This window comes from Paenibacillus germinis (assembly GCF_013141785.1).
Taxonomy (GTDB): Bacteria; Bacillota; Bacilli; order Paenibacillales; family NBRC-103111; genus Paenibacillus_E; species Paenibacillus_E phytorum.
Genome location: NZ_WHOC01000012.1, coordinates 1 through 57671 on the forward strand (window position 1 = coordinate 1; position 57671 = coordinate 57671).

Annotated in this window: 51 protein-coding genes and 1 riboswitch (1 of these 52 running past the window's edge); of the genes, 34 read left to right on the forward strand and 17 right to left on the reverse strand. The window is 46.5% G+C overall.

All coding sequences use genetic code 11. The features are described from left to right. Positions 1–196 (reverse strand): hypothetical protein (locus tag GC102_RS01625; RefSeq protein ID WP_171687941.1); only part of this gene is annotated, 196 nt, incomplete at its 3' end. A 263-nt stretch (positions 197–459) separates the two neighbouring features. Here GC102_RS01625 and GC102_RS01630 point away from each other — a divergent pair. From GC102_RS01630 to GC102_RS01680, 11 genes are all read left to right on the forward strand, one after another. Beyond that, entirely contained in the window at positions 460–1812 is a 1353-nt protein-coding gene (locus GC102_RS01630; RefSeq protein ID WP_246320690.1) for an extracellular solute-binding protein, read from the forward strand. Positions 1813–1906: 94 nt separating this feature from the next. Continuing rightward, positions 1907–2797 (forward strand): carbohydrate ABC transporter permease, encoded by an 891-nt coding sequence (locus GC102_RS01635; RefSeq protein WP_171687942.1) that lies wholly within the window; start codon positions 1907–1909, stop codon positions 2795–2797. 17 nt (positions 2798–2814) lie between these two features. After that, entirely contained in the window at positions 2815–3696 is an 882-nt protein-coding gene (locus tag GC102_RS01640) for a carbohydrate ABC transporter permease (RefSeq protein WP_171643606.1), read from the forward strand. Between the two features lie 84 nt (positions 3697–3780). Next, positions 3781–5628, forward strand: coding sequence for a sensor histidine kinase (locus GC102_RS01645; RefSeq protein WP_376769341.1), 1848 nt, complete (start codon positions 3781–3783; stop codon positions 5626–5628). Between the two features lie 3 nt (positions 5629–5631). Next, positions 5632–6828 carry a response regulator gene (locus tag GC102_RS01650; RefSeq protein WP_171687943.1) on the forward strand — a complete coding sequence of 399 codons (1197 nt, stop codon included), beginning with the start codon at positions 5632–5634 and terminating at the stop codon, positions 6826–6828. Between the two features lie 162 nt (positions 6829–6990). Then, positions 6991–7530, forward strand: coding sequence for a C40 family peptidase (locus tag GC102_RS01655; RefSeq protein WP_171687944.1), 540 nt, complete (start codon positions 6991–6993; stop codon positions 7528–7530). 475 nt (positions 7531–8005) lie between these two features. Then, positions 8006–8407, forward strand: coding sequence for a pyrophosphohydrolase domain-containing protein (locus GC102_RS01660; protein WP_171687945.1), 402 nt, complete (start codon positions 8006–8008; stop codon positions 8405–8407). 13 nt (positions 8408–8420) lie between these two features. Then, the gene (locus GC102_RS01665; RefSeq protein ID WP_171643602.1) at positions 8421–8633 is read left to right on the forward strand and encodes a helix-turn-helix domain-containing protein; all 213 of its coding nucleotides are present in this window, start codon (positions 8421–8423) and stop codon (positions 8631–8633) included. Between the two features lie 175 nt (positions 8634–8808). Further along, on the forward strand, positions 8809–9009 hold the full coding sequence (locus GC102_RS01670) for a cold-shock protein (RefSeq protein ID WP_028555213.1): 201 nt from the start codon (positions 8809–8811) through the stop codon (positions 9007–9009). 194 nt (positions 9010–9203) lie between these two features. Continuing rightward, on the forward strand, positions 9204–9359 hold the full coding sequence (locus tag GC102_RS01675) for a hypothetical protein (protein WP_171687946.1): 156 nt from the start codon (positions 9204–9206) through the stop codon (positions 9357–9359). A gap of 102 nt (positions 9360–9461) precedes the next feature. Continuing rightward, positions 9462–9947 (forward strand): hypothetical protein, encoded by a 486-nt coding sequence (locus GC102_RS01680; RefSeq protein WP_216627914.1) that lies wholly within the window; start codon positions 9462–9464, stop codon positions 9945–9947. A 128-nt stretch (positions 9948–10075) separates the two neighbouring features. Here GC102_RS01680 and GC102_RS01685 read toward each other — a convergent pair whose 3' ends face one another. The 6 genes from GC102_RS01685 to GC102_RS01710 form a co-directional block, all read right to left on the reverse strand. Continuing rightward, positions 10076–11392, reverse strand: a complete 1317-nt coding sequence (locus GC102_RS01685) for an ABC transporter substrate-binding protein (protein ID WP_171687947.1) — start codon at positions 11390–11392, stop codon at positions 10076–10078. A gap of 135 nt (positions 11393–11527) precedes the next feature. Beyond that, positions 11528–13144, reverse strand: a complete 1617-nt coding sequence (locus tag GC102_RS01690) for a response regulator transcription factor (protein ID WP_171687948.1) — start codon at positions 13142–13144, stop codon at positions 11528–11530. Then, positions 13122–14882 (reverse strand): cache domain-containing sensor histidine kinase, encoded by a 1761-nt coding sequence (locus GC102_RS40260; RefSeq protein ID WP_171687949.1) that lies wholly within the window; start codon positions 14880–14882, stop codon positions 13122–13124. Before GC102_RS40260 ends, GC102_RS01690 begins: the two co-directional genes overlap by 23 nt. A gap of 77 nt (positions 14883–14959) precedes the next feature. After that, complete coding sequence (locus GC102_RS01700; protein ID WP_171643598.1) at positions 14960–15811, reverse strand: carbohydrate ABC transporter permease; 852 nt, start codon at positions 15809–15811, stop codon at positions 14960–14962. Further along, entirely contained in the window at positions 15808–16770 is a 963-nt protein-coding gene (locus GC102_RS01705; RefSeq protein WP_171687950.1) for a carbohydrate ABC transporter permease, read from the reverse strand. The genes GC102_RS01700 and GC102_RS01705 overlap by 4 nt, the downstream gene beginning before the upstream one ends. 188 nt (positions 16771–16958) lie before the next feature. Further along, a complete protein-coding gene (locus tag GC102_RS01710; RefSeq protein ID WP_171688011.1) occupies positions 16959–17750 on the reverse strand; it encodes a putative protein N(5)-glutamine methyltransferase in 792 nt (263 codons plus the stop codon). Positions 17751–18121: 371 nt separating this feature from the next. Between GC102_RS01710 and GC102_RS01715 the strand changes: the two genes are divergently transcribed. The 8 genes from GC102_RS01715 (at position 18122) to GC102_RS01750 (ending at position 27313) form a co-directional block, all read left to right on the forward strand. Next, positions 18122–19090 (forward strand): lysylphosphatidylglycerol synthase transmembrane domain-containing protein, encoded by a 969-nt coding sequence (locus tag GC102_RS01715; RefSeq protein WP_171687951.1) that lies wholly within the window; start codon positions 18122–18124, stop codon positions 19088–19090. 1 nt (position 19091) lies between these two features. Beyond that, on the forward strand, positions 19092–20552 hold the full coding sequence (locus tag GC102_RS01720; RefSeq protein WP_171687952.1) for an alkaline phosphatase family protein: 1461 nt from the start codon (positions 19092–19094) through the stop codon (positions 20550–20552). After that, entirely contained in the window at positions 20545–21291 is a 747-nt protein-coding gene (locus GC102_RS01725; protein ID WP_171687953.1) for a glycosyltransferase family 2 protein, read from the forward strand. Before GC102_RS01720 ends, GC102_RS01725 begins: the two co-directional genes overlap by 8 nt. Next, complete coding sequence (locus tag GC102_RS01730) at positions 21288–22814, forward strand: hypothetical protein (RefSeq protein ID WP_171687954.1); 1527 nt, start codon at positions 21288–21290, stop codon at positions 22812–22814. Before GC102_RS01725 ends, GC102_RS01730 begins: the two co-directional genes overlap by 4 nt. 111 nt (positions 22815–22925) lie before the next feature. Further along, positions 22926–23951 carry a hypothetical protein gene (locus tag GC102_RS01735; RefSeq protein WP_171687955.1) on the forward strand — a complete coding sequence of 342 codons (1026 nt, stop codon included), beginning with the start codon at positions 22926–22928 and terminating at the stop codon, positions 23949–23951. 44 nt (positions 23952–23995) lie between these two features. Then, positions 23996–25477, forward strand: a complete 1482-nt coding sequence (locus GC102_RS01740; RefSeq protein WP_171687956.1) for a copper amine oxidase N-terminal domain-containing protein — start codon at positions 23996–23998, stop codon at positions 25475–25477. Between the two features lie 92 nt (positions 25478–25569). After that, positions 25570–26493, forward strand: a complete 924-nt coding sequence (locus tag GC102_RS01745; RefSeq protein ID WP_171687957.1) for an FTR1 family iron permease — start codon at positions 25570–25572, stop codon at positions 26491–26493. Positions 26494–26542: 49 nt separating this feature from the next. Further along, positions 26543–27313, forward strand: a complete 771-nt coding sequence (locus GC102_RS01750) for a Rossmann-fold NAD(P)-binding domain-containing protein (RefSeq protein ID WP_171687958.1) — start codon at positions 26543–26545, stop codon at positions 27311–27313. A 398-nt stretch (positions 27314–27711) separates the two neighbouring features. Here GC102_RS01750 and GC102_RS01755 read toward each other — a convergent pair whose 3' ends face one another. After that, a complete protein-coding gene (locus GC102_RS01755) occupies positions 27712–29046 on the reverse strand; it encodes a 5'-deoxyadenosine deaminase (RefSeq protein WP_171687959.1) in 1335 nt (444 codons plus the stop codon). 72 nt (positions 29047–29118) lie between these two features. Then, positions 29119–29218, reverse strand: a riboswitch (purine riboswitch). Positions 29219–29318: 100 nt separating this feature from the next. After that, positions 29319–31427: a multicopper oxidase family protein gene (locus GC102_RS01760; RefSeq protein ID WP_171687960.1), complete on the reverse strand. Its 2109-nt coding sequence runs from the start codon at positions 31425–31427 to the stop codon at positions 29319–29321. Between the two features lie 342 nt (positions 31428–31769). On the opposite strand from GC102_RS01760, the gene GC102_RS01765 reads away from it, so the two are divergent. The 3 genes from GC102_RS01765 (at position 31770) to GC102_RS01775 (ending at position 33839) form a co-directional block, all read left to right on the forward strand. Further along, a complete protein-coding gene (locus GC102_RS01765) occupies positions 31770–31970 on the forward strand; it encodes a cold-shock protein (RefSeq protein ID WP_029199448.1) in 201 nt (66 codons plus the stop codon). Between the two features lie 149 nt (positions 31971–32119). Continuing rightward, positions 32120–32347 (forward strand): cold-shock protein, encoded by a 228-nt coding sequence (locus GC102_RS01770; RefSeq protein WP_029199449.1) that lies wholly within the window; start codon positions 32120–32122, stop codon positions 32345–32347. A 79-nt stretch (positions 32348–32426) separates the two neighbouring features. Further along, a complete protein-coding gene (locus GC102_RS01775) occupies positions 32427–33839 on the forward strand; it encodes a M23 family metallopeptidase (RefSeq protein ID WP_171687961.1) in 1413 nt (470 codons plus the stop codon). A gap of 56 nt (positions 33840–33895) precedes the next feature. Here GC102_RS01775 and GC102_RS01780 read toward each other — a convergent pair whose 3' ends face one another. Then, a complete protein-coding gene (locus GC102_RS01780; RefSeq protein WP_376769342.1) occupies positions 33896–34981 on the reverse strand; it encodes an ion channel in 1086 nt (361 codons plus the stop codon). A gap of 96 nt (positions 34982–35077) precedes the next feature. On the opposite strand from GC102_RS01780, the gene GC102_RS01785 reads away from it, so the two are divergent. Together GC102_RS01785 and GC102_RS01790 are read left to right on the forward strand one after the other, a co-directional pair. Further along, the gene (locus GC102_RS01785) at positions 35078–37426 is read left to right on the forward strand and encodes an ATP-dependent DNA helicase (RefSeq protein ID WP_171687963.1); all 2349 of its coding nucleotides are present in this window, start codon (positions 35078–35080) and stop codon (positions 37424–37426) included. A 391-nt stretch (positions 37427–37817) separates the two neighbouring features. Continuing rightward, positions 37818–38192, forward strand: a complete 375-nt coding sequence (locus GC102_RS01790) for a VOC family protein (RefSeq protein WP_171687964.1) — start codon at positions 37818–37820, stop codon at positions 38190–38192. 13 nt (positions 38193–38205) lie between these two features. Here GC102_RS01790 and GC102_RS01795 read toward each other — a convergent pair whose 3' ends face one another. The 5 genes from GC102_RS01795 to GC102_RS01815 all read right to left on the reverse strand — a co-directional run bounded on the left by GC102_RS01795 (position 38206) and on the right by GC102_RS01815 (position 42851). Next, positions 38206–38529, reverse strand: a complete 324-nt coding sequence (locus GC102_RS01795) for a hypothetical protein (protein ID WP_171687965.1) — start codon at positions 38527–38529, stop codon at positions 38206–38208. Between the two features lie 28 nt (positions 38530–38557). After that, on the reverse strand, positions 38558–38869 hold the full coding sequence (locus GC102_RS01800; RefSeq protein ID WP_171687966.1) for a type II toxin-antitoxin system Phd/YefM family antitoxin: 312 nt from the start codon (positions 38867–38869) through the stop codon (positions 38558–38560). A gap of 49 nt (positions 38870–38918) precedes the next feature. Further along, entirely contained in the window at positions 38919–39302 is a 384-nt protein-coding gene (locus tag GC102_RS01805) for a VOC family protein (protein ID WP_171687967.1), read from the reverse strand. A gap of 135 nt (positions 39303–39437) precedes the next feature. After that, positions 39438–40601: an iron-containing alcohol dehydrogenase gene (locus tag GC102_RS01810; protein ID WP_171687968.1), complete on the reverse strand. Its 1164-nt coding sequence runs from the start codon at positions 40599–40601 to the stop codon at positions 39438–39440. Between the two features lie 93 nt (positions 40602–40694). Continuing rightward, complete coding sequence (locus tag GC102_RS01815) at positions 40695–42851, reverse strand: RCC1 domain-containing protein (RefSeq protein ID WP_171687969.1); 2157 nt, start codon at positions 42849–42851, stop codon at positions 40695–40697. A gap of 154 nt (positions 42852–43005) precedes the next feature. Between GC102_RS01815 and GC102_RS40265 the strand changes: the two genes are divergently transcribed. The 5 genes from GC102_RS40265 to GC102_RS01840 all read left to right on the forward strand — a co-directional run bounded on the left by GC102_RS40265 (position 43006) and on the right by GC102_RS01840 (position 48342). Continuing rightward, entirely contained in the window at positions 43006–44052 is a 1047-nt protein-coding gene (locus GC102_RS40265; protein ID WP_171687970.1) for a GGDEF domain-containing protein, read from the forward strand. A 57-nt stretch (positions 44053–44109) separates the two neighbouring features. Then, complete coding sequence (locus tag GC102_RS01825) at positions 44110–44505, forward strand: VOC family protein (protein WP_171687971.1); 396 nt, start codon at positions 44110–44112, stop codon at positions 44503–44505. 7 nt (positions 44506–44512) lie between these two features. After that, a complete protein-coding gene (locus GC102_RS01830) occupies positions 44513–45382 on the forward strand; it encodes a MerR family transcriptional regulator (RefSeq protein WP_171687972.1) in 870 nt (289 codons plus the stop codon). 79 nt (positions 45383–45461) lie between these two features. Then, entirely contained in the window at positions 45462–46394 is a 933-nt protein-coding gene (locus GC102_RS01835; protein WP_171687973.1) for an NAD-dependent epimerase/dehydratase family protein, read from the forward strand. A 133-nt stretch (positions 46395–46527) separates the two neighbouring features. Continuing rightward, complete coding sequence (locus GC102_RS01840) at positions 46528–48342, forward strand: ABC transporter ATP-binding protein (RefSeq protein WP_171687974.1); 1815 nt, start codon at positions 46528–46530, stop codon at positions 48340–48342. A gap of 974 nt (positions 48343–49316) precedes the next feature. Here GC102_RS01840 and GC102_RS01845 read toward each other — a convergent pair. After that, entirely contained in the window at positions 49317–49925 is a 609-nt protein-coding gene (locus tag GC102_RS01845) for an FMN-binding negative transcriptional regulator (protein WP_171687975.1), read from the reverse strand. A gap of 200 nt (positions 49926–50125) precedes the next feature. Between GC102_RS01845 and GC102_RS01850 the strand changes: the two genes are divergently transcribed. From GC102_RS01850 to GC102_RS01865, 4 genes are all read left to right on the forward strand, one after another. Continuing rightward, positions 50126–51112: a Gfo/Idh/MocA family protein gene (locus GC102_RS01850; protein WP_171687976.1), complete on the forward strand. Its 987-nt coding sequence runs from the start codon at positions 50126–50128 to the stop codon at positions 51110–51112. A gap of 200 nt (positions 51113–51312) precedes the next feature. Further along, positions 51313–52368 (forward strand): ABC transporter substrate-binding protein, encoded by a 1056-nt coding sequence (locus GC102_RS01855; protein WP_171687977.1) that lies wholly within the window; start codon positions 51313–51315, stop codon positions 52366–52368. A gap of 70 nt (positions 52369–52438) precedes the next feature. Beyond that, on the forward strand, positions 52439–53353 hold the full coding sequence (locus GC102_RS01860) for an ABC transporter permease (RefSeq protein ID WP_171687978.1): 915 nt from the start codon (positions 52439–52441) through the stop codon (positions 53351–53353). Then, positions 53353–54147 (forward strand): ABC transporter ATP-binding protein, encoded by a 795-nt coding sequence (locus GC102_RS01865; RefSeq protein ID WP_047679685.1) that lies wholly within the window; start codon positions 53353–53355, stop codon positions 54145–54147. The genes GC102_RS01860 and GC102_RS01865 overlap by 1 nt, the downstream gene beginning before the upstream one ends. Positions 54148–54734: 587 nt before the next feature. Here GC102_RS01865 and GC102_RS01870 read toward each other — a convergent pair. Continuing rightward, the gene (locus GC102_RS01870; RefSeq protein ID WP_171687979.1) at positions 54735–56135 is read right to left on the reverse strand and encodes a DUF4832 domain-containing protein; all 1401 of its coding nucleotides are present in this window, start codon (positions 56133–56135) and stop codon (positions 54735–54737) included. Between the two features lie 279 nt (positions 56136–56414). Here GC102_RS01870 and GC102_RS01875 point away from each other — a divergent pair, with 279 nt between their 5' ends. Beyond that, positions 56415–57671: the 5' portion of an NAD-dependent epimerase/dehydratase family protein gene (locus tag GC102_RS01875; RefSeq protein ID WP_171687980.1), read on the forward strand. The gene runs 936 nt beyond the window's last position; only the first 1257 of its 2193 coding nucleotides appear in the window; the start codon lies at positions 56415–56417; its stop codon lies off the right edge, out of view.

Genomic DNA, 57671 nt, shown 5'->3' on the forward strand with positions numbered 1-57671 from the left:
AAATACAACTTGGGTCGCTCCCACCAGTCGCTATCAACCAGTCACTCCTGCCTTTCGATTCTACTCCGTCGCTCCCGCCTGCAGATTCTACTCCGTCGCTCCCGCCTGCAGATTCTACTCCGTCACTCCACCAGCTACTCGAACCAGCCGCCTCCACACCAGCAGTCCCATACGTCACTCGAACCAGCGACCTCACACCAGCAGTCTCATTTAGTCCCTCCTACTTGCCTCCACACATCAGCAATCCCACAAGTCACCTCCATCCATCAATTCTTCCTCACTCCCGCTTGTGACTCCCATCCTTCGTTTCCATCGGTTACTCCCACCATCCTCCCCCATTCCCAACATAAACCTATAAAAATCAAACATCATACCTATAGTTCCCACATTGTAAGGGTTACCATTTTCGAGCGATAATAAGGACATCAAGAACAACCAAACAAACGAGGGGGATTCACATTGGTAACTAAATATAAAGCACTAAGCGTCGTTGCAGCTAGCTTTCTGGCTATCAGCTTAACAGCATGCGGTTCAGGCGGAAGCACGAACGGCAGCACAACAGATACGAAAACAAGCGCGGCACCGACGGCGACAGCACAAGCTAAAAAGCAGGAGAACATTACGATCACGTTCCAGAATATATATCCGGATCCAACCGATCCAAAGAACGGCATGTTGAAGAAAATCGTTAACGATTACCAAACGAAAAATCCGAACATCAAGATCGAGCTTGACTCCCTAAACACAGATCAACAAAAGCTGAAGCTTAAAACGCAAGCCGCTTCCAAAGAGGTTCCCGACATCACGATCGTGAATCCTGCTGCGCAAATGAAACCTTTCGTCGATGCTGGCCTGTTCGCGCCACTGAACGACATGGTTGATCAAAACGGATTAAAGGGGACGTTCCAAGAAGGTATTCTGAACTGGTACACGTTCAACAACAACATCTACGCACTACCTGACGGTAATAACATTGCAGTCGTTTATTACAATAAAGATCTATTCAAGCAAGCTGGCGTTGAAGTGCCGAAGACTTTCGAAGAAATGATTACAGCGGTAAAAACACTCAAAGGCAAAGGCATTCAGCCAATGGCGATCGGTGAAAAAGATTCCTGGACAGGTTCCTTCTTGTTCATGAACGTACTGCTTCGCACAAATGGCGGTCCTGGCTTCCTGCAATCTGTCGTTGATGGCAAAAAGACGTTCGCTGATCCGGCATTCACAGAAGCAGTAAGCAGCTTCCAAGACTTGGTTCAAGCTGGCGCATTCCAAGAGGGCGCAACATCTTTTGACTACAACGCAGGCGAAAACTTGTTCAAAACCGCCAAAGCCGCTATGTACTTCATGGGCAGCTGGGCAACAGGCGGAATCGAAACATCTTCCGTTAATGGTAAAGTTGGCGTGTTCAAATTCCCAACGGTTAAAGGTAAAGGGAACCCAGACGAGTTCATGCTTGCTCCAGGAAGCGCGTTCGCTATTTCTGCAAACAGCAAACATTTGAAAGAAACCAAAGATTTCTTGAACTATTTCATGCTGAACTTCCCTAAAGAAGCTTTTGCTGTAAAAGGTGCTGTAGGTATCGCACAAAAAGTAGATGGCGACTTCAAAGCCGCTGGTTACTCCGATATGGCGATGGAAGTGCTTGGCTTGTTCAAACAAGTAAAAGGCGGCGATCTTGCCTTCGACAATACGATGAACCCAGGAACAGCGCAAGGACACTTAACAAGTATACAAAACCTTTTCGTACAGAAGAAAGATCCTGCTGAAGTGGGCAAAGAACACCAAACCGCTTACGAAACGAATAAAAAATAAGATGAATTAGCAGCCGAATCGGAATTTATCTTGAGCGCCGCGATGGGCTGAAGGTGAATTCCGATTGGTATATGCCAGGAAGGAGGCGAGCCAAGTGAATGTGTTAAGAGTCTCCAAGTGGACAATTGCCATGTTTGTATTACCGTGTTTGCTGATCTATGTTAGTCTCGTTTTCGTCCCGATTCTTGTGTCTCTTTACAGTGGACTGCTGGATTGGAACGGAATTGGCGAGTCGACATTCGTTGGTCTCAAAAATTTTCAAACGCTGCTTTTCGCAGACCCTGTATTCTGGCCGTCTGTTCGCCGTACATTGATGTTTGCTGTGTTTTCCATGGCTGAAATTCCGGTCGCTTTAGGTGTGGCTATTCTCCTGAACCGATTTATCAAAAAACCGAATTTTCTCGTTTCGAGTTACTTTTTACCTGTTATTTTATCCGTCGTCATCATCGGTCAATTGTGGAAAACCATCTATAACCCCGCCGCGATGGGGGGCATGCTCAATCAAGTGCTCGATATGTTGAATTTACATGGTTGGACGAGATCGTGGCTGACAGATCCTAAGATTGCGATGTATTCTCTCTATTTTGTAGCCTTATGGCAGTACTTGGGTTACCATACGCTGATCCAGTTTACCGGTATTCAGAACATCCCTGCTGATATTTATGAGGCAGCTCGGATTGACGGAGCCGAGGGGCTTAAAGCCGACTGGCACATTACTTTCCCTATGAATATTCCGATTTTTAAAATATCGATCGTCCTCGCATTTATCGGCTCGCTGCAAGCGTTCGACATGGTCATGGTCATGACCGCAGGGGGACCGGCACACGCGACAGACGTGATTTCCACGCATATGTACAACATGTCCTTCCTCTCCATGAAATATGGGTACGGAAGCGCGATTGCGGCTTTCTTGGTCGGCATGTGTTTGATCGCAACGGTTATTATTAATGCGGTATTCAACCGACTAGAGAGAAGATTTTCATGAAGGAGGGGAGTGTTACCATGCAGACCGCACGGGAAATAGCTTCGGCTAAGCCTGCAACCATTCGGAGACGCAAACGCTTCTCTATCGTCAAAATCATCGTGATCGCTTTTCTTTCCCTACTCGTGGTTACGCAAGTATATCCGCTGCTTTGGCTGGCCATTTACTCATTAAAAAGCAATGAAGAAATCCTGTCAGGCCAATTTTTTGCTCTCCCTCATACGCTTCAATGGAAGAATTTCACGGATGCGATCAAGGCGGGACACTATTTTCAATATTTGAAAAACAGCCTATTCGTCACTTCGGTTACGATGGTGAGCGTCCTGCTGCTCAGTTCCCTTACCTCGTTCGCAATCGCCCGATTCCGGTGGAAATACGGTCAGGTCGTGATGGTCATCTTTCTCATCGGAATGATGGTTCCGCTGCAGGCAACGCTATTGCCGCTCATGATTATTTTCAAAAATCTACACGCACTGAACACGCATATTTCGATTATTCTTCCTTATATAGCGTTCCAGACGCCGATAGCGGTCTTTATCCTCAGTGGATTTATGAAATCCATTCCGAGTGAGATTGAGGAATCCGCCGTCATGGATGGCGCGGGGGTTTTCCGGATCTTCCGCAGTATCATCTTACCGATTTCCATTCCTCCAATGATGACAGTCTGTATTTTAACTTTCATTAGTATTTGGAACGAATACATTCTCGCGGCGACTTTCATTTCGTCCGAGCGGCTGAAGACGCTGCCTTTCGGGGTGAACAGCTTCGTTAGTCAATATTCGGTCAATTACGGAGCAATCGGTGCCTTCTTAGTACTGGGCGCACTGCCGGTCATTCTCATCTATTTCTTGTTAGCAGATAAAATTACAAAAGGTATGGTAGCGGGAGCGGTGAAGGGTTAATTTCACCCCTCTCTTTTTGCTGTTTCTTGGGATGCCTATGATAAAATGGGAAGTAGCTTATAACGAAAGGGGACCGACAACGAAGTGACACGAGGCCTACACTCCATTCATAACCGGCTATTTCTGCTATTTATCTCCTGTATGTTAGTTCTCGTTCTCCTGGGAAGCGTGCTCTATTATAAAAAAACAACGCAAATTATCCATAGTAAAATTAGTGATTTGGCGGAGAAAAATATTTCTCAAACGGTAGGTTTATTTGATTTGCTGCTGCAAGGCTATGATAGTATCACGAAATCACTGAACAGCAATTTTGAGATGCTCAGATTAATCCAGGATCGCGACACCAATAAGGATGAAGCTGTTAGCATTATTAATGAGCGCACGATTACCAATATCTTAGGGGCTATCTATTACTCGCGCGATGATATTGTCGGAATTCATGTGATTACGAATGCCGGCAAAAACTATAACTACGAACGAGGATTCCATAGTGTTATGGACACGAACTATCCATCCTCGGAGTGGTACCGGAAGCTGCAGGATTCATCGGGAGAAATGGTATGGCTTGGGCTTTTCCAAGGCTCTGTCATCAATCAGTTTCAGAAGGATCCGTTATTCATATTCGGGCGCAAGCTGTACGATTTAACCGACCACCGGGTGATAGGCGTTATGCTCATTGAAACGAATCCGCAGCCGATTCTTGCCGCTCTTTCGAATGTCACCATCAGCCCGAACAGCCAGGTGTATATTGTTGACCGGGAAGATCGGATGATTGCTTCTACCGCAGAAGAGAAAGTCATTCCTCCTTTTTTCAGCGGGCTTCCGCGTCCTCAAACGAATGAGATCATCGTTGATGATCGAACGGATCATCTCCTCGTCGCTGCGAAAGCGAAGATGTCCGATTGGACTGTGCTTGGTTTGACTCCAAAAGAGGATATCAACGCCGAGGTTGTGAGGACTAGAGAGTATTTATACCTCGTTATTATTGCACTGGTCATTCTATCGACGGTCCTGGCGAGCATTATTTCCCGGAACATCGCTTCACCGCTCAAGCTGCTGATTCGTGAGATGAAGCAAGTGGAGATGGGGAACTTCAAAGGCTCAGTAACGGTAAAGTCCTTCGAGGAAATCAATTCATTGGTATCATCCTTTAACCGGATGGTGAATCGGATGGATGAGCTCATTGAACGTATTACTCTAGCCTCCATGAGTGAGAAGAATGCGGAGCTGCAGGCGCTTCAATCGCAGGTTAACCCTCATTTCCTCTATAACACACTGGATATGATTTATTGGATGCTGGATGAGCGGGAGAACGATCGATTGGGCAAGGTGATCTTAGCCCTGTCCCACATGTTTCGATACAGCAGCGACTGGCAGGAAGCGTCTAAGACGACGCTGCAGCAGGAGCTGGATCAAATGCGGCATTACATCACGATTATTGAAAGCCGTTTAGAGGGTAGAGTTAGCACAGACATACAAATTGATCCCGATTATCTGGATGTCATCCTCCCGAAAATGACCTTGCAGCCGATCATCGAGAATGCTGTTAAATATGGGCTGGAGCCATCCCGTGAGCCGGGTAATCTCTGTGTATTTACGGAGGTCCATGAGCAAGAGCTTCATATCATTGTTAAGGATAACGGGGTCGGCATCCCGGAGAGCACCTTAGAGGAGATGCAGGAGCTGCTGCGCGCTGACACAACGGAGGTAAGTGGTAGAGTGGCCTCGATGAAAATGGAGCAGCCTATAGCGCCAAGCTCCATCCAAGCGGCAAGTCCTTCTGTGAAAACAAGGCGGGGCATTGGACTCACCAATGTTCACCGCCGCATAACGTTAATGTTTGGAGATGCCTACGGGCTCCGTATTCATAGTAAACAAGGGGAAGGAACAACGGTCATCATCGCGATGCCGCTTCCTAGGAAAGGAATGTAAACCATGGACATTCTCATCGTAGATGATGAAACAGTCATACGAGAGGGCATTCAGCGTACGCTGCAGAACCGTTTCCCCGAGCATCGGGTTCATCTGGCCGCGAATGCGGAGCAAGCCGTCACGCTGCTACGGAGCCATCCGATTCACATCGTTCTCACAGACATTCTGATGCCGGGCATGACTGGCCTAGAGCTTATGAATATGTCTCGGAGCCGCCACCCCCATGTGAAATGGGTTGTCATTTCGGCCTATTCGGAGTTTACCTATGCACAGGAGGCAGTGCGGCTAGGGGCGAAGGACTATTTGCTTAAGCCGATCGGCAAAGAGGTTTTGATCGAAATGATCAGCAAGCTTAGCGAAGAAGTTACGCGTGATACGGAGCTGATCGAAGAGGCCGAACTGCTGAAGGCCAACCGCAAATACTTGCAGGAAGCCGTCTTCCAGCGCTTTGCGCAAGGTTTGGACACGGGCCGCATCGATATGGGACCCTTCATGGAGCAGCATCCTTATTTTCACCTCATCATGGTTAAAATGGAGACCGATAAGCCCGTCTTCCTCGAAAATTTCATTATCGAGAACGTCCTGCTCGAGCTTATCGAGCGCTACGGCAAGGGCTTCGTGACGGTGCACGACAGCAAGAGCCTGCTAGGGCTAGTCACGCTGCCAGAAGGTGGCTTCTTGACTCTTCTTGTGGATGAGCTGCGCAGCCATCTCGTGAAGTACCTGAAAGTGCCCTTCCAGATGATGAGCTCCGAGCTGATCGATTGCTTCCAGGCAGTGCCGGCAGAAGTACAACGCATGAGGCAAGCGTCTACGACGCAGGTCTACGAGCACCATGCCAGCGGCAGCGATCGCTCCATAGAAGTTGCCCTGCAATATATCCGCACACACTACCATGCCGATCTATCGCTAGAGAAGGTCGCTTCGATCGTTTACCTAAACTCAGTCTACTTCAGCCAGCTTTTTAAGCAGAAGACGGGTCAAGGCTTCAAGGAGTACGTAATTCACCTGCGATTGGAGCAGGCTAAGCAGCTGCTGATGAATCCCAAGCTCAAGCTCGCTGACGTGGCTGAACGTATCGGGTACCATGATATGCGCCACTTCTCGCAAGTTTTCCGCAAAAAATACGGCGTAACCCCTTCGGAATATCGCCAGGAGAACGCAGGTGATAAATTGGATAAATATGTGTCAAGGGAATGATTCTCATCAAATTCTCATGGAATTCTAAGAATGGCGGATAATGCTAGGCGTGGCTTGTCTTTCTCCCTTTTCAGGTAAATACTGGGTGATCGTGGTGTGGTAAGGTGTTATCAGGGCAAACAAGCCCATCACACCACGATCCATGAAGGAGGAAGTCCAATCATGCTATTAGTGAAAACCAACCGCCTTAGCAAATCGTTAGTGGGGATAAGCCTAAGTCTTTCCTTGTTAACTTCAGGAACGATGTTCCTTAATACACAGTCTGCTCATGCAGCAACAGATGCTGCGGCTGCCACAACCTACAGTGCAAGCGCAACGAGCGCCAGCAAAGCTGACGGTATCATACGTACTGCAAAATACTATATAGGTAAAGTTCGCTACGGATTTGGCGTAAGAGATACGAATCGTTTAATCTTAGACTGCTCTGCTTTTACACAAATGGTGTTTAAAAAGAATGGCGTCACGATTCCTTGGGGATCAAGCGCGCAAGCGAAGTTAGGAACTCGTGTTAAGTATAAATCGCAGTTAAGAAAAGGCGATCTTGTTTTCTTTAGTGTTAGCAAACCAGGCCGTATTAATCACGTTGGCATCTATTTAGGAAATGGTAAGTTTATTAGCAACACAACCAGTTCCGGTGTAGTTATCCGCGATCTAAATACGGGTTACTGGAAAGACAGATTTATTACTGGCCGTCATTTATAAAAATGGACAAGCAGCTAAGGCGCGAAAATTGCGCTTTAGCTGCTTGCCGTCCGCACCCGCGTCGCAGTCCAATAAGCGCGAAAAACGAGCTTATTGAAGCGCTCCGGTGGAGATAAGTGCGTAAAACACGCTTATTGGAGTACCGCCGCAGGAATAAGCGCGAAAACCGCGCTTAAAGTGGCAAAACGAGCCGCCCGCGCCCGCGTCGCAGTCCAATAAGCACGGAAATCGAGCTTATTGAACCACTCTCGCGGAGATAAGCGCGTTTTCCGCGCTTAACTGAGCGCTCCCATGGCGATAAGCGCGAAAACCGCGCTTAGCCTCAATCTACCTCCTCAAAGCCCTCACTCGATCTCCTTTCATGGTGAAGCATCACCATTGATAGGAGAATCGAAGTTAGGGCTTTTTGTTGACCGAGGACACTTTTAAATGGTATATAAAAGAAAACCGTTTGCAAGGGAGCAGAAGAAACGAAATGACCTTAAAAAAAGCATTTGATGATGTTAAAAAGTTTCATGAAACGTTTGAGCATCCAGTAGGCACATCCCCACAGCGCCTTTCCGAAAGCCGCAAAGCAGCTCGTCTAGCTTGGATGGAAGAAGAACTCCAGGAGTTTAAAGAAGCAGCCACACTGGAAGACGAAGTGGATGCGATGATTGATGAGTTATATTTTGTCCTTGGTACGTTGGTTGAAATGGGTGTGGAGCCTGGACCGATTTTTGATATTGTTCAGCATGCAAATATGTCCAAGGTATGGCCCGATGGACAAGTTCATAAAAATGAGACCGGCAAGACCATCAAGCCCCCCCAATGGCAGGATCCATTCGACAAAATTAAAGCTGAAATTCGCAGACAGCAAGGCAACCAAAATGGCTGAGGAGGGCGCAGCAGTGGCGTTTCATACGAAATTAAAAGAGCTCAGACAGCAGCAAAATTTAACTCTCCGAAAGCTCGGGGAGAAGGCTGGAATCAGCTATTCCATCCTGAATTCTATCGAAAATGGTCGAATCGAGCCGTCGAAAGATGTCGCATTAGCACTAGCTATTGCCTTGAAATTAGAGGACAGGGAAGAGTTCTTATCTTTAGCAAGAAATCCCTTCTAGGGATAATTGCATTACACGATATTGTGTGGTAAAGTAATGTTAAGTCTTAAAGATTCACCCTGAATTGCGTATTGCAAAGGGTTATCATTAAGTTAATGAAACCTTTTCCAATGTGTAATTTTTTTGTTCGAAACAAGAAAAAAGACATGTTAATAAAACTTTGGAGGTATTACCCATGGCAGTAGGAACAGTAAAATGGTTTAACGCAGAAAAAGGATTTGGCTTTATCGAAGTTGAAGGCGGCAACGATGTATTCGTACATTTCTCCGCAATCACTGGCGAAGGTTTCAAATCTTTGGACGAAGGCCAACGCGTTGAGTTCAACGTAGTTCAAGGCAACCGCGGACCACAAGCTGAGAACGTTGTAAAACTGTAAGCTTAGCTTGCACAAATAGCATTCTCGAAGAACGGCCTCTTAACATTACGTTGAGGGTCGTTCTTTTTTGCGTTCTGCTCCATTAGTGTTTTATTTTTTTTGGAAAGACTCTACCGAGCAGAAAGGTAAACAACTATTGGGAGCACGAGTTGTTCAGTGTTATAATTTGAATATTAATAGTCGAGGTGATGACAATGACGGTCACTGAACATAATAAATATATTGAAATACTTGATGAGTATATAAAGAAGATTGTTGAGGAGCCGCGTGAAAAGTCGCTGGACTTCTTAACCAAAGCCGGTATTGTTGATAAAGATGGTAAACTAATGCCCCAATATAAAGAACAATGATGTACTTTAATTTGCCTAATTTCGTACTTGGCTTTCATGGATGTGATCAATCGATTGCTGATAGGATTTTGATGCATCAAGATTCTATGAGAGCTAGCGAAAATGATTACGACTGGCTTGGACCCGGAATTTATTTCTGGGAAAATAATCCCCAAAAGGGCAGCTGATTATGCTCTTATGTTAAAGGATAAGCCCGTTAGATCTAGAAATCTAATATCTGAACCGGCTTCAATTGGTGCAGTTATTGATTTGGGGCATTGTTTAAATTTATTAGAGCAAAGCTCGCTGGACGTGCTAAAACGAGGCTTTGAAATATTGAAGATAAAAATGGAAAAATTGGGTACTCCGATGCCTAGCAATAAAAATGGACGTGGAAATGAGAGCCGAGATTTGCTTCTGTGGTTTTTGGATTGTGCTGTGATTCAGTCAGTACATGAATTTAATCGGGCCTTAAACAGTATGATTCTGTTCGAGGAGTATTTTTTGAAGGGAATGAACTTTATCCTGGTGCAGGTTTTAAGGAAAAGAATCATATCCAAATATGTGTTATTAATCCTAATTGTATTAAAGGATACTTTAAACAAATGAGTCCTCTAGAGGGTTATAGCGTACCTTAAATAATGATAAATGTTAAGGTTTTAGCAAAGAGAACCCAAGCAAGTTCTGGGAGTACATCCCTGACCTTGCTTGGGTTCTCTTTGCATTTAATCTGGAGTTTATTGATAATCCTTCGCCTTTTTCACAAGTTCATCATAAGCAGCTTCTGGCGTTATTTTGCCGAACATCACTTTTTCACCGATACTCTTATAATCTTTAGCCGTATAATTACTCCAACCTTTAGCCCCAGCATTGAAAGGCTGAGCATCAGGAGCAACAGTTTTAATGAGTTCAATTTGCAATTTATCTGCTGGAGTTAACTTAGGTGTTAGGTAATCAAGCATTTTCTTGGAAACTGGCACGCCTCTTGTTGTCGTTAGAATGTCTGCGGCTTCGCTATCATTCACGAACCAGTCGATGAATTTCTTGGATTCTTCCGCATACTTGGAATCAGCACTTACCGACCAGAACATAGAAGGCTTCAGCCAACCACTGGACTTTGTTCCTTTAGGCTGAGAAATAAGTGAGTAAGCCCCTGGTTTTACACCCTCGTAGCCTGGGAATAGCGCAGCGAAAGTACGTTTCATCAATACGCTGTCATTGTTCATTAGATCGAGCTTAGCATCAGACTCTTTGTCTGTGCTAGCGATTTCTGCGGGAGGAATAACTCCGGCTGTTCGCAGCTCCGCATATTTCTTAACAAAGGTCAGCCACGTATCTTTATCGAAGTTGAATTTGCCGTCCTCGGTGATCGGGTAGCCTTTACCCTGACTAATTTGATAAGCAGAATACGTGGTGTACTCGGATGTTGCATCCATCAACACATATTTGTCTTTATCAAGCTTAGCTTTAGCATCTTTACCAAATTGGAAGTATTCATCCCATGTCCAACCGTTTTTGGGAGGGGTAATCCCTAGTTTATCAACGGCATTCTTATTGTAGATCATGCCAGTTGCATTATTGCCTAGCGCGATGGCATATAGCTTATCTTTAAATTTCCCTGAATCCACGAGCGATTTGTCGATATCTTCGGTACGAATGCCTTTGGATAAGTCAGCCAGCTGGTTTCTGCCTGCATACTCGGCTAACCATGCCGGATCCATTTGGATAATATCAGGAGCATTTTTGGCTGCAGCTTGAGTAGCCAGCTTATCCGCGTATCCATCAAACCCAGAAAATTCTGGCTCAAAAGTCACGTTCGGATATTTCTTTGTATACGCATCTAGTGCTTTTAATGTAGCGTCGTGCCTTGCCTGTGAACCCCACCATACAATGCGAAGCTTAACGGGTTGGGAGGTTGTAGCCGCGGGTGCCGGCGTTGCAGCAGGGCTGCTCCCCGTAGCACTTGGTGTATTTCCGGAACCACATGCACTTAGGGACAGCGCTATCATGGCAGTCATCGAGAGCATGCTCCATTTTCTCATCTGCACGTTCATTGAAAATCCCCTTTCACTACCTCATTATCTTTACAAGTTTAATTATAGGACAACTAAAAAGAAGAAAAAGGAGAGTAATGAACACACTTCTTTCACTATTGATCACAATATGATGACAAATAGGTACATTCCCGGTTATAACCCACTCTTACTGACTTCACTCGGGCTAATTCCATTATATTTTTTGAAAATAGAGCTAAAATAAGGGACGTTTTTATAGCCGACTTTCTCGGATATCTCATAAATCAAATATTTGCCTTCGGCCAGAAGTGCTTGCGCCTTCTTCATCCGCACTTGTATGACGTAGTTCGTGAAGGTTTCACCGGTCGCTTTCTTGAATATTTGATTCAAATAATTGCGAGACAAGTAAAGCTGCTTCGACATATCTTCCAAGCTGATCTCTTCGGCATAATGATCGTGTGCATACTGAATCATGAAATCAACCGCTTCTTTATGTTTGGAATTCTCGTTCCAATGACGGCTGGTAGCAATAATATGAATTTTGCCCCGCAACCATTGCTCCAATTGCTCTGGTCTTTGGATTTGACTAATTTCCGGCTGCAGCTTCATTTCTGGAAACAGTTCATCAAGCACAATACCTACGCTGTATAAGGAGTAAGCAAATATGGTCCACAGCTCTGTACATAAATACTGCAAGTAAGCCGGGGTTATGGTTGACATGGTTTGCAGACGGTTGATATAAGCTTCCACAATCTGTGCAGCGGTTTCTTCTTTGGAATAGACAATCGCTTCCGCAAGCTCTTGATAAAACTTAATTGGACGAATAGCAAGTTCCTTCTCTGATGGAACCGTAGATGGATGTTCTCGTGCAAGCGGCGGGATGATGGTCATTTGTAATAAATCTAGAAAGGCTTCCTCGGTGGAATCCGATATTTCCTGCCAGGATTCCTTCATATGGCCAAGCCCTAGACGGATCGTTAGACGCAGATAAGTAAGGACACAGTCCGTGATACGCTCGCCAATCAATTGAATCCTACGTACCGCCTCATCTGCCCCACTCGAACGCTCTATATGAAACATAATCGCAGCATGATGGCTGTGAAGCTCGATAAAGTCGGATTCTGGCCAATCTTCGGTCAAGATTTCTCTAATAATATTGGCTAATGCAAAACGAAACAAATTCCAATCGATTAACGATAAGTTAGCCGTGCGAACTGTGCTCATCAGCTCTATGCCCATCACGAGGTGATTTCTTTGCAGCCAGTAAGCTTGTTCAGATAGCTGAATGCTTTCCGCGGCAATCGTTTCATTAAAGGTGCCGGTAATGACCGACTTGAGCCATTCTTGTTGCACAAAAGGCTCATACATCATCAGCCTTCTTTTGACTTCTTCTTGCTCTATTTTTTTTAGTTCTTTCATTTCCAGTTCTTTAATGACTTTGGTTAGCACAGCACCCAGTTCTTCGATGGTTACGGGCTTGGACAAATAATCACTAACCTGCAGCCGCAATGCCTGCCTTGCATACTGGAAGTCAGCGTAACCGCTAAGGATAATCAGCTCACCGGGAAAGTTAGTTTCTCGGAGCTTCTCGATCATTTCCAGGCCGTTCATCACAGGCATGTAAATATCCGTAATCACGATATCCGGCTGAGTTTGTCGGACCATCTCTAGACCTTCGGCGCCATCACTGGCTTCACCCACTAATTCTGCGTCAATGGACTCCCAAGGAATCGCCTTCTTCATACCTTCCAACACTTGAAAGTCGTCATCAATAATGAGTATTTTCCACATGATACCTCTCCTCGACTTCTTCTTTATTTTGGATTTGCGGCAATAGAATGGTGACTTCGGTGCCCCTGCCTTCAGAGCTTGTAATATGGACCCCATAAGGAGGCCCGAAATAAGCCTCAATTCGTTCTTTCACGTTTCGCAATCCGTAACCGCCTGTTTTTCTTGCTTTAGGTTGATCCCAATCGGGTCGCAGCCCAACACCATCATCCCAAACTTGAAATTGGATGTCTTGCCCTAGCAGCTGCACACTTACTCGGATTTCTCCTTTTTTTCGCCCGTGAAAACCGTGGATGATCGCATTTTCGATAAAAGGCTGCAGGGTAAGTCTCGGTATAAAGAGGTCTTTGGCTGTTTCATCGACGGTGATGGTGAATGCCAGGCGATCACCCCAACGAATTTGCTGAATTTGCAAATAACATTCGACATGCGTCATCTCGTCTGCGATGGGAATCAATGTCTCACCATTGGATAGGCCGATGCGAAACATTTTACCCATTAAGGAAAGGATCTTGCTGATTTTAGTTTGACCGGAATCAATAGCTAGCCAGTTTAATTGATCCAATGTGTTGTACAGAAAATGGGGATTAATCATGGCCTGCAGCGCCTTAATTTCGGCTTCTCGTTGGCGCTTGTGCTGAGCTTTCAATGAGGTTAAAAGTTCCTCAATGCGTTCCATTTGTTTGCGATAGCCGTTAAATAAATTTCCAAACTCGTTGGTGTAGTCTGTAGGCAAGTCCGAAACAAGACCCCGATCAGGAAGCTTATTCATAAAAGCAACCAAAAGTCGAATGGGATTGGTGAATTGTCTGGATATAAAGAAAGTGAAAAAGGAAGCGATAAAAATGGCAGATAAGCCAATGGTTAAGAGAATTAGCGCTAATCGAATACTGCCATGGACAATGCTCTTCCACGGTGTCACCTCAACGAGTGTCCAGTTCGAAGGGGATTTACTCCAAACGAGTAAGGATTCATTTTGTTGTTTCGCTTTTAAATGAACACTTCCGGACTTCTCCTTAAGCAACCTAATCTTCTCCAGCTCACTCTCTTGTAAGTGCGGATCACCTATGGCAGCAATGGTTCTGCCGCCAGCATCAACTAACAGTCTGCTTCTTCCCTCCGTTTCACCTCGAATCAAATTCTGGATTTCGGATGATTTCACATTGAGTAAGAGCAAGCCATAATAGATGCCTGAGTTATTATAAAGCTTTCTTGCAAAGCTAGTAACCGATAGGGAGCCTTTATTGGTTTGAATCGTACGTTCTTTTACCCAGGCAAAATCATTATTTTGGATGTCCGAAAACCAATCCTCATCCTTCACCCTCTTTAAGTCATAAACGCGAATTGGCCCCTGAGCATCTGTCACAAACGGGTGTTCGATATATAAATAAATGGATTGCACCATTGTCGTGCTGTAGGTAATGCTGGCAAGTAGATTAGCCAAATCTTCCTTACGCTTTTTTAGCTCAAATAAGTCAGTCTCCAGAGGATCATACCCGATAATATCGATATTTCTAGAGGCTGCATTAGACATCTGCTCAATAGAGTTCAACTGAGTGACCAAGCGCTTATTCAATTCATTTAACAGATCCTGCTGATAATTAGCGGTGTTGTCAGCTAGCTCGCGTGAAGTTAGGCTGTAGCTGATCCAGGAGGAAATGAGCAGCAGCACGGCAATGAATGCGGCGAAGCTTCCAAAGAACAGGCGACCGATTCGAACGCGCTTGAATAAGTTAAACACAGCAGCTCCTCCTCATTTACTTCCATAAAAGTGGAAAAAAGGCTGCGGTAGCGCAACCTTTTTCCTATCATATTATTCTATCCTTTCACTGCACCTGAAGCAATGCCATCGACAAAATGGCGCTGCGCCATAAAAAAGAGAATCAGTGATGGAATAATAGAAACGAGCGACATGGCAAGTAATTGTCCCCACGGAAGCGCTGATTGGCTGTCGACGAACAGCTTCAAAGCAAGACCGACGGTGTATTTGCTCACCGAATTGATATACAGCAAGTGTCCGAAGAAATCGTCCCAATTCCAAAGGAAACAATAAATGGCGACCGTTACGAGCGCGGGCTTCGTTAAGGGCAGTACAATTCGTAGGTAAATGCCGAACCAGCTGCAGCCGTCCATTTTGGCCGATTCATCCAGCTCCCGCGGAATCCCGCGAATAAACTGTACTAACAGGAAGATAAAGAAGGGTCCTCCGATACCGCCTGCTAAGGCATGTGGAACATAGAAAGGCAGATACGTATTGACCCAACCCCAAGTATTAAACATGATGTACTGGGGAACCAGTGTCACTTGACTTGGCAGCATCAGGGTGACCATCAGAATGGAAAACCAGAAATTTTTCAGCGGAAAATCCAATCGAGCGAAACCAAAAGCAACCAAGCTGCAGGAAATGATAGACGTTACAAGAACTCCTGCAATCAGTTCAAAGGTATTCAGATAAAAATGAGTAAAGGTAAACTTAGGAATGGCGACCCACCCTTGGCTGAAGTTACTCCATAACCACTCTGTAGGAAAGAAGCTGGGCGAGCTCATCTCCGCGTTCGATTTAAAGGCAGCTCCCACCCACCATAACATGGGATATATCATGACTAGACTAAACAGTGCTAATAAGAAATGCGTTCGAAAAGTCCGTGCTCCAATTAGTTGGTTTCTCATTTTCTTCTCCCTCCTTCTGTTTCATAGAATACCCAGTAACGGGATGAGGCGAAAATTAAAGCTGTTACGATCGCAATCACCACTAGGAGTATCCATGCCAGAGCGGAAGCATAACCCATCTCATATCTAGAAAAAGCGCGATCATATAGGTATAAAGCGTACATATACGTGGAGTTAATAGGTCCGCCTTTCGTAATAATGAAGGCTTGGGTAAACATTTGAAAGGAACCGATTGTCTGCAGCACAAGATTAAACAACAGAACAGGCGACAGCATAGGTAAGGTAATACTGAAAAACTGTCTGACTTTAGATGCCCCATCCACGGAAGAAGCCTCGTATAACTCGGCAGGTATTTGTTTTAATCCGGCTAGGAAAATAACCATCGAAGAACCAAACTGCCAAGCAACCAGAATAATCAAGGTGCCTAGAGCTGTATTGGGATTGCTAATCCAACTGATGCCTTCAATACCGAAATAACTTAAAAATCGATTGATAAAACCGTTAATACCGAAAATATTTTGCCAAAGAATAGCTACAGCAATACTGCTCCCTATTAATGAAGGCAAATAGATGAACGTTCGATACACAGAAATCCCTTTTATTTTCTTATTGAGTACCATCGCAACCATTAAAGCGCTAAAGAGTTTGATGGGCACGGATAAAACGACGAAAAGAATCGTTATTTGGAGTGATTGACGAAACATTTCATCGTCTGCAAAAATACGCTCATAGTTTCTTAGGCCAATCCACTCTGGCGCATCTAACAACGTATATTTCGTGAAAGAGTAATACATCGACTGAATCATCGGCCATAAGGTTAACAGCAGAAATCCAAGTAACCACGGGGAAATAAATAGATACCCAGCTATGGGCGATTCCCAGCGTCCTTTCAGGGTGAATGCCGTTGTTATTTTGCGTGAAGAAAGCTTTTGGGGAGCCGATCTAGTTTCAGGCTTCATTGGGATAAACCGCCTTTCATTTCAATAAACCTTTATATGTAGTATAAAAGGTATTACCCACCCGAAAAATGAGAGTAATGAACACAATTCATTCACAATCGAACAAATCTATAAACAAAAACCCAGTCAAAACACCAAAAATAAAGTGTTAGACTGGGTTTTTATTTAGCTGCTCTGCCAAGCAGGTATCAACTCTCGTTTGCGGGCAGGTTGGGCCTGGTTCCTATTACGACTGTGGCGTCCAGTTCATCTAATCTGGCCACTTGCGGGATCAGCCCATTGCTAGCGAAAATTTTGGCTGTCTGCGGCGCCTGCCGCTGGCTAGTCTCGACCAGAAGATGGCCGCCCGGTGCCAGCCAGATTGGCACTGCAGCCGCCACCCGGCGCTGGACGTTAAGCCCATCTGCGCCCCCGTCGAGCGCCACCAACGACTCGTGAATTCGGGCCTCTGGAGGCAGCAACCTGATCGCCTCGGTGGGGACGTAAGGTGCGTTGGCGACCAAGATGTTGACGCGGCCTCGCAGTATGGCGGGCAGCGGCTCGTAGAGGTCGCCTTCATATACGTAACCACTGGCGGAAGTGACGTTGCGGCGGGCACACCGTACTGCGGCTGGGTCGATGTCGGTGGCGTGCAACTCGATCCGTTCTAAGGCGGCAGCCAGTGCTATGCCCACCGCGCCCGAGCCGCAGCACAGGTCGACCACTACGGCTCCTGACTGTGCGAGGGCTGCGGCTTGGCGAACGAGAAACTCTGTGCGGTGGCGAGGAACGAAGACTCCTGGATCCACGGCTATCTTGAGACCGCAAAATTCCGCCCATCCGATGACGTGTTCGAGAGGCAAACCGGCGATTCGACGATCCACCATGGTGATGAGATCGTCCGACGTCTGGGCTGCTGAGGCGAGTAACCGGGCTTCCTCTTCGGCGAAAACACAACCAGCTGCTCGAAGCCTGCTGACATAGATTGTTTCATTAATAATTTAGCTTCACTCTCTTTCGAATAAATCCATCATGTTTCCTTATAAACATGATAACAAAACATATAAGGACAATGCGGATAAAGAATCGCTATAGTCATTCTGTCCGATCGTCAGTCTTGCTCTGCGTGATTATTCACCCACAAGGTGATTTGTTCGTAGATCAGAAAGTATAAGTTTTATACTTTTGCTTCGCATCTACCTTGACAAACGCGCTCGTCCCTGAAGGACGACGGAGTCGTTTATCCTTGGTTATCTAAAAGAGTAAGATTAGGTTGACGTAACCCCCTAAACCGCCTATACTGACCATGATTCTCATTCTCACATTAAAATAGTTTGAGGTACCCCTTAACTAAAAGAAGGTCACAACAAATATGCTAACGAAGAAACAAATTGTTCGTTTCATGGCGATTCTTTTGATCGTTTGTTCTATTTTTTTAACATGGCAATGGTTCGATTCAAAGGAATGGCTGCGCGACGTAGGTCTGCTTTTCCATCAACCGCAATGGTTGGTCTTCATGTTCGTCATCTACCTGCTCTCCTTCCTCCTAAAGGCCGCAGCTTGGCGAATATACGCAGGACCCGAGGTGCGATTCAGCATCTATTTTCATGCTATTAGCTATAGCTTGCTCGTAAATCATGTACTTCCGGTCAAAGCGGGAGATGGCGTTCGTGCTGGCTTATATATGAAGCATGGGGGAAAATCATGGGAAGATGCGTTCCATTCGGTTGCGGTCATGCGATTGCTTGATATGCTCGTGCTTGCTGGCATTGGAGGAATCGGCATCGTACGGTTAGGACTACCCTCTTCTTGGATATGGGTGACGGTGCTGGCTGGGGGAACGGTGATTCTCGCAACAGCGCATTACTTGCCTGTGATTCGCAAAATTCCTTTTATAGTGAAGCATTCCGCTTATTTTCATCTAAAAATGCTTTCTGGTAAAGGGATCATCATTATAGGCTTAATTGCTCTAAGCTGGATCCTAGAAGCTGGTGTTATTTTTGCTGTTGCTCACATGATCGGCTTGCAGCTTGGGACAATCTCGCTCGTTTGGGCGAATAGCATGACGATTGCTGGACAAATTTTTCATATTACCCCAGGTGGGATAGGTACTTATGAGAGTACAATGAGCGGGTCCCTTGTCTTGTTGGGTGTTGATGGTAAGGATGCTTATAGAGCGGCGCTTGTGTCGCATACCTTTAAATTTCTATTTGCTTATACGTTAGGGGCGTATTCACTTGTGCGAATGCCCTTACGTTGGCGCGAGATAAAAACCTGGATTGGGCGGCTTACGAGTCAAAAAAAACCATCATTGAATGGCAACGCACGGAAGGATGATTAAAATGAAAAAAGCTTCATCGTTTGAAATAGTCGCAGCTCGCTGCTGGAATTTGCTAAATGAGGGAAAACCGTTTACCCCGATTTTCGTTGTGGGCGTCTTTCTGCTCTATCATATCGGCGTATGGTCCGATCCTAGCTTTTGGAGTGCCGCAGGTTTGGGGCTGCTCGTGACCCTCCCTCTTTTTGTGCTCTATTATTGCTTTGATTTTCCGCTTTTTTTGCGAAATTATTTATGGACGCCGTTAATTGCTGCACTGCTGATTTGGGAGCGGTCTGATTTCTCGCTGTATTTGCTAGCGCTTGGGTTGTTCTACTTCTTTACGGTGTATTTCTGGGGCACTTTTTACTATCATCTGAGAATTGGGACGACTTGGTGGAATTTCACACGGTTCTGGAAGCTTGTTCTGAAAAATAGTGACTCAACTAGCGGAAATGCGCAGGAGCAGATGCCTAAGTTTTTGCTGCTGCTTTTCGTATGGAATCATTATTACCGTCAATTTGAGGCTGGCGTTTCCGCTGATGTGGGTACGGGGCTTCTATTTGCGGGCGGATTGCTGATATACAGCTTCATTCTCCATCGTTATTTGTTTGACTGGAAACCAACAGAAATCCCTACGTACACACGTGATTCAAGCGATGTACAAGCGGGCGGACAAGCGCTGAACAAGAAGGTTATTGTGATTGTCGTGGACGGGATGCGCAAAGAGCGCTTTGAAGAAGCCGACGCGCCATTTATGAAGAAACTGCGAGCAGAAGGCACGGAATATGCCCAAATGGAAACCGTGTATCCTGCGCGTACCGTGGTATGTTTCTCTTCGATGTTTACAGGTACTTACCCGCGCGAGCACGGTATTCGCTCCAATATGGTTTGGAGGCTGGGTATTCGGGTTGAGAGTATTTTTGATTCGCTGCGTAAGGTTGGGAAAAAAGGACGTCTGCTCGGCATAGCGCACTTAATCGACTCCATGGGAGACGATGTTGAGAGTGTGACCGCTGTGATGCATAACGATGTCGCAGATCGTAATATTATCGAACGGGCGAAGAAGATCATGGCCGAACAAAACCCGGATTTACTCGTTGCCCAGTTGATTGGTGTTGACCAAACGGGTCACAGCCGAGGCGTTTTATATGACGATTACACGCAAAAAATCGCAGAAGCCGATAAATTAATTGAAGAATTCGTCGGCTGGCTTGAAGAGCGCGGCATGATGGAGAATACGACACTTATCATATGTGCCGATCACGGGCAGGCTGATGGTATTGGCGGGCATGGCCATTTGGATGAGGGTGAGCGTTATGTGCCTTTCTTCCTGCATGGTGGGGCCATTGAGGCCGGCCGTCGCATCGATGAAAAGCATTCCCTAGTATCCATGGCTCCGACCCTAGCTTATCTACTGGGGGCTCCATTCCCGAGCCATAGTCGCGGACCCGTCCTAATGGAGGCTATCAAGCATCATGACTAAGAAGAAAATCATCGTTTTCATGCCTGCGCATAACGAAGAAGAGAATATCAGCGGGGTTATTGCCCGCGTGCCGAGAGCTTTCCACCCCCAGTTTGAGGTGGAGGTGCTGGTGATCGACGACGGCTCCAAAGACCGTACGGTCGCCGCCAGCAAGGCAGCGGGGGCCGACCACATCGTGTCGTTCCCCCACAATCAAGGGCTCGGCGCTGCCGTTCGTGAAGGGCTGAAGCAATGCTGCCTGCTAGGCGCCGACATTGGCATCATGATCGATGCGGACAATGAGTACCCGCCGGAACAAATCCCGGACGTCCTTGCGCCCATCATCGCCGGGCGCGCGGACTACACCTTCGGCTCACGCTTCAAAGGGCAGATCCAAGGCATGAAGCTGCATCGCCGCTTAGGCAACTATACGTTCACACTGCTGCAGGCGATATTGCTGCGCAGATGGATTTATGACGGCCAATCCGGGATGCGCGGGTTTTCCCGCGACGCCATGGAGAATGCCGTTATTGTCCACGATTATAACTATGCTCAGGTGCTTACGTTGAATCTGGTTCGCCAAGGATATCGCTTGGAAGAGATTCCGATCACCTATCAAGTTCGTACGAAGGGGCAATCCTTCATCAAATTCAGACAATATGTAACCTCCGTTCTTCCAGCGATCTATAAAGAAATGAGACGCCCTGTCTCCAAACGAAATGTGAATCCACAGACGAATCGAGATGATGCGGGCGTATGAGACGTAATGCAATATGGTTGGCGCTGTTCGCAGCTGCGGTTATTGCTGGAGTGACGTGCCTGAGTATTGTCTACGCCAGCCCCTTTGCGCGAACGTGGGACGAGGTCGATTTCACGTTGGCTCTGCATAGGTATGATCTACTCGCCATGCAGCCTCATTTTCCAGGTTATCCGTATTTTATTCTAGGTGGATGGATTATTAACCAGTGGTTGAATAATCCCATTATAGCTTTATCAGTCTTTAATACCCTAGCAGCCTTAAGCTCTGCAGTTCCGATGTTTTTACTGGCAAATCGTCTGACAGACAGCGGCATGAAGAGTCTTTTACTGCCAGCGCTCGTACTAAGCAGCCCCTACATTTGGCTTATGTCCTCACGTCCCATGTCGGAGTGTGCGGGTATGGCCTTATTGTGGTGGTTTCTTTGGAGTATCCGCTTTGCGATGGATCGTCCAGGTTCAATGCTTCGTCATGGTCTAGCGCTGTTGATGTTCGGCTTCCTTATGGGTACACGCCTATCCTTCTTTCCCTACGGTCTAGCTTTAGTACCGCTCTGGTACGGAATTTGGCAGTACGGTGCGAGAGGTTGGCAGAGATGGTTGAGAATGGGGTGCTCGGCCTTGGCTGCGCTGTTGTTTCAACTGCTTTGGATAGCTGGGTTGGTGCTTTCCGAAGGTACTCTCGCAGGTTTCTGGAAGCTCTCACTGGCTTTCGTTGAAGGACACTTCTCCGAATGGGGCGGCGGCATTATCTCTACCCCGATGCCGCTTGGAGAAAGAATCTACCAGCTCATTGGATACAATTTACTGGGATCAGCCCTGCTAGGCGGTTCCATTCTCATTGGCTTATGGCTTGTTATTATGGTTGCTGCAGCGGTTATTGGTCGGAGATTCGCTCTTCCAAGTGTGCAGGGCAATGAAAATCACCGTTATATCTTCTGGCTCGTTGGGTGTGCCGTTCTGTACACCCTTTGGGCACTTTTTGGTCAAAACATTGAGAAACCGCGTCATATCGTTCCCGTCGTTGCCCCGATGTTACTTCTTATATTTGTTTTTATCATTCGGACGGCAGAGGGATTAAAAACATCCACGCATGGGACACGTCTATTGAGAATAGCGCCAACGATCCTATACGCCCTTCTCATTAGCCTCATTTCCATTCAAGTCGTCTACGGGGCTCAGCTTCAGAAACGGCAGGCCTTAGAAGAGCCGGCGGTTTATCAGCTTCATGACTATGTAAGCAGCTTGCAAGAGCCTCTCCTGCTGTTTACATGGGAAGAAACGAGAGTCCTGCAGTACTTGCAAGCCGACTACGATCATCAGCGCATCTATACGTACGGGTACTTTCAAGCGTTGGCTGGGTCGAATCCCGAACGGCGAGTGCTGCTAACCGATCATGTCGTTCATGGCTTTGAGCAGCAAGGCAAATCGGTGAAGGAGCATGTTAAGCAGCTTGCTGAGTTTAAGTCAGATGCACTGTTTGATCCGGCTTATGCTCACGTCATTTTATATGAGTGGGTGCGTTAAGTCTGGGCTCCTCTTTTCAGCGGAGTAAAAAAATGGTTGACACAAATATGGACAATGATTATCATTATCAATGACAGCGAGGTTCCAAACAATCATAACAGGGGTGAAGACATGAAACGATGGCTACTAGTCGGTTTGACTTTTGTTCTAACGGCATTGATCATTTTGCCATCCTCCGCGCTGGCCTATTCGTATGGTGACGCCAATACAGAAGCAGTCGCTGAAACTTTTAAGCTGGTTCAAACCAGTGTAGGCGATGGTGCGGACAATTGGGGCGCTGCGGAAGGTGCTTACAAGGAGATTAGAGCAGAACTCGTATCGCACTTCGGCGAAGGAATAGCTGCCACACTGGATGCTAATTTCCAGGCCAAAGATAGTAAAGCAGTCATTGCTAATTTCAAAGCTGTCCTCGTGATGAACTTGGATCGACGGTTTACCTATGCTACTAAAGGCATTGATGATTATGCAGAGTCTAAACTCTTGCTAGCCAAAGCTAAGGCGACCTTCGACACACTGGAGCCTTATGTGGGAGCGGGTTCGAGTGAAATTAATAAAGCTTTCGAAGCTGCACTTGAAGCGCTAGGGAATCCTGGATTGTTCGGTGTAGGGAAGAAGGATGTACAGCCAGATGTCTTCAAGGAAAAGGTCAATTTTATCTATGGTAAGGTGAAGCCTTTATTCCCTTATAAGGCTTACGTCAAGCCAGCTGCTTCAAGTGAGCCTACCTCAGTTCCCAAACCACAGGCAACAACTGCGCCCGTTAAGAATGAGACAGGGGTCAAGGCAGAACAACCAGTATCACCGGTTAAAGATGCTAAACCGACAGAAACAAAGTCACCCGATGCAGCTGCAGCAGTGGAGACGAAGTCGCCTGAGCCTACAGCGACGGCTAGTGCTAGTCCAGCGCCAACCACGGATGCTGCTCAGCCTACAGCTGCTGTAGAAGCGCCAGCTAAAGCGTCGGAAGCAGCGGGTTCGGATACTAAGCAAGCTGAGCCGGCGAAAGAAGCGTCGGCGCATGCACCTATGGAACGTTCCGATAAAACGAATCCGTTTATCAGCATCGCTGTTATCGGAGGGGTTATCATACTTCTTGGCGGGGGCGTATGGTTCGCTCGTAAAAGAAAGTGGATTTAATTATTTCTTAAACAAACTTGAGATGAATAGAGGAGAAACTTATTATGCGTAAATTTCTAGCTGTAGCTTTAAGTGTTTCATTAGCTTTATCTAGCGTTGTTACCGTTACATCCGTTGCTTTTGCAGAAAGTAAATACCAAATCACAGAAGATCAAACGATCGCTGCCTCCATCAAGTCTTTCACGGATATCAAAGCTCTTTTCACGGATAAAACGGTACTTGCAGATGTTCAGAAATTATACGTAGATAAATTCCAAACAGAAGTTAAACGCATTGATACAACAATTAAAGCAGACGATCCTAAGATCGATGCGAACATCACACTTGTCCTCGACAGTGCTATCAAAGGCGATTTGAAAGTCGACCAAGCGAAACAAGCGATTGATAAGGGTCTACAATGGTACTATTTCTTGGCTGTACGTGATTTGGTCAACAACCAAGTGCGTCCTGCTTTGACCAAAGGCGATGTTGCCGGAGCGAAAGCGGCTTTTGATAAAGTCGTACAAATTTATGAAGCTGTTCTAGAACCAAACGTTGTGAAACGTGACGCGAAATATAGCTTAAACATGGTTGCACTTTTGAAAACAACAATTGAACTTATGCAAAAGGATATTAAAGACAATAACTTAAATGACTTCAATGTTCACCGTCAATTCTTAGACAAAACGTTGATCAAAAACTACACACTCGCTACTTTTACATACGCAGAAAGCATTGCTACGAAGGCTCCTGCTGATCAAGCTGCAGCGATTACAGAGGGTTACTTCCTCTACATGCCTGTATACACATACCTAAGAGGCGGCAGTATCGCAGATGCTAACTTCGTTAGAGATGCCTTCGCATCCGGCGATGCAAGCAAAATCAAAAAAGACGAAATCCAAAATGCGTTACAACGCACTATGATCGGTAAAGTATCCGAATATGTGAAACAAGCATTCACGAAGCTTGAAGCTAGGGACCTGCAAGGTGCACGCGGATATGCAGCAGAAGGCAACATGTTCCTTGCTAGCCAAGAAGTTTTCTTAGGTAAAGAGAAGTATGCGGCTGCGGTTGAAGAGGCAACGAAATTCTCAAACGCTGTAGACGCATCCGATCTGGCTGCTGCACAAGAGTACGGTTTCCAAATTCTTAAGTTCCTCGTTGACAAAGATGGTTCCAGCTTGAAAATTGGCGACAAAGCGTATCAAGTGGACGGCGCTGCTTTCACAGCTGAGAATGCCCCTTTCATCAACGCAGAAAGCAGTCGCACATTAGTGCCGGTTCGTGTTATTGCACAAGCGATTCAAGCTGGGGTTGAATGGGTAGATGCAACGAAAACAGTTGTTATCACAAAAGATGGTAAGAAAACAGAAATTACTTTAGGATCCGATCAAGTGGTAGAGAATGGTAAAGTGAATGAGAAAGTCAAACTAGATCAACCGGTTATTATCGAAAATGGCAGCTCCTTCATTCCGTTGCGTGCAGTAGCTGAGTTGTTCGGTAAACGCGTATTCTACCAAAATGGTGAAATTATCATTCTTCGTTAATCATTTCGTTCATAGCGAAGACACTTGTGCCTAGTAGGCGCAAGTGTCTTTCAGCATGCTGAAACAAGGAAGAGAACTGGGGGCGGCGGATTATGGATTTACAGGCATTTCTCATTACGTTTCGTGAGGCGCTTGAGGCCATTCTCATTGTTGGTGTAATCGTTACGTATTTAACGCGTATTGATGCCGTGCACTGGCATAAATGGGTATGGGTTGGTGTGTTTCTGGCTTTGATCGTGAGTTACGGATTGGCCCTGGCTTTCCAGGTTTTATTGACCGGATTCGCCAGTATGGGCAGCCAAAATTACTTGAAAATCGGTATCATGCTCGTCTCTTCCGGGCTGCTGACACATATGATCATGTTTATGGGCAAACAAAATAGCGAACTGCAAGGCAAGGTTCAGAGCAAGGTTGCACATATTCTAACCATTGGCGGCGCCATTAATATGGTCGTCCACTCGTTCTTAGTCGTTGTGCGCGAAGGCGTGGAGACAGTTTTCTTCTTTGCGGCAATTACAGGTGGAAACATACAGAAAGCACTCGAAAGCTGGGGAGCACTGGGTGGACTCATTCTGGCTGTCGTAATTGGCCTTCTCTTTTTCAAAGGGACGAAGAAAATTCGGCTGGGCACCTTCTTTCGCATAACCAGTGTATTTCTGATGATGATTTCTGCGGGTTTGTTCGTGCAAGCTATTGGAATCATGCAGGACTTGGGCATTATTGGAAGTTTATATCGGACAGCGGGACACCAAATCGGTGAAATATATAATATAACGGGATTAATGCCGGAGCATCCAATTGATGGTGTGCAATATCTCCGTGACATGGGTAAAGAGCCGCTTATTAACGGCCAAGTTGGCATTTTCTTCAAAGCGTTCCTAGGCTATACACAGAACCCTTCACTGGAAGAATTCGTCGGTTACTGGGGATACTACTTTTTGGTATTCATCTTGCTTGCCGTTCAGAAGAAGCGTCATGAACAGGAGCAGGTAGAAGAAGAGAAAGTGGCTGCTTGATAGCAGCAATAAGAATTTCGAATGGTTAAGCATAAGGAGCGAGGACTGAATGACGATGAACATAGGAATTGTTGGATACGGTCATGTTGGGAAGGCGATACATGTTTTGTTTCCAAACGCTGCGGTTTATGATGCACCTATGCAGGTAGGCAACCAAGCGGAGGTAAACGAAAGTGATGTTGTTTTCGTCTGTGTTCCGACTCCCTCGCTCCCGAGCGGCAAATGTGATACGTCCATCGTGGAAGAAGTGATTACGTGGCTGACAGCTAAAGTCATTGTGATTCGCTCGACAGTTCCCGTAGGGTTCACTGACGCTATGAAGGAACGAACGGGGAAAAGAATCGTGTTCCAGCCGGAATACTATGGAGAAACCGTTGATCACCCCTTTTCGGATTTGCGTCACCGGACTTGGCTTACATTTGGAGGCGAATCTGAGGATGTTAGCCTTGTGATTCGTGCCTATCAGCAAGTCTACAACGCAGAAGTGAGAATCCGTCGGACAGATGCCCGCACAGCCGAAATGGCGAAGTATATGGAGAATTGCTTCCTTGCGCTTAAAGTGTCGTTTTGCAATGAGTTTTATGATATTGCCGGGGCACACGGGATTGATTACAATGAGCTGCGGGAAGTTTGGCTCGAGGACCCGAGAATCGGCCGCAGCCATACCTTCGTGTATGAGGATAGTCGCGGGTACGCCGGGAAATGCTTGCCGAAGGATGTTCATGCGCTGATTAGCATGGCGGACGAGAAAGAAGTTAATGCCGATTTAATGAAGTCTGTTCAACGGAAAAATAGCGATCTTCGTGCTTCATTCGAGTGATCATATCGTAAAAGCCTCCATGTCCACGGATCACTCGTGGGTTTGGAGGCTTTCTTTCTTATCATAGATGCAAAAAGTGCATCAAATCATCGGCTATTTTTGATTTTGAGCAGCGATGATGCATTTTGTGCATCAAATCTCGGCAGTTTGAACAAAAATGGGTAGAAATTGACTAATTTGATGCACTTTTTGCAGCAAATCTCTTGAAATCGCCAATATAGACTGAATTTAATGCACTTTTTACATCAACAATGAATAACCACTAGAATCTAGAGAGCAAGTACACAGAATTAGCTACTCCAAGTGATCTAAACAAAGTAACGCAGAGCTAGCTACTCCGATTGATTTAAACGCCCTCTCTAGTTAGCATGCCGATTTGATTTTCAGCTAACCGTCGCTTAGCGAAGGTTGGCTCGCTTGAGCAACCGCTGGATGGAGCGGTTCGCTTCGGGCAGGATGATATCCTTATCAATCGTCCGCATGATGCGGTTTTCCATGATGATACGACCGTTAATGATCGTCGTTTCCACGTCAGCTCGCGTCGCTGAGTAAACGATGCGAGAGATCGGATCCACGTCGAAGGACGGATACGTGTGAAAGTTGTTGAGATCGAGAATGGCGAGGTCGGCCTTCTTGCCGACCTCGAGACTGCCGATCTCCTTCTCCATGCCGACCGCGCGAGCGCCACCGATGGTCGCCATGCGGAAGACCGTCTGCGCATTCATAGCCGTCGGCCCGTGTATCGGCTTCTGGATAAGCGCAGCCAAACGCATCTCGTTAAACATATCGAGATTATTATTGCACGGCGCGCCATCAGCTCCGAGGCTGACGGAGATATCGAGCTTCAGCATGTCGGGCGTCTCGGCAATGCCTGAAGCAAGCTTCAGGTTAGAGCCGGGACAATGGCTCACATGCACGCCTCGATCATGGATGATGCGCTTCTCTTCTTCATCAAGCCAAATGCAGTGCGCCAGAATAAGGCGCTCATTCGCCAAACCGAGATGATCGAGGTAGACGACGTTGCGCATGCCAGTCTCTGCCTGCACAATCTCGATCTCGCCGAGATTCTCAGATGCGTGCGTGTGCACTTTCACTTGGTACTGCTCTGATAAGCTGCGGACTTCACGCAGCAGCTCTTCCGTACACGATATGACGAATCGTGGAGAGAACGCGTACTGGATGCGGCCATCGTCGTGGCCATTCCATTTCTCCAACAAATCGACACTTTGCTGAAGCGATTCGGAGGTCTTCTCCTGCAAAGCAAAAGGAACCTCGTCCCCTTTGTCCATCATCACCTTGCCGGATAAAGCGCGCATGCCGCTCTCCGCAATAGCTTGAAAAGCAAAGTCGGTGTGGTGCACCGTCTCCATATCGACGATCGTCGTTGTACCGCTTTGAATCAGCTCGCCGATGCCAAGCATGGCGGAATAATAGATCGATTCCTCGTCATGCGAGGCTTCGAGCGGCCATATCCGCTTTTTCAACCAATCCATTAGTTCCAGATCGTCTCCCTTGCCGCGGAATATGGTTTGGCATAAATGAATATGGGTTTGAATGAAGCCTGGAATGATCGTGCGGTGCTTGGCGTCAATCACCTTATCCACCTGCGCGGGGTTCAAATCCGGTCCAATTGCGGTAATTCGGTCATTTTCGATGAAAATATCCCCTGTAATAATATCTCCATTGCGGTTCATAGTCACAATTTGCGCATCTTTAATTAGAATGGTTGTCATCGTTATAAACCTCCTACTCCTTGTATTGTATGAAGCAATGGACACAAAAAAACTAGCCACGAAAAATATGCCAAATATGCGCACATTTTTCGTAGCTAGAAATTTACGGTTTCTAAGTAGAGACCCTTAATCCAATTATTAAGGTTATACGAAAGGGGTAGTATTCAGTTCCTGCTTGCTTTCCTCTAGCGTAAACCGATACAGGTCATTTTGTCAACAGTCTATGTTACCTATTCTGACATCCCCTCCCTCTTTTATGAAAACGGAGTCAATCATTCTGGATGATTAATCGTGCCGCTTCCTACTGAGAATGGTGTCGTAACACCTTCATACATAAGATGCATTGTCATTCCTGCTGCGGCATGTACGAGGTTATGGCAATGATCCATCCAAAGTCCAGGATTATTTGCAACGAAAGCCACTTCGTAAGTTTCTCCCGGCAGTACAGCCAGCGTATCGGACCACCAAGGGCTGCCCGTGGAAGGCTTACCATTGCGAGACAAGACTAGCACATGATGACCGTGTAAGTGCATGGGGTGTTCGACGTTACCTCGGTTCACGATGGTCGTTTTGACGAGATCGCCTTCTTTCACCATTAGCATTGGTGTATTCGGGAATACTTCGCCATTCAACGTATAAAGGAAATCCAGATTACGATTATAGAATCCGAGTTTATTATCCAAGATCAAGGTGAAATCTCTGTCAAAACGGCTATTAGCATCAAAGGGTGTCGAGGTCGGGTTCCCATATTGAAGAGGATCGAAAGCGACCGTTTGAGGAAGCTCAGGAATTTCTCCCTTCCCATCCGGTGACATCAAGATGCCGCTGCTGCGATTACCGCCAACATTCAGGTACACAGGACGCTCTGGCATGATGAATGTGATGTCATAACGACCACCTGTAGGCACAACAACATGCGTATTGGTCAACACACCGGGCTTATTCAGTTCTGTTCCATCAATCGCCGCCACCTCAAAATGAGTGCCGACAAAGGTATATTTTTGCTGTACCCAATCGTCTGTATTAATAAGTCTCATTCGGACAGGCGTCCCTGGCTCGATCGTCATGCGTTCTAATTGATCTGACGCTCCAATGGCAAAAGTATTGCCTTTCCAGCGATGTGTCATGACCGTGATGTCCTTCACTTGCTGCAGGGTTTCCACCTTCGGCACAACGATTAACGCTCCAAAAAGCCCCATACTAACTGCTTCCTGTGAATCTTGATGAGAGTGATACCAGAAAGTGCCCACTTGCTCAGCGCGGAAGCGATACGTGTAAGTCTCGCCCGGCATAAGCGCATTTTGCGTAGCCCCAGCAACGCCATCCTCGGCATTCGGCACATCCAAACCATGCCAATGCGCGGTAACACCTTGCTCGATATCCTCGTTGACCAAAGTGACCTCGACCAACTCTCCCTCTTTCATGCGCAGTTCTGGTCCTGGAATTTGCCCATTATACGTCCAAGCATCCACGGTTTTGCCAGAGCTAAGTGTGACCGTCTTTTTCTGAGCTGTAAGTGTAAAATGACGATCGGGCGTCCCTTCGCGCGGACCTGTTAGGTCAGCAACAGACACCATTTTGGCAGAAGAACCGTTCGTTCCCTCTATCCCGTGTTTATGCGGACTCATACTCGCCGTTACTGCCTGACCGCCATAATCATGTGTCCCGCTCGCCATATCGATTTCCGCTGGCAATTGACTATTGTTCATCGCTAACATAAACAAATAATAGACAGATCCAGCCACAACAGCCATTACACCTACCATCGTTAAGGCGCGTTTCCAAAAGGTGGGAATGACGTAAACTTCCATTTTACTTACCTGCTTGAAGCGAATCTGATGTCTACACCAAAGTCCAGCTGTTAAGAGTACAAAGGCAGTCAAAGGTATGGAAATTTCCAACCACCGAAATGGAACCGGAGGCACGAGTGAGAAATATAAAGCGGTTAACGCGCCTAGAGCCGTCATTTGAAAAGGAATAATGAGACCAGGGCTAGCAGCTCTATGGTAAATAGTTGGCTCAATTGCGGCACCAGGTTCGGCTAAGTTTTGCTTCGTTAAGGAACGCAATTTGATCAGTTTAGGAACCGATACGACCCAGATGGTCAAAATAGGAACAACTACCAGCGGCGCTTGAATAAACACGCGGTCTTGCCAGAAGACTGGATCCATGGATTGCTGCATCCAAACAATTGCTCCAATGATAGCGGCAGCTGGAATAACTGGGAACCATGACCAGAACAGCAGCTTGCTTGCTTTGCGGTGCAATCGTTCCAAATTCTGGTTATATAATAATCGGGATGCTTTGACACTCCCTATCCAGGTGAAAATGACGAATAACAAAGAAACGAACAGTATGATTTGAATACTTATGCTGTACACAATGAAAACCCTCCTAAGAATCGATAATTTCAGTATAGTCCCCCTGCTTAATATGGCACACGGTCCAGAGGCTAAGTGAATACCTAGACTTAAGTAGGGGTTAAAAATACATCCGCTGCCATTCGCCAAATTTATGAGGAAAGCGGTTACTTTGTAATAAATTAACTGGAAATAGTTTGCGTTTTCAAGATAGGTATGGTATGATAAATCCAATCGACAAAAAGAACCTGAATTCACATATTATAAAGGGTTTTCATTTTTGTTAGTGAACCTTTTGCAATGTGTGAATTTTTTCTCTTTGAAGAATAAAAACATGTTAATTTATTTTTGGAGGTATTTCTCATGGCTACTGGTACAGTAAAATGGTTTAACGCAGAAAAAGGTTTCGGTTTCATCGAAGTTGAAGGCGGCAACGATGTATTCGTTCACTTCTCCGCAATCCAAGGCGACGGTTTCAAAACTTTGGACGAAGGCCAACACGTTGAGTTCAGCGTTGTTCAAGGCAACCGCGGACCACAAGCAGAAAACGTTGTAAAACTGTAATATAATTAAAAAGACTGCCTTTACTTGTGTAATGGCAGTCTTTTTCAATTTAGCTTATGAGGACGAAGAATGTTTTGCAAATAGCAAAACGCTAAATCAATGCTTACCAAGCTAGTTTTACTAACGTAAAACTCTAAGGAGGTTTATCCATGTATTCCAGAAAAAAGTCGCTTGAAGAGATGCCTCTAGAAAATGTGACGGTATGGTCTTGTGAAAAAGAAGGCTGTAAAGGCTGGATGCGAGATAATTTTGCATTCGATCACGTGCCGACTTGTCATTTATGTCAGTCCACAATGGTTCGAAGTGTCAAGTTACTTCCTTTAGTTAATAACACGAATACGGATCAGAAGGCGCTCAAAAAGGGCGTACAAATTTAATATAACGAAACCCGGAGACGCGGATGTCTTCGGGTTTTTTGTGTTCCCACATAAACTCACTTGTAGCGGGGGAGGAAAAATGTCAGTGAAATCTAGAAAACGTCGTCAATGGCCGCTATTGGCAGGCGCCTGCCTACTTGCCGCATGTGTGGTGATTGTGGTTGGTAAATCGCCATTCGGCGCACCATTCTCTTGGAAAGACAACACGCCTGCTGTTGTAGTAGCAACACCTATACCAACGCCACCACCTCGAGAGGCTGTGGAATTCCGTATGCTCGATTTTGATCGCGGCTGGGTGAAATATGCAGATGGAATCGCGAGAACAGAGGATGGTGGGGCGCAGTGGCAAGAAGCGCTCGGGACAGACCTCACCGCCGAGGAAGCAGGAAACGCTTTGCCGATAGGCGGACCGATCATGGAGCTGCTTAGCCTAGAGGCAAGTTCAGGATCGGCCAGTCAGGACAGCCCAAAACCGCTTACGGTTACAGTGGGCAATGCCTCTTTACAAGTGAAGCAATCGCAGTTCCTGACGCCTCGCATCGGATGGGTGCTTCTCGCCAGTACGAAGGATAGTAAAAACCCATTGCTCATCACAACAGATGGTGGACAGACCTGGGTGGACGGTATGACGACCGAGGTCAAAGAGGCCATTCTAAAAGAGAAGAAGCATCTGCAGCAATTGAAGCTGGAATCGGCGCTCTACGGAACCAAGGATGACGCCAAAGCGGTCATCGGTTCGAAGTGGAAGCTCGTTCCGGATAGCGCAGCTCCAGGAGATGTTGTGCTGGTGCGTCATAACGAACCAGGGAGTATCACTTGGTTGAATAAAACGTATACCCTTCAGCCTTATGGAACGGGATACTTTACGTATTTGCCGATTACGATGAGTGCAAAGCCGGGGAAATATCCGATCGGTGATCAGACGCTAACCATTGAATCGAAGAAGTTCGAAACGCAGTATTTGAAGGTAACAGCTCAGATGGAAAGCATGAAGCAGGACACGGGTCGTATTGCAGCCGACCAGAAGAAGATTGATCTGGCGCGAAGTAAGTCCGAGCCGGAATTTCTCTTCAGCGGGCCGTTCGTGCAGCCCGTTGAGGGGATTTTGACGACACCGTATGGGCACACCCGTTATGTGAACGGGAAATACGACAGCTCTCATATGGCCATTGATCTGGCCGCGAAGGAAGGCACCCCGATCAAAGCTACCAACGACGGGGTAGTCGCGCTGGCGGAAACCCTATATTTGACCGGCAATGCCATCTATATCGACCATGGGATGGGGCTTTTCTCGCAGTACGCACATCTCTCGGAGCTGCGTGTGAAAACGGGTGATCGGGTCAAGCAGGGCGATATCATTGGGCTCGTCGGCACGACCGGTTTCTCTACCGGGCCGCATTTGCACTTTACCTTTTGGGCGCACAATGTGCAGGTCAATCCGAACTTGTTTTTTAATACGACACCGTTTCGCTGGGTTCAGCCGAAGGGGTAAATAGAAATAGGACACCGACTCTCAACATGAATAGAGAGAGGGTGTCCTTTTTTGTACTATGTGCGTGTAGAGATGCGTTCGTATGTATCGATATCACAAATGACGAACAGCCGAGCATCTTCAGGAATGAGTTGATCCAGCTTGCGGTTGATGTTCAATTGATCGCCGTCGGAGATCAGTGTCGCACCTTCTTGGAGCAGATGCTCGAAAGCGTCACGGTAGGTGCTCCATGATTTTCTTTTGCCAAGAACATGAAGATTATCGCCCGATTGTCTGGTCAAAAGCTGTGACACAATGCGGGAGGAGCCCGGTGAAAAGGCAGAGCGAACGGCAAGCTGTGAGATCGTCTCGGAGCCAATTATGAACTCGTTCACGTTGACATGCAGGAAGTTTTGCATGTTTTCGCGGTTTTTGATTTCCACAACGGAGTGCACGTTTCGGTAATTCCTCTCAATGGTCGTGGCAACGAGCAGCGTTTTGCCATCGACGAAGGAGGGATCGCGAAGCATAGCATGATCTTCCGTTGTTTCATTGGCAAAGATGAACACAGAACGTGCCTTTTTCATATTAGCTTTTTCCAACGTTTCAATGAGGGTAGGATTGCCTTGAATATAATGAACCCGATTATGAACGATTGGTGTTTTCTCCAGTGTATCTATGAGGACGATCTCTGTTTCCGAGTCCGTATTCAGAATTTCTTGAATCGCCAACTCGGCGTTTTTGCTCCAGTCTACGATCACAAAATGCTGTTCGCCTTGATATCTCAATTTGCCCTCTTCCTTTCGCTGTCTGTATACGAATAGTGAATCGATGACTTTACTGATAGTAACGGAGATCAGACCTATTCCGAAAATGTAGAGAAACATGCCGAGACATTTACCCGCAACGGTTTTGGGAGCGTAATCCCCATAGCCGGTTGTCGTAACGGTCGTCATGACCCACCATAAGCCATTGAAGAGGCTGCCAAAGGTTTCTTTTTCTAAGAGGTAAGCGCTCACGGAAGATAGGACGATAAACACGATGGCTACAACGAAAATAAACTTATTATTCATCCGCAGAAGTTTGAGAAAGAACTTACTGAAATAGAACATGTAGGGCCCTTTCTTGAGTCTAAATGGTAAAAAAAATCGATTGAAATTGATTGTAACATACTTCCATTTATAGTGAGAGAGGTAGCTATTTAGTACTGGTGCATGCTACAATGAAGAACAAATGTTCTAGGACGGAGAAAAGTAGAGATGACCCCTAACGTCAACATTTCCGTGCGCTCCCTGGTGGAATATGTATATCGCAGCGGCAGTATTGAGTCAGGTTTTAGGACGAGCCGTGCGCTGACGGAAGGGACCAAGGCGCATCAAAAACTACAGAAGCAATACGGCGAGTCGGACCAGCACGAGGTTTATGTTTCGGCTGAGATCTCCTATGAGGATCTTTTATTTGTCATTGATGGGCGCTGTGACGGGCTTCTGATGGATGCGGATGGCGTGGTTACCGTGGACGAAATCAAATCAACTTCATCCGATATTGGGCAAATCGAGGAAGATTCCTATCCGGTTCATTGGGCACAAGCGAAATGCTATGCCTATATGGTGTCCAAAGATCGAGGGCTAAGCCGTATGCGAATTCAACTCACCTATATGCAGGTTGATACGGAAGAGACTCGACGATTTGTTATTGAAATGTCATCGGACGAGCTTGAGCAGTTCATGCTTGACGTAGTGGAGCGGTATTATCCTTATGCAGAGGCGAGAAATGAGCATGAACAGCGCAGGAATCAGAGCATCAAGGAGCTGTCTTTCCCGTTCCCGAATTACCGTGAAGGGCAGCGTAAGCTGGCCGGTGCGGTGTACAAAACGATAAACGAAGGGCGCAAGCTGTTCGCCAAGGCGCCAACAGGCATCGGTAAGACGATGTCGACCCTATTTCCATCGGTCAAAGCGATCGGTGAGGGACTCCTGCAGCGGATCTTCTATTTGACGGCGAGAACAACTACCCGTACCGCAGCGGAAGAAGCTTATTCGCTTCTGCAGGCTGGTGGACTTAGGCTGCAAGTCGTCACGATCACGGCGAAGGAGAAAGTGTGTTTCCAGGAGGAAGTACGCTGCTCAAAAGAGCATTGTGAGTTCGCCGACGGTTATTATGACCGGATTAATGAAGCCGTGCTCGATCTGCTGAGACATGAGACTATCATGACCCGCACAGTCATTGAGTCGTATGCGCGAAAGCATCGGGTGTGTCCTTTTGAGTTTTCACTCGATGTTGCCTATGCAGCTGATGCTGTCATTTGCGATTATAATTATATTTTCGACCCTCGTGTGAATTTGAAAAGGCTGTTTGAGGAACAGAAGCGGCAAACCTCGCTGCTTGTAGATGAGGCTCATAATTTAGTGGACCGTGCGCGCGAGATGTATTCCAGCGTTTTAAATAAATCAGATTTCCTTGCGCTTCAGCGTGAGTTCAAGGGCGTTCGAGCCGAGCTGCATGATGCGGCCAAGGCCATTAATCAGTACTTTATTGCGATGCGTAAGCAGATCGGGGATCGCCAGATGCAGGTGGAGCCGGAGCTGCCGGAGCCATTGATCGGGCTGCTGGACGTGTTTATTGCGGCAGCGGAAAAAGAGCTGGCTGGGGCAGGCGCCACACCGTCTACAACACCGCTGCTGCTGGAGGCTTACTTCGGCGCACAAAATTTTGGGCGCATTGCGAAGCTGTACGATGAACGGTATGTGACGTTCATGGCATGTGAACGGAACGAGGTCAGCGTGAAGCTGTTCTGCCTTGATCCTTCCCACTTGCTTCGGCAGATGGGCAAGGGTTATCGGTCGCATGTGTTTTTCTCAGCGACCCTTTCGCCGCTGTCCTACTTCATGGACACGCTTGGGGCAGGGGAGGACGACTATTCCGTGACGGTGCCGTCCCCTTTTTCCAAAGAGCAGCTGGATGTCTTCGTTCAGCCTCTATCAACACGCTACCAGGACCGCGAGCGCAGTCGCGAGCCGATTGCCCGCTCGCTGTATGAGCTGATGGCGAAGCGTTCGGGTAATTATTTGGTGTTTTTCCCTTCGTATGCTTATATGAGCAGCGTATATGAGGCTTTTACTGACCTCGTGGGTGAACAAGAGGACCTGCATCCAGAAGAGGTGCCGAGAAGTCAGCTCCGAGTTCTCGTACAGCATACGAAGATGTCGGAGGAGGAGCGGGAGCACTTTCTGGCGGAGTTTCAAGCGGGAACGGAGAAGACGCTTGTAGGCTTTGCTGTGATGGGCGGTATCTTCTCGGAGGGCATTGATTTGGTAGGAGACCGACTAACAGGCGTGGCCGTCGTCGGTGTCGGGTTGCCGCAGCTTGGACCGGAGCGAAATCTGATCAAGGCTTACATCGACAGTACCGGCAAAAACGGCTACGAGTATGCCTATGTGTTCCCAGGCATGAACAAAGTGCAGCAGGCGGGTGGGCGCTTGATCCGCTCCGAAACGGATCGCGGTGTTCTACTGTTAATCGACGACCGCTACTTACAGCCGCTGTATCAACGTCTACTGCCAGAAGAGTGGCGCGACTACACAGTGCTGCAGGCACAGCGTTATTAGTATTTGTCATGCTTAGCTCTGTAGCTTTAAAGTGAGGCACCGAAAAAAGGCGAAGAACCCTAGAGGGATCTTCGCCTTTCGTTGCAACAGGAAGTAATCTCTGCAATTGTGAGAATCAATGGATTCCATTGGAGTATTTACAGTGCTTTTCTGATTCAGGCTTAAGAATAACGCGTTCTATTGGATAAATCCAATGGAAGTACGATTTCCACTGCTTGAACAGAAAATCTATTGGATATTTCCAATGAAATGAGATAGTTAGCATGTAATAGCTCCCCAACACATTAATCATAAATAAATAGTGGAATTTGTAGGAAGTTATTGATAAAATGAAACTATATTTCATTGCATGAAACTTCAATTGAAACTTATGTGTTTGGAGGGGTTATGTATGAACTTTTCATTTGATGGGATTGACCATATTCAATTAGCGGCTCCTGAAGGCTGTGAAGATGAGGCGAGAAATTTTTTCGCCACATTACTAGGCTGGACAGAAATCCCGAAACCTGAAAACTTAAGAAAACGCGGCGGTGTTTGGTTTCAATGCGGTATTCATCAGGTTCACATCGGGGTTCAAAAGGATTTTGTTCCGGCTACAAAAGCTCATCCAGCATTTCAGGTAAGCCAATTAGACGAGTTGCAGACATATTTGGCGAAACACAACATACAAACCATTCCAGATGATGCAAGAGACGACGAGGGAGTAAAACGATTCTATTTGAATGATCCATTCGGCAATCGTATTGAGTTTCTTGAATGGCTTTAAAAAACAGGTGCCTTTATTGCAGTTCATATTCTTGTTTCCATTTTTGTATAGCTAAAATGAACTCATTACGATGGTTGCCTAGAAAATGGTCTAATGCCTTATCATTAGGGGCCTCAGCTGCTTCCATTATTTGAGAAATGGGGACCACACGCAGAATTTCTACGATATCGTTTGTTATCCTAAAAACAATTCGGATGTCAGCCTCTTGTAGGGTAATCTCTTTACAACCTACGAATTTAGGATCGGAATAATGGCTAAGTTCTTCACCAACCTCATTCGCTCGATAACTCAATTCATCGATTGCTTGATTGACTTCATTTAATACGGAAATATCCAACTGCCAATACTCCTGAGCTGCTCCTGCATCAAAACGAATAGCCTATCGCTCCTTCGTGTGGTTCTTTGCGGATTTCATTCCAATTCATAATAGAGGCTGGGTCTTGCGTGATTCGATCTATTCGTTCATTCAGAATTCGCTCTTCCTCTTGTTGTTCTAGCTGAGTCAGTCGTTCAAACATTTGCTCGAAGTAAGGGTACCCAACCAATACCGTATCGACGACACCATTCTCTGTTATGAATTGGGGTAGATCCTTCGCTTTCCTACGCAGTTCACCAAATTTTTTGGAAGCCGTGGTGGAACTGACCAATTGATCGGCTCTAAAAGTAAGTTTTTTCATGGATATAGTATGATCCACGTCGCTTTAAGTATTCAGTAGTTATTATGTGCTATTTACAAACCATAAGCAGGTTGCCGTCAGGATCACGAAAAGCGAACCATTGCTCATTTTGGATCTCCGTAACAAGCTCCACTTCGTTATTTTTCATGAATTCATAAGAGGCTTGAATATCCTCAGTTTGAAACATAAAAGCAGGTGTTTGATAGGTCGGAGGGCCACCAGGCTCGTTGCCGCCCCACAGGGGCATTTGATCAAGCGCAAGGGATGTTCCATCCATGGGAAGAGCGTAGAGGTGTCCGAAAAGGATATCCCCGTCAGGAGCTACACCAAGTAACTTACAGTACCAATCCCGCGCATTCTCAATATTCCGAACGGGAATAAAGACGTTGCTAATTCGATTCTTAATCGGACTTGACATACGAACCTCGCTCATATCAACACAACCTCCATAAAAGGGATAATTTCCCTTTAAGTATTTCATATGAAATCCTGTCTGTAAATGATTTGCAGCTTTTTCCCCAGAAAGAAAAAAAGAGTGAACTGACAATAATGTCAGCTCACTCTTTTTTCATAATGACATCCGATAAATGCTCACAACATCTTCGCGAGTCAGCTTCTTAAAGTTGCCAAAGTCCCCGTAAACCATGGCTTTATCGGCCATGAGCTCAATTGTCGAGTCGTCGATGTCGTAATCGGACAGTCGACTTGGCGCGCCAATGGAGGCGAAGAATTCACGAAGAGCGGCGATGCCTTCCTCCGCAACTTGGCGATCCGATTTGTCTATCGCATCAATGTCAAAGACGTTCTGTGCGAACTGTTTGAACCGCGCCACGTTGGCATCGAGTGTGTAGGTCATCCAGTTCGGGAAGAGGATTGCAAGGCCGCCTCCGTGCGGAATATCGTGAACGGCTGAAACAGCATGCTCGAGATTATGGGTTGCCCAATCGCCGCGAACACCCATGCTCAGGACACCGTTAAGCGCCATTGTACCGCTATATAGAATGGTTGCACGCTCTTCCAGATCATCAAGATCTCGCAGCAAGCGCGGAGCCGTATCTATCACTGTGCGAAGGATTGTTTCACAGAAGCCATCCTGCAACGGTGTGTTAGTCGTATGATGGAAGTACTGTTCAAACACGTGAGACATGATATCAACCATGCCATATACGGTCTGATTTTCTGGCAAGGAAGTCGTGTGAGCAGGATCTAGAATCGAAAATTTAGGGAATGAGAACGGACTGCCCCAACCGAGCTTCTCTTTCGTCTCCCAGTTCGTAATGACAGAACCGGAGTTCATTTCTGAGCCCGTTGCTGCGATTGTGAGGACAGTTCCCAAGGGCAGAGCCCCCGTTGCAGAAGCCTTCCGTGTAACGATATCCCAGAAGTCACCCTCGTACTTCGCTCCTACAGCTATAGCTTTGGCGCAGTCGATAACGCTGCCACCGCCGACAGCTAGAATGAGGTCAATGTTCTGGTTGCGGCACATTTCTACACCCCGATGAACAGTTGTTAGTCTCGGGTTAGGCTCTACACCGCTCAGTTCGAAGATATTTACATCCAAGCCTTTCAGAATATGAACGACGTTCGTATAAATGCCATTCTGCTTAATGCTCCCGCCGCCATAGACGAGCAGTACGTTCTTGCCATATTTAGGTACCTCAGCTGTTAATTTCTCCAGTTGTCCCTGACCGAAATGCAGTGTGGTTGGATTGTGGAATGTAAAATTATTCATCGGATTACCTCCTCATTGAGTCTATCTGTAGGTAGTATGTTCTTACCCTTTCATTGTATAGAAGAAACAGTGAAAAACAAAATTTGGCCTCCGCTAAGGAATGACGACAGCCCCAGCCCTGGTCTCCTGGCGGACGAAAGGCCGATCTCCCAGCCAGTAAATGGTTCCATCCTGCGTAACAAAATGATGAAAAAAGTAAGCTCTTCCTTCAATCGGGAAATGATAATAAGATGAGGTAGTAACAAGTTTCGATGAACCTGGTAAAGAAACATGGTTATCGGCAAATATGTTCGTATCATGAATAATGCCTTGCGAATCAATGTAGGCCCCACCTGTTAATTGCTGCGCCTGATGATCCGTTTTCTTTATCTCAACCGTAAATATATTAGACTCAGAACTTCCTTCTGTCTGTTTGAGGGTAAGCTCATGCACCTTGTTTTGTTCATCTAAGGCTAAGGCGATGAACCGGGAGCCTTCGTTAAACACATAGTCCATAGGAGAAAACTGACTGAACGACGTCCCCGCTTGAGCTGGGACCATATCAGAGCTGAACGCTCCTTTGACCATCTTGGGGGCGAAATAGAGTTCACCTTGATCCGTCAAGGCAAATGCGGAAGGCGATCCAAACACGCGGGTTACGACGCCCTTCGGTCGTGGATTCAAGATGAAATCAGAAACCTTCAACGGTCCTGAATTCCCTTCTATGCCTTGGACGTAAAGGGTCCGCCCATCCCGCAAAACCATGAGGAAACCACTCCAAGTGTGGCTAACATCAACAATAGGTTCGGGGGTTTGCAGCATGCTGCATGTTTTGCTACCGTATGGATCAAGAAGAAGCAAGTGACCGTTTGATGTTAGCAGCGTATGGCTGTTCAGAGCTTTGCTAACTTTTTGTCCTAGTAGTAGAGGCTTTGGTGTATCATCCGTCTTCCATAACCAAGCATCTCCGTCTTTAATTGCGATATAGGATTCGTAGGAAGGATATAGCGCATCAAGACCGGGCCACTGTCCTATCGCAATTGGGACTGCGGTATAAACCGATGTACGTCCCAATTGGCCATACATGTTGGAACCCAAGGATAACAGCTGACGGTCGGTGGTTAGAGCTAGGACATGATCGGAACCGACTGCAAGTTTAGCCACGTTCGACAGACCGTCTAGGCGAATTGCTTTCTCTGGCGTGACGGATTGATAATCGGGACCCAGCAGGTTTTGCAGATCACCCCATGCCAACACAGATCCATCTTTCTGAAGTGCAACGGTGTAATACTGCGTCGCAGTAAGCTGGATCGTACTGTCAGGTGCCGTTGCGTCAACGAGTTGATTATCCTGATTGATCATGTACCATTTTTGTCGGTCAGACTGGATATACGCTTTGGTCGAGTAAGACATTGTCGTCTCGATCTTTGTGGGCATTTCTCCATTGGGAAGCATAATATTTTGGAACGAACTAGTCGAGTTTTGAAACGAGTTATCCTGTATATGGACGAGGGTTCCATCTTTGCGTAGGGCTAAGGCTATATAGGGGGTGGCATACATTGCAGTTAGTTCACCTTGCAGCTCCCACTTCTTTGTGAGAGGTTTTCCGTCGCTTCCATAAGTTTCGTACAGGCGAACAACGCCATTCGGATACCAACCGAGCACCGATGAATCAAAAGCTTGCGCGATGCCGATTGCACCTTTCAACTCTTGAACACGCTTTGGTGTTTCGCCGATACCGAGATCCCACACCTCACCTTGATGCGTTAGAGCGAAGCGTCCATCCTGTTGTTTAATCGATGTCGGAGCTCCTGCCACCTTTTGCGGAAACCCAGAAGGGTGTATGCCTGCCTCGAAGCTCAGGTTTCCCCATCGATACACACTGCCATCCTCCATAAGTGCGTAGGAGGTGCCAAATTCCATGCCATAACCTGCTTGATCAAGCAGATGACCGGTTGATACATGGCGGACGTTCGTGAAGGGCTTGGGAATTGGCATTTTTGCAGCTGTAAATCCCGAATTCTGGATCGTAGAAGGGTAGATGTCAAAGTCTGCTGGGCACGAAAGAATCTCAAAATCAGCTTTTTTCACAGGCGAGATGGATGGTATAATCAAGGGTTCTTGGGAAGCAGGCACTGTCACTAGGGGTTCGTTGACTACTCTCCTAATGGGATAATGCCAGATAAATAAAGTTACCAGGAGGAGAAGGATGACTATAGCGGTGATTTTTTTCGTATGCCGCTGAATGACCGATCGAAGTCGAATAAACATGAAGCACAACCTTTCCAATAAATGGATATTCATGCAATGTATTAGACGACGCTCAGCAAGAAAAGTTTTATATAAATTGAACGAGGCAGGACTTCCTATTATTTCCATAGAATTTCAAATGTGTACAATGCCATATCAAGGAAGTGATTGCACCGTGCATGTGACTAGAAGATCTGACCGCATTTTGGAAATTGCCTATTGTTGTGTACGGTGGTTTTTTGTACCGACGTCAACCATTCTATTTATGAAGTATTATCATCAAACGACATTAGATCTGATCATTTTTATGAGTCTATTTGTTTTTGCTGTTATTTATATGGGATTAACGGAATTTGCCATACATCGCAGTCCCATTGACTCTGCCTTCTACCGCTACACAACGAGGACGGGAGTGCTGTTAGATTACGTGGCCTTTGTAGCGATTATTTCGCTAACCGGAGGTACACAGAGTCCTGTATATCCAATTGCTTATCTGGTTATTTTGCATGCGTCATTATACTGGAGTCTCGTTGGGGCCATGGTGGCAACTCTCATGGTGATTCTTGGTTATATCGGTGTTGTAATCACGGTCGATGGCGGTTTTATGATAGAAGATCTGCCGCGGCATTTTTTCAATTTTGCTTTTTTGGTCATGATCGGTGTGATTGGCGGCATCATCGTGGCGCGGGAGCGAAAGCATTTTGTAGAGAGGGGCATTTTCGAGAATTTAGCTAAAAAAGACTACCTAACCGGGCTCTATAATCACCGCAGCTTCCAAGAGGAGATCAAGGAAACGATTGCAAAGCAGCAGCATTTTACCCTTGTGATGGCAGATATTGATTATTTCAAAAGCATTAATGATCAGTATGGTCACCAGGCAGGGGATGCGGTTCTACGGTCGCTCGGAACATTGTTTGAATCGAGCATTCCTAGTGAGCATGGCAGTGCCTTCCGCTATGGGGGCGAGGAATTTGTCATCATTTTATACACACAGGATCGGCATTTCGCCAGTGATTTGCTGCATCAATTCAGAGAAAAGCTGCGCGAGCTTGAGTTCGGTACTGACGAGGATAAGTTCTATATTACCATGAGCTTTGGAGCAACGGTGCGTGACAAGGAGCAAAGGGCAACAGAGCTCGTAGCTGCAGCGGATGCGCTTTTGTATGAAGCGAAAGAGCAAGGAAGAGACCGCTTAGTGTGGGGATCATATTCACTTCCCTAGGCAAGAGATGGTATGATCGGTCTGTATCCAACGATTACTAATTAGGAGGGAAGCAGCATGGCAACGTTAACTCCATACATTTACAGCAGTAATGCAAGAAAACAAGCTGACTTTTACGTGAAGGCACTGGGCGGGGAAATGGTTAGCCTACGTACGTTCGCAGATATACCCGATGTGGATGAGTCGATCAAAAATCGCATCATGCATCTAGAGCTGCAGGCCCTTGGCCTTCGCTTCTTTATGGCTGATTCAGGTAAGGATACGGTGGATAGAGGTCAAGGTCTGGATTTGACGCTGGAATTTAAGAGCGAAGAAGAAGCGCGCCGTATATTTGATGCGCTATCCGAGGATGGCGTTGTGAAAATGCCTTTCGAACGCATGTTCTGGGGGACGATGTTCGGTCGTCTGGAAGATCCTTTCGGTGTGATCTGGCAGATAGCAACTGAATCGTAATTATCTTATGAAAACTATGCCAAGTAGGCAGGGATATACGGTTGGGCAGACGGCGAAAATATGCCAGACCTCGATCCAAACCCTCCATTTCTATGACAAAATCGGGCTTGTGAAGCCACACCGTGTGGATGGGCAGAATGGCTATCGATACTACTCCAGTCAAGATATTCTTGCGATTAAAATTGTTCAAGACCTGCAGAGTATGCAGTTCACGCTAGAGCAGATCGGTCAGATTCTCAAAAGCAAAAGCATGGACGGTATCCCAGAGCTTATGCGTGGGAAGAAGGCAGAAGCGGAAGAAACGATCCGCACGTTAGAGACGGTTGTCGGAACGATTGACCAAAGGCTGCGGCATTTGAACGCCCAGCGGCAGCTGCGCAAAGAATTCGAGCATTCGCAAGTCGTGGTAGAGCTGAAGACATATCCGGATCGCTTCGTCGCTTTCGAACGCAAACGTGACGAATGCGGGATGGAGGCTTCAGTTATACGCTTCATGGCGCTGATGGACCGGATCAAAGAGAGCGGATTGACGATGGATGGACACATTTTGACCATCTACCATGAAGATCTACTGACGTTTGACAGAGGCGACTCCGATATTGAGATCTGTGTGCCGCTGCTGCCAAGTAAGCACGAACCTGCCTTTACCCGATGGCTGCCAGGCGGGGATTACATATCCGCGGTATACGCTGGCTTTCCTAATGAAGATACGTGCAAATTGCTGTTCCAGCGTTTAAGGGATTGGATGAGCCTGAACGGCTATGAAGAAAACGGTCCTGTGCTGGAGCGGTATTTGATTGATTTTACCCATATGATGAACACAGATGACTTTATTGTTGATCTTCAAATTCCTGTGAAAAGCGTATTGACCCTATAGCTGCTATAGGGTTTATTGTTGTTTTCATAAGAAACAGCCAGACAGTCATTCTGGCGAAAACCATTTGGGAGGATGCAGCATGGAAGTCATATTGGGAGCGGGTCCGCTGGGCAGGGCCGTCATGAAGGAGCTTTTGAGGAGAGGGAAGAAAGTCAGAATGGTTAACTCCTCGGGCAGGGCAAATGTGCCTGATGGTGTTGAGGTGATGCAAGCAGATCTGATGAGTGAAGGTGGTGCTCTAACTGCGCTAAAAGGGGCAAAGAACGTTTTTCAATGTGCGCAGCCTCCTTATCATAAGTGGGATGGGTTGTTTCAGAAGCTGATGAGCAATATTACGAAAGCAGCTGCCCATCATAAGACGAATCTAATCATGGGGGATAACCTCTATATGTATGGCGAAGTTATAGGGTCGATCCATGAAGGGCTGGCGTATGAGGCTTCCACGCGTAAAGGCAAGGTAAGGGCTGAAGTTGCTCGCGAGCTGTTGGATTTACACCGAAAAGGGACCGTGAGAGTAACTATCGGTAGAGGGGCAGATTTCTTTGGACCTCAGGTAGAAAATTCGTACGTTGGTTCGCGTTTTTTCACACCGGTGGCGGCTGGGAAGTCGATTTCACTGCTTGGGAATCCTGATGCGCTGCATACATTTACGTATATAGACGACTTCGGTCGAGCCCTCGTGACCCTGAGTGAGCATGAAGATGCCTTCGGTCAGGTATGGCACGTCCCAAATGCAGAGACCGTAAGCGCTCGGCGATTCGCGGAACTAGCCTACGAGGTTGCAGGGCACTCTCCGCGCATTGGTACGATGGGTCGTGGGATGCTCCGTCTGGGCGGTCTATTCATACCGGCGGCCAAGGAGGTTATCGAGATGCTGTATCAATTTGAGCAGCCTTTTATCGTGGATAGCAGGAAGTTTGTACAGCGTTTTGGCGAAGAAGCGGGACCTACGCCGCTGCGTACAGCGCTTACTGAGACAGTCGCGTACTATCGCGAGAGGGCAAAGAAATAGGAGGCTGCTTCTCCGCCTGAGGGCCGATGGGATCTTGTTTATATTCCGTTTAAAATAGAAGTGTATGATACCTAGGTAAGGGATCATACCAGAGAGACGGATGAACATCCAATCGGTAAAGGAGTAGAGATAAATGGAAGCTACAAGGAAAGAAGAGCCTAAGGTTAAGAGCAACTGGCGAGGGTTCGCTCGTTTGCTCGCACAAGCTAACCCGCCTAAGCTCGTATTAAGCATAGCATTAGGGTTAAGCATTATTTCAACATTGGTGGGATTGGTGATCCCGCTGTTTACGAAGAATGTCGTTGATAGCTTCTCTGTTAGTTCCCTGAATTGGGCACAGATTAGCGGGATGGCCATCGCTTTTGTTGCATCAGCTGTAGCTTCCGGGATTTCGGTGTACTTACTGAACTTTGCGGGACAGCGCGTTGTGGCAGGCATTCGGGATCGTTTGTGGAAGAAGCTGCTCGTGCTTCCGGTTAGATACTATGATAACCACCAGACGGGGGATACCATCTCTCGGATGACGAACGATACGGCAGTCATTAAGGGACTCATTGCTGAGCATATGGCGGGTTTCGTCACGGGGATCATCTCAATCATTGGATCTATTGTGGTGCTTCTGTTTATGGATTGGAAAATGACGCTCATTATGTTCAGTGTATTCCCGATAGCCTTCGTCATTCTTTTTCCGCTGGGGCGGCAAATGTTTAAAATATCCAAGGGCATGCAAGCCGAGACAGCTGGCTTCACCTCCGTCCTGAATCGAGTACTATCGGAAATGCGCTTAGTGAAGGCAGCAAATGCCGAGCCTGTTGAGTATAAAGAAGGTGCTGCTGGGATTCAAAGGCTTTTCAAATTCGGGCTTAAAGAGGGCCGGATTCAAGCATTAATGGCGCCGCTTGTCACCTTTGTCATGCTAATGCTGTTTGTTGTGCTTTTCGGGTATGGCGGCATGCAGGTTGCCTCTGGAGCTATTTCAGCTGGTCAGCTCGTTGCATTCATGCTGTATTTGTTCCAAATTGTTGCGCCGATTACGCAAATTACGCAGTTTTTCAATCAGGTACAGAAGGCGATGGGGGCGACCGATACGATCCTGAAGGTACTCGATTACGAAGAAGAGAATCCGCATGCCGGAGTACCTGTCACGAATGCCTCGCAGTCGATTCACTTCGATCAGGTATCTTTCAGCTACAAAGAAGGGGACTCTGTTCTGAAAAATGTCAGCTTCACCATGGAAGCGGGCAAGGTTACGGCAATTGTAGGACCGAGCGGCAGCGGCAAGACGACGATGTTCTCTCTTTTGGAAAGATTTTATGCGCCGCAAAAGGGATCAGTCACGCTGGGGGCCGATCGAATTGATCAATTCTCGCTCATCTCTTGGAGGAGTCAGATTGGCTATGTTTCGCAGGAGAGTCCGCTCATTGCAGGCACGATTCGGGACAATATTTGTTATGGCCTGCAGCACGAAGTGACGATGGAGGAGCTGAAGCGTGCTTCACAGATGGCGTATGCCGATGACTTTATCGAGGAGTTGCCGCAGAAGTATGAGACCGAGGTCGGTGAACGCGGCATCAAGCTGTCGGGTGGACAGCGGCAGCGGATCGCCATTGCGCGAGCCTTGCTGCGGGATCCGAAGATTCTGATGCTGGATGAAGCGACATCGAGTCTGGACAGTAAATCAGAGGTCGTTGTACAGCAAGCGCTGCAGAATTTGATGCAAGGACGCACCACGCTGGTGATTGCGCATCGCTTATCTACGGTGGTAGATGCCGACCAAATTATCTTTCTGGACAAAGGCGTCGTGACGGGCAGTGGTACACACCAACAATTGCTGGAGACGCATGAGATGTACCGCGAGTTTGCTACGCAGCAGCTGCAGCTGCAAGAGCAGACGTCTGCGGATCACTCGCAGTTGGCATCAGTGGCATCTACCGAGGTTCATTCCTAAAATAGGATGACCGGTAGTAAGCGAAAAGCGTTTCAAACCCTGAACTTTGGGTTTTGAAACGCTTTTTTTATGCTTGGAGTGATGGGAACAAGCGCATATGTGTGATTTTTGCCACTGGGAGCCTATGATCGAAGTTGTTGGGGTTGCTGAGGTGCAGTATCACGACATGTTGTTGGCCTTCTGAAGTTTCACGATAGGCCCGAGTTGCATAATGTACAACAATATATCTGCTTTTGAACCAAAGCAACCCAACATGTTGCATTTCGTACAACAATTTGTGCTGGAAACACGGTTTCCTGAGTGAAATCAATAGATTTGTTGCACGAAATACAACATTAATCCAATTTGTCTGATTTTACCCGCCGATTGTTGTATGGGATACAACATCTCACTAATTTGCCCGATTGAACCTGCTGATTGGTGTGTGAAATGAAGCCTGTTGAATGGCTGAATTCATACGATATAACCGATCGAATACGTTATAAGATAACTTAGCACTTGGATGAATAGTGAAATTTCCCTGATCGTAAAATTATGCTCAGAGTCAACATTGCCAGTCTGTTCGATGGGGAGAAGCAACTCTTCTTTTGGTAGAATTACTTGAAGAATATTTCAATGAGGTCGTCTCGTTTCGGATGTTTGTAGGGGTACAAACACTTTACCGAATGAGCGGCCTTTTTTAGTTTATCAACAGGCCTGTGAGTATGGATGTAGCTAGTATTGTATTTTCTGCAACAATTCCCACCCTCAATGGCTATTTTGCAAGCTGTTGTTGCAGTTTGTACAACATTTCTGACCCATTTGAGGCGAAAGCGCCTGTATGGGGTTCCGATTGTTGTAGATTTTACAACATTGAAGCGAGAGAGGTGGGATATGGGCAGCAATTGTTGTACTTTATACAACACCAATACACTGAGAATAAGGAGTCCTGATTTATTCATCTGTTCACGATAAAAGGAGAGAAGGTTCAAGCTCTAAGATAGATTTTCCCTCATAAGAGAGGCAATCTTACGTTCATCTTCCCCAGTCTTATTTTCTAACCGCTGAATAACAAGCTCTTGTCGTTCTGCTGGATGGTTTTGACTCAATTTTGCCTTACCTTCGATGCGAGTAATTTTGATTCTAAATCCTTGAATACCTTTACTCAAACCTGCAATGTAACTAGCATCTACTTGGTCTAATTGATAGGAACTGCCCGGTTCTTCATATTTCAAAACTAAATCAGTTAACGAGTTCATCACTTCTTGTGCATCGTCTATAAGCTCAACCTGGCCATATACATGAACTGCTACATAATTCCAAGTGGGTACTGTAGTAGATGTCTCATACCAAGAGGGAGAGATATAGCAATGCGGACCATGAAAAATCGCTAAGACCTCCTGCTTTTCGATATCCTTCCATTGCGGATTAGGGCGTGCAAAATGTCCAAATAAGTATTCTCTATTCTTATCCAATGATAAGGGTAGGTGTGTTGCGAATGGACTGCCTTGATGCTGAGAAATCAGTGTCGCAAAGCCGTTTTGTTCAATAATATCGTAAGTAAATAGGTCATCATTTATTTCGAAGTGTGATGGAATGTACATCTATTCACCTTCCTAATTAGTTTTCATAAATTATAGCCATTTTGTTGGAATAGAAGAAGTGCCAATTTAACATAAATGTATTGGAGCAATCCTGTTGTCAGCTGCATTTAAAAGAAAAGGTCAAAGGAGGAGACGATCTCATGTCGAATATGTAGGATAAAATCTTGTTTTCTCTGAGACCTGTTGGGAGGTTTGAATAGATGGATAAGGTACGATGGGGTATTATTGGTTGTGGGAATGTGACTGAGGTCAAAAGCGGTCCTGCCTTGCAAAAGGCGGAGGGTTCTGAGCTTGTCGCTGTGATGCGAAGAAATGGAGCGCTGGCTGAGGATTATGCCAAAAGGCACGGAGTTGCTGCATGGTACGATGATGCGGAAGCGCTGGTCAATGATCCGGATGTCAATGCGATCTATGTCGCGACACCTCCAGGTTTTCATCGGGAATATGCGCTGCTGGCAGCACGTGCAGGGAAGCCTGTCTATGTGGAAAAGCCGATGGCTAGGAATCATGCGGAATGTTTGGAAATGATAGCTGCCTGTGAAGAAGCAAAGGTGCCTTTATTCGTGGCCTATTATCGCAGAGGTTTGCCGAAATTTGTTGAGATCAAGAGATTAATTGATAGCGGTATCATTGGTGAAGTCCGATTTGTGCAGACGACTTTCCTCCAAACCATGAGGGAAGATGATGGACAGGAGCAGCCGTGGCGGATACGGCCGGAGCTTTCCGGAGGCGGTTTGTTCGTTGATTTGGCGAGTCATACGCTTGATGTTCTTGATTATTTACTTGGACCAATTGGCGAAGTGAAGGGTTTTGCCAGAAATCAGTCGGGGCAGCATCAAGTCGAAGATATCGTAACAACGAGCTATGCATTTGAGTCTGGCGTTATGGGGACTGGGATATGGAGTTTCAACGCGTTTAAGCGCAGTGACGTCACTGAAATTACTGGGAGTTTTGGTAAAATTTCATTCTCGACGTTTAGCGATGATATTCGCATGGAGCTGGCAAATGGTCAGATCGAGGAGTATGCCATTCCGTATCCGGCTCATGTGCAGCAGCCTCTTATTCAATCGGTGGTTGACGAGCTGCGGGGTATTGGTAAAAGCCCTAGTACCGGTCGGACTGCGGCGCGAACGAATCGGGTGATGGATGAATTGCTTCGTGACTTTTATTTTCCACAGCAGTCCTGAGCAATCTTCTCCAGATGTTGGCAGAAAACATATTAATGCGGATAAAACAATTGACGGAAACCCGTAAGCGCTTTAAACTATGGTTAATTAATATGGAGTCTTGGGTATTTCCTATCCTCACACTGTGTCCCGCGAAAGCGTTAAAGTGGTGAGTGAGCAATGAGTCCAAGCGATAAATGGGAACTTAGAGAGGGGTAATTATGTTGAAAAAGAAAGCACTCGTATCATTCGTATTATCAGCAGCTCTTATGGTCGTAGCAGGTTGTGGGCAGAAAGCAGCTCCGGCTCCAGCAGCAAGCGCTGCGGCTTCAGCAACTCCGGCAGCAACGGCAGCCGCGCAAAAGTCTTATAAAGTCGCGATTTCACAAATTGTCGAACATCCGTCTCTGGATGCAACGCGTCAAGGTTTCCTTGCAGCTCTTAAAGATGGCGGTATCGTGGAAGGTACCAACTTGAAAGTCGATTTCAACAATGCGCAAGGCGATCAACCGAATAACTTATCCATTGCTCAAAAAATTGCTTCCGCCGACTACGATTTGGTACTTGGTATCGCAACACCATCCGCACAAGCTCTGGTACAGCAAGTGAAGAAATCTCCAATTCTATTCGCAGCTGTTACAGACCCGCTTGCAGCTAAAATTGTTAGCAATGTGGACAAGCCGGGCGGTAATGTTTCCGGAGCTTCGGACACGAACCCAATGGCCGTAGCGCAACTAATGGATTTCGTTGCTGCGAACATGCCTAAAGTGAAAACAGTTGGTCTTGTTATTAACGAAGGTGAGCCTAACGCTGTTATCATGGCCAAGAATGCAGAGCAAACCTTAACGAAACATGGTATTAAGCTCATTAAAGCGCCGGTTACCAATACGTCTGAGGTCAAACAAGCTGCGCAATCCCTCGTTGGCCGCGCGGATGCTTTCTTGATTACGCTTGATAACACGGTCGTTAGCGGTGTGGATGGAATCATTCAAATTGCAAATGAAAAACACATTCCGTTCTTCTCCAGTGACCGCGATACGGTGGAAAAAGGTGCTTTTGCAACAGTTGGCTTCAAGTATTATGATCATGGCTACCAAGTTGGCCAAATGGCTGTCGACATTCTCAAGAATGGTAAAAAACCAGCAGACATGAAAGTAACTGTTCCTGAAAAAATGGATCTGATCTTAAACCTAAAGGCAGCTAAAGCCCAAGGAATTGATGTAACAGACGCGATGAAAAATGCTGTAAAAGATAAAGAGAAAAACATCATTCAGTAAGGATTAGGACACAAAAGGGGTGAACGTCGCTTTCGTTCACCCCTTTTTTTCAAAGTAGGAGGTTATTCACATGATGGATTCAATGTTTGGTGCCGTCGAGCTAGGTCTTCTCTATGCGTTGATGGCGCTTGGTGTTTATATCACGTTTCGTATTCTCGATTTCCCTGATCTAACGGTGGATGGGAGTTTTACAACAGGCGGTGCTATTGCAGCAATCATGATTGCTCACGGCTATTCGCCGCTGCTAGCTTGTTTGGCTGCTTTTGCAGCCGGGCTTATGGCTGGAGCTTGTACAGGACTGCTCCATACGAAAGGTAAAATTAATGGACTTTTATCAGGGATTCTTATGATGATTGCCTTGTATTCCATTAATATGCGCATTATGGGCAAGCCTAACATTTCACTTCTCAATGTCGATACGATATTCACTTCGGTGTCGCCGATTACGGTTGTGCTTATTATTGTCATCGTGTTCAAATTGCTGCTGGATGCGTTCCTGCATACGGATTTGGGACTTGCTCTGCGAGCAACCGGTGACAATGCGAGAATGATTCGCAGCTTTGGCGCGAATACGGACAATACTACGATTCTAGGCGTCAGTATATCGAACGGATTAGTGGCACTATCTGGAGCCCTCATCGCGCAGCAGTCGGGCTTTGCCGACATCTCGATGGGGATCGGGATGATCGTTATTGGACTGGCTTCCGTTATTATTGGGGAAGCGATTTTTGGCGCTCGGACGGTTTTTCAAGCGACATTGGCTGCTGTACTAGGTTCCATCGTGTACCGTATTGTTGTCGCATTGGCCCTGCGAGTCGAATGGCTAAAAGCATCAGACTTGAAGCTAATTACCGCGATTATCGTTATTATCGCGCTCGTTCTTCCTTCCGTGCAGCGAGCGATGAAGCAAAAAGCAACAGCGAAACGGCGATCGGCTGAACTCATCGCCCTTGCTGTGAAAATGAATAAGGGAGGTGAGCGTTAATGCTTCAGCTCTCGAACGTTTCGAAGCTATTCAACCCTGGTTCAGCGGATGAGAAAATCGCGCTGATCGGTATTAACTTGAACCTCAAGCCCGGTGACTTCGTCACGGTCATCGGCAGTAACGGCGCCGGTAAATCGACGCTGATGAACATCATCTCCGGCGTCATGACGCCGGATGCCGGCGAAGTGCGTATCGGTGGCGAGGTCATCCACCACCTGCCGGAATACGAGCGCAGCCGTTGGGTCGGCCGCGTCTTTCAAGACCCCATGGCGGGGACCGCTCCTCGAATGACTATCGAGGAGAATCTCGCCATGGCGTATGCCCGCGGCAAGAAGCGCGGGCTAAGCTTCGGCGTCACCGCGCGTAAGCGCGCGCTGTTCCTGGAACAGCTGCAGCGCCTCGGCATCGGCCTGGAGGGCCGTCTGCGCGCGAAGGTGGGCCTGCTCTCCGGCGGAGAGCGTCAAGCCCTCAGCTTGCTGATGGCGACGTTCACCAAGCCGCAGATTCTGCTGCTTGATGAGCACACGGCCGCGCTGGATCCTTCGCGCGCGGAGCTCATCACACGATTGACCGAGGATATCGTGCGCGAAATGAAGCTGACCACCTTGATGGTTACGCACAACATGGAGCAGGCGATTCGTCTCGGCAACCGTCTGATCATGATGGATAAAGGCCGCATCATCCTGGATGTGAGCGAGGAACGGAAGAAGGACCTCACCGTGGAGCAGCTGCTCGGTGAGTTCGAGCACATCAGCGGCAACAAGCTGTCGGATGACCGCGTGGTGCTAGGTTAAAGAGAGAAAGCCTTCGGCGAAAGGGATGGATTCCCTGGGCAGAAGGCTTTTTTTGTTTATTAGAGATTAATGGTTTGTCTGTTTATTGGTATGTTCTTTTTGAGTGTTAATATTGTTTATTAATTTGTTTATTTGTTTATTTATTTGTAAAGGAATTAGTGAACTAGGAAGGGAAGTTGTACAACGTACAACAATTTCCTTGATTTCGACTAGAAAAGCTGAGGATGTTGTATGTTGTACAACAATTTAGCCTTTTATTAAGCTATAGAGCTACTTTTGGCTGAAATGTTGTATTTTTTACAACATCCGAGTTGAAAACGTGGATTAGCTCTCCAAATGTTGTACAAAGTACAACACTGCCTAAGCGACTGTTTAAACAAACGTCTTGGGCGGCGAATCTTGCTTTGCATCCAACGTGCGCGAATCCCGGGGGGCGCATTGTTGCGAGGCGTGGCGGCAGTCAAACCCCACATCAAACCTACAGCCACTCTCGTTTAAGGGCGGTGTAAGCTGGTCTTTTGCACAATTATGAAATCCTTTGCATACAGGATCCCATACAGTTGGCCGAGTATTCTCTATGCATGCTGTTAATCAAGTACTCTGACTGTTCCAAGTGTATAACGACCGTCACTTCTCCTGCCGTCGTTTGCGAAGTCCACTTCTGGTTTGCCGGTTTGCGGGTTGAGTATTGCAGCGTTGACCTGATAGTTTCCAGGTGCAAGGTTCGTAGGAGTTGGCAAAGTGCCCGATACTTCCCTTTCTCCCGGAAGCCATTCGCGAATATCTATGGTTGAACGCATTTGGGAGACGATGGCTCCCTGTGCATCAGTTAGGGAAAGCTCCAAGGGCCAAGCAAAGTAAAAGGGTGCTACTCCCCTGTTGATCATGGTAAGTTTGACATGCAGCGAGTTCCCAGCATGAATATCCTTTTCGTGAGACTCTTTTGCAATGACAAACCGATAACCAATGGTTTTCAAGAATCGGTCAATATTCGACTGAAGCCGACCGCCGATAGGCTCATGAGAGGGAGCGCTGGGACCAAGCCAGCTTACATGTGTCAGCTTCGCCTGCAACAAGGTTTCCTCAATATGAGCATCATTCAAATAGTCTCCATCAGGTGTAATTTCGCCGCCGCTAGGTGCTGATTTCCAGAAGTCCGGCATGGCGGGCTGATTATTTTGAGTAAGCCAGGACTTATAGCCGTAGGTGTACCATTGCAGGAATCCGTCTATCGTTGACTTACGTGAGCCGAAAGCATCATTAAACAACCCAAGCCCATGGTCCAATGCGATTTCGTGCGGTCTTCTCATCATCAGTCGTTTTTGGTCGAAATAATGCAAATAATGCTGGACGTATTGATCGGAAACATCTTCTTTAGGAAACTCGATTCGGGTGTCGCCTTCATTCATGGTATGCCACTCACCCCAATGCCCCAAGCTGCCCAGTTCGATAAAAGCAATTTGCGAATCGTTATTATATCGGTTTGCTAACGCTTGGATCAAACGTTCGTGATTTTCGATCAGAACAGAATTGTTATAGTCTGGACTGAAGCCCTTCCCGAAGTCGACATCATACCAAACTCCCTTTTCGTCGATTTCTTTATACAACCAGTCTGGAATATCGGCATGCTCGCTTGCTTGCGGGTAATCAAGAATGACTCTCACAATAAGGGATACTCCCTTTTGCCTCCATAAAGCAAATTGAAATTTTTTTTCAATTGCCTCAAAAGCATACTTCCCTTTTTCCGGTTCCAGGTCAGCCCATGTCAAATTTGCATAAGCAAGACGAAAGGGCTGCTTGGCTTCATTATATTTGGCATCTATGACAAACCCCATAAAGGGGTTATTCAGAACTTGATTCGTTTCCGCGGGAAAGTAAGATACTCGGTTTATAACTTCAGTTGCCATAAGTTTCCTGTAGCCGAATACGCCCAATATCCCCAGAATAAGGCTTATAGCAATAAGTACTCGATGAAGACGGAAATTCATGAGATATATACCTCCTTCATGATCTATCTTTGAAATAGTATCAGACAGGAGACATCGTTACAACACATGTAAGCGCATAACATGAACAATTTATCAGTCATTAGTACTTTAGAACTATTAAATTACAGAAATTCCGAGTATATAACTCTTTTAGATAGTGAAAATATATCTAAAGTACTATATAATTGATGTATAAGAACTATATGATTACTTGGCGATTTTAGTGAAAATTGTAAAACAGTGTCGTATTTGAAATAACCTGTCCTGGAGGAACTCAGTATGAAGGTGTTAATTACAGGAGGATATGGCTTTATTGGATCTTTTGTCGCAGAACGCTTCTTTAAAGAAGGTTATGAAGTTTATATCATAGATAATTTGTCTACCGGCAATAAGCAAAATGTAGACTTTAAACATAAAGGCTATGTTTTGTCCGTGGAGGATCGGAAATGCGAGGAGATTTTTCGCAGTAACCGGTTTGATACTGTTGTTCATCTCGCTGCTCAAGTGAGTGTGAAGACATCGGTTGAAGACCCGAGACTGGATTCGAAGTCGAATGTCCTCGGTCTGTCCAACATGCTTTCATTATCTCAGAAGTACAACGTTCATAAGTTTATTTTCGCTTCTTCTGCTGCCGTTTATGGAAACAATGATGAAGTTCCTCTGCTTGAATCCTCGGTCTGTAATCCCATTTCCCCTTATGGTATTAATAAATGGATTGGTGAAACGTATTGCAACAAGTGGAAGCAATTGTACGGTTTGGATACGCTTTGTTTCCGTTTTTCTAACGTATACGGGCCACGCCAAGGCAGTGTCGGCGAGGGTGGCGTTATATCCATATTTATGGAAAAAGTGATAAATGGAAAGGAACTCGTCGTTTATGGAGATGGCGGGCAATCCAGGGACTTCATCTACGTAGAAGATGTGGCTGACGCTATTTATCGTTCGTCTTATTCCGGCTTGGACGGCGTCTATAATTTATCCGCAAATACGGAGAATTCGGTTAATGAATTAATTAGTGCTTTGCAAGGCCTGCATGGCTCGGTGGCCTTCGTGCATTCAGAGCAGCGTGAAGGAGATATATACCGTTCCAAGCTGGACAATAGACGTATAGCTAACGATTTAGACTGGGTACCCAAGAATTCGTTTCAAGAGGGGCTTGCGAAGACGTACGATTGGTTCGTTCAGAAGCATGCTTCGCAAGAACAGACACGGGTCAAGGCAAAGAAACCAAGCGCTCCCTCAAGACTAGGACAAGTTATTCGCACGCTAATGCCCTATGCAGAGAATGCGCTCGCCTTCGGATTTACAGCATGGATGAGCCTGCTGCTCCGAGACAGCTTGTCTGACTTTATTGATATCAAAATTATTTATATAATTTTGCTTGGTATCCTCTATGGCAACAGGCAATCCATGCTTGCTGTCGGGATGTCAACTGCGCTTTATATTTACGATGAACTCAGTAAAGGTCGGGAAATGCTTTCGCTATTTTACGATACTGACTTTTTCTTTCATGTCGCCGTCTATTTGTTTATTGGA

Bases quoted from the DNA above. Each gene is read 5' to 3' on its own strand.
- GC102_RS01715 (WP_171687951.1), top strand. From the start codon at position 18,122: ATGCTAACGAAGAAACAAATTGTTCGTTTCATGGCGATTCTTTTGATC.
- GC102_RS01775 (WP_171687961.1), top strand. From the start codon at position 32,427: ATGTCAGTGAAATCTAGAAAACGTCGTCAATGGCCGCTATTGGCAGGC.
- GC102_RS01840 (WP_171687974.1), top strand. From the start codon at position 46,528: ATGGAAGCTACAAGGAAAGAAGAGCCTAAGGTTAAGAGCAACTGGCGA.
- GC102_RS01680 (WP_216627914.1), top strand. From the start codon at position 9,462: ATGATTACGACTGGCTTGGACCCGGAATTTATTTCTGGGAAAATAATC.
- GC102_RS01685 (WP_171687947.1), bottom strand. From the start codon at position 11,392: ATGAACGTGCAGATGAGAAAATGGAGCATGCTCTCGATGACTGCCATG.
- GC102_RS01835 (WP_171687973.1), top strand. From the start codon at position 45,462: ATGGAAGTCATATTGGGAGCGGGTCCGCTGGGCAGGGCCGTCATGAAG.
- GC102_RS01740 (WP_171687956.1), top strand. From the start codon at position 23,996: ATGCGTAAATTTCTAGCTGTAGCTTTAAGTGTTTCATTAGCTTTATCT.
- GC102_RS01720 (WP_171687952.1), top strand. From the start codon at position 19,092: ATGAAAAAAGCTTCATCGTTTGAAATAGTCGCAGCTCGCTGCTGGAAT.
- GC102_RS01690 (WP_171687948.1), bottom strand. From the start codon at position 13,144: ATGTGGAAAATACTCATTATTGATGACGACTTTCAAGTGTTGGAAGGT.
- GC102_RS01825 (WP_171687971.1), top strand. From the start codon at position 44,110: ATGGCAACGTTAACTCCATACATTTACAGCAGTAATGCAAGAAAACAA.
- GC102_RS01860 (WP_171687978.1), top strand. From the start codon at position 52,439: ATGATGGATTCAATGTTTGGTGCCGTCGAGCTAGGTCTTCTCTATGCG.
- GC102_RS01790 (WP_171687964.1), top strand. From the start codon at position 37,818: ATGAACTTTTCATTTGATGGGATTGACCATATTCAATTAGCGGCTCCT.
- GC102_RS01725 (WP_171687953.1), top strand. From the start codon at position 20,545: ATGACTAAGAAGAAAATCATCGTTTTCATGCCTGCGCATAACGAAGAA.
- GC102_RS01850 (WP_171687976.1), top strand. From the start codon at position 50,126: ATGGATAAGGTACGATGGGGTATTATTGGTTGTGGGAATGTGACTGAG.
- GC102_RS01815 (WP_171687969.1), bottom strand. From the start codon at position 42,851: ATGTTTATTCGACTTCGATCGGTCATTCAGCGGCATACGAAAAAAATC.
- GC102_RS01705 (WP_171687950.1), bottom strand. From the start codon at position 16,770: ATGAAGCCTGAAACTAGATCGGCTCCCCAAAAGCTTTCTTCACGCAAA.
- GC102_RS01745 (WP_171687957.1), top strand. From the start codon at position 25,570: ATGGATTTACAGGCATTTCTCATTACGTTTCGTGAGGCGCTTGAGGCC.
- GC102_RS01845 (WP_171687975.1), bottom strand. From the start codon at position 49,925: ATGTACATTCCATCACACTTCGAAATAAATGATGACCTATTTACTTAC.
- GC102_RS01650 (WP_171687943.1), top strand. From the start codon at position 5,632: ATGGACATTCTCATCGTAGATGATGAAACAGTCATACGAGAGGGCATT.
- GC102_RS01810 (WP_171687968.1), bottom strand. From the start codon at position 40,601: ATGAATAATTTTACATTCCACAATCCAACCACACTGCATTTCGGTCAG.
- GC102_RS01830 (WP_171687972.1), top strand. From the start codon at position 44,513: ATGAAAACTATGCCAAGTAGGCAGGGATATACGGTTGGGCAGACGGCG.
- GC102_RS01805 (WP_171687967.1), bottom strand. From the start codon at position 39,302: ATGAGCGAGGTTCGTATGTCAAGTCCGATTAAGAATCGAATTAGCAAC.
- GC102_RS01770 (WP_029199449.1), top strand. From the start codon at position 32,120: ATGTATTCCAGAAAAAAGTCGCTTGAAGAGATGCCTCTAGAAAATGTG.
- GC102_RS01675 (WP_171687946.1), top strand. From the start codon at position 9,204: ATGACGGTCACTGAACATAATAAATATATTGAAATACTTGATGAGTAT.
- GC102_RS01785 (WP_171687963.1), top strand. From the start codon at position 35,078: ATGACCCCTAACGTCAACATTTCCGTGCGCTCCCTGGTGGAATATGTA.
- GC102_RS01700 (WP_171643598.1), bottom strand. From the start codon at position 15,811: ATGAGAAACCAACTAATTGGAGCACGGACTTTTCGAACGCATTTCTTA.
- GC102_RS01800 (WP_171687966.1), bottom strand. From the start codon at position 38,869: ATGAAAAAACTTACTTTTAGAGCCGATCAATTGGTCAGTTCCACCACG.
- GC102_RS01750 (WP_171687958.1), top strand. From the start codon at position 26,543: ATGACGATGAACATAGGAATTGTTGGATACGGTCATGTTGGGAAGGCG.
- GC102_RS01855 (WP_171687977.1), top strand. From the start codon at position 51,313: ATGTTGAAAAAGAAAGCACTCGTATCATTCGTATTATCAGCAGCTCTT.
- GC102_RS01755 (WP_171687959.1), bottom strand. From the start codon at position 29,046: ATGACAACCATTCTAATTAAAGATGCGCAAATTGTGACTATGAACCGC.
- GC102_RS01640 (WP_171643606.1), top strand. From the start codon at position 2,815: ATGCAGACCGCACGGGAAATAGCTTCGGCTAAGCCTGCAACCATTCGG.
- GC102_RS01660 (WP_171687945.1), top strand. From the start codon at position 8,006: ATGACCTTAAAAAAAGCATTTGATGATGTTAAAAAGTTTCATGAAACG.
- GC102_RS01730 (WP_171687954.1), top strand. From the start codon at position 21,288: ATGAGACGTAATGCAATATGGTTGGCGCTGTTCGCAGCTGCGGTTATT.
- GC102_RS01865 (WP_047679685.1), top strand. From the start codon at position 53,353: ATGCTTCAGCTCTCGAACGTTTCGAAGCTATTCAACCCTGGTTCAGCG.
- GC102_RS01870 (WP_171687979.1), bottom strand. From the start codon at position 56,135: ATGAATTTCCGTCTTCATCGAGTACTTATTGCTATAAGCCTTATTCTG.
- GC102_RS01655 (WP_171687944.1), top strand. From the start codon at position 6,991: ATGCTATTAGTGAAAACCAACCGCCTTAGCAAATCGTTAGTGGGGATA.
- GC102_RS01670 (WP_028555213.1), top strand. From the start codon at position 8,809: ATGGCAGTAGGAACAGTAAAATGGTTTAACGCAGAAAAAGGATTTGGC.
- GC102_RS01765 (WP_029199448.1), top strand. From the start codon at position 31,770: ATGGCTACTGGTACAGTAAAATGGTTTAACGCAGAAAAAGGTTTCGGT.
- GC102_RS01735 (WP_171687955.1), top strand. From the start codon at position 22,926: ATGAAACGATGGCTACTAGTCGGTTTGACTTTTGTTCTAACGGCATTG.